This is a genomic window from Paenibacillus sp. AK002 (assembly GCF_053903045.1).
The window spans coordinates 6,088,830-6,146,500 of record NZ_CP096377.1 but is presented as its reverse complement, the minus strand read 5'-3'; the positions used below and the strand labels follow the sequence as shown (position 1 = coordinate 6,146,500).

Annotated in this window: 45 protein-coding genes (2 of these 45 cut by a window edge); 35 read left to right on the top strand and 10 right to left on the bottom strand. The window is 53.3% G+C overall.

Going from position 1 to position 57,671, the window contains the following annotated elements:
• Together M1D70_RS27715 and M1D70_RS27710 are read left to right on the top strand one after the other, a co-directional pair.
• A protein-coding gene (locus M1D70_RS27715; RefSeq protein ID WP_009590129.1) for a YqcI/YcgG family protein crosses the window boundary here: on the top strand, window positions 1-429 show its 3' portion. Its footprint begins 324 nt before the window's first position; 429 of the gene's 753 nt are visible here — the last part of the coding sequence; its start codon lies beyond the left edge, outside the window; the stop codon is at window positions 427-429.
• Between the two features lie 322 nt (window positions 430-751).
• Window positions 752-2,155 (top strand): glycosyl hydrolase family 18 protein, encoded by a 1,404-nt coding sequence (locus tag M1D70_RS27710; RefSeq protein ID WP_456288484.1) that lies wholly within the window; start codon window positions 752-754, stop codon window positions 2,153-2,155.
• On the opposite strand, the gene M1D70_RS27705 is transcribed toward M1D70_RS27710, so the two are convergent.
• Window positions 2,150-3,028, bottom strand: coding sequence for a helix-turn-helix transcriptional regulator (locus tag M1D70_RS27705; RefSeq protein WP_009590133.1), 879 nt, complete (start codon window positions 3,026-3,028; stop codon window positions 2,150-2,152). The genes M1D70_RS27710 and M1D70_RS27705 overlap by 6 nt on opposite strands.
• A 172-nt stretch (window positions 3,029-3,200) precedes the next feature.
• Here M1D70_RS27705 and yicI point away from each other — a divergent pair, with 172 nt between their 5' ends.
• The 8 genes from yicI (at window position 3,201) to M1D70_RS27665 (ending at window position 18,041) form a co-directional block, all read left to right on the top strand.
• Complete coding sequence (yicI, locus tag M1D70_RS27700) at window positions 3,201-5,525, top strand: alpha-xylosidase (protein ID WP_456288483.1); 2,325 nt, start codon at window positions 3,201-3,203, stop codon at window positions 5,523-5,525.
• Window positions 5,526-5,738: 213 nt separating this feature from the next.
• Window positions 5,739-7,547, top strand: a complete 1,809-nt coding sequence (locus M1D70_RS27695; RefSeq protein ID WP_456288482.1) for a cache domain-containing sensor histidine kinase — start codon at window positions 5,739-5,741, stop codon at window positions 7,545-7,547.
• Window positions 7,522-9,078, top strand: a complete 1,557-nt coding sequence (locus M1D70_RS27690) for a response regulator (RefSeq protein WP_456288481.1) — start codon at window positions 7,522-7,524, stop codon at window positions 9,076-9,078. The genes M1D70_RS27695 and M1D70_RS27690 overlap by 26 nt, the downstream gene beginning before the upstream one ends.
• 602 nt (window positions 9,079-9,680) lie before the next feature.
• Window positions 9,681-10,643: an ABC transporter permease gene (locus M1D70_RS27685; protein ID WP_009592813.1), complete on the top strand. Its 963-nt coding sequence runs from the start codon at window positions 9,681-9,683 to the stop codon at window positions 10,641-10,643.
• Between the two features lie 15 nt (window positions 10,644-10,658).
• Window positions 10,659-11,567 (top strand): carbohydrate ABC transporter permease, encoded by a 909-nt coding sequence (locus M1D70_RS27680; RefSeq protein WP_009592812.1) that lies wholly within the window; start codon window positions 10,659-10,661, stop codon window positions 11,565-11,567.
• 77 nt (window positions 11,568-11,644) lie between these two features.
• Window positions 11,645-13,357: an ABC transporter substrate-binding protein gene (locus M1D70_RS27675; RefSeq protein ID WP_009592819.1), complete on the top strand. Its 1,713-nt coding sequence runs from the start codon at window positions 11,645-11,647 to the stop codon at window positions 13,355-13,357.
• Window positions 13,358-13,529: 172 nt separating this feature from the next.
• Entirely contained in the window at window positions 13,530-15,929 is a 2,400-nt protein-coding gene (locus M1D70_RS27670; protein WP_456290508.1) for a glycoside hydrolase family 95 protein, read from the top strand.
• A gap of 78 nt (window positions 15,930-16,007) precedes the next feature.
• Window positions 16,008-18,041: a beta-galactosidase gene (locus M1D70_RS27665; RefSeq protein ID WP_456288480.1), complete on the top strand. Its 2,034-nt coding sequence runs from the start codon at window positions 16,008-16,010 to the stop codon at window positions 18,039-18,041.
• 128 nt (window positions 18,042-18,169) lie between these two features.
• Here the strand turns inward: M1D70_RS27665 and M1D70_RS27660 are convergent, their stop codons facing one another.
• Together M1D70_RS27660 and M1D70_RS27655 are read right to left on the bottom strand one after the other, a co-directional pair.
• Window positions 18,170-19,807, bottom strand: coding sequence for a response regulator transcription factor (locus M1D70_RS27660; protein WP_456288479.1), 1,638 nt, complete (start codon window positions 19,805-19,807; stop codon window positions 18,170-18,172).
• A complete protein-coding gene (locus M1D70_RS27655) occupies window positions 19,785-21,629 on the bottom strand; it encodes a cache domain-containing sensor histidine kinase (RefSeq protein WP_456288478.1) in 1,845 nt (614 codons plus the stop codon). The genes M1D70_RS27660 and M1D70_RS27655 overlap by 23 nt, the downstream gene beginning before the upstream one ends.
• Window positions 21,630-21,753: 124 nt before the next feature.
• On the opposite strand from M1D70_RS27655, the gene M1D70_RS27650 reads away from it, so the two are divergent.
• From M1D70_RS27650 to M1D70_RS27630, 5 genes are all read left to right on the top strand, one after another.
• Window positions 21,754-22,635 (top strand): carbohydrate ABC transporter permease, encoded by an 882-nt coding sequence (locus M1D70_RS27650; RefSeq protein ID WP_009594044.1) that lies wholly within the window; start codon window positions 21,754-21,756, stop codon window positions 22,633-22,635.
• Window positions 22,635-23,474, top strand: coding sequence for a carbohydrate ABC transporter permease (locus M1D70_RS27645; protein WP_009594105.1), 840 nt, complete (start codon window positions 22,635-22,637; stop codon window positions 23,472-23,474). Before M1D70_RS27650 ends, M1D70_RS27645 begins: the two co-directional genes overlap by 1 nt.
• Window positions 23,475-23,545: 71 nt before the next feature.
• Entirely contained in the window at window positions 23,546-24,832 is a 1,287-nt protein-coding gene (locus tag M1D70_RS27640) for an ABC transporter substrate-binding protein (RefSeq protein WP_009594112.1), read from the top strand.
• Window positions 24,833-24,948: 116 nt separating this feature from the next.
• On the top strand, window positions 24,949-26,991 hold the full coding sequence (locus M1D70_RS27635) for a beta-galactosidase (protein ID WP_456288477.1): 2,043 nt from the start codon (window positions 24,949-24,951) through the stop codon (window positions 26,989-26,991).
• A gap of 47 nt (window positions 26,992-27,038) precedes the next feature.
• On the top strand, window positions 27,039-29,228 hold the full coding sequence (locus M1D70_RS27630; RefSeq protein WP_456288476.1) for an alpha-galactosidase: 2,190 nt from the start codon (window positions 27,039-27,041) through the stop codon (window positions 29,226-29,228).
• 157 nt (window positions 29,229-29,385) lie between these two features.
• On the opposite strand, the gene M1D70_RS27625 is transcribed toward M1D70_RS27630, so the two are convergent.
• A complete protein-coding gene (locus M1D70_RS27625) occupies window positions 29,386-29,727 on the bottom strand; it encodes a hypothetical protein (RefSeq protein ID WP_456288475.1) in 342 nt (113 codons plus the stop codon).
• A gap of 193 nt (window positions 29,728-29,920) precedes the next feature.
• On the opposite strand from M1D70_RS27625, the gene M1D70_RS27620 reads away from it, so the two are divergent.
• Complete coding sequence (locus M1D70_RS27620; RefSeq protein WP_009594082.1) at window positions 29,921-30,823, top strand: hypothetical protein; 903 nt, start codon at window positions 29,921-29,923, stop codon at window positions 30,821-30,823.
• Window positions 30,820-31,374 carry a hypothetical protein gene (locus tag M1D70_RS27615; RefSeq protein ID WP_009594076.1) on the top strand — a complete coding sequence of 185 codons (555 nt, stop codon included), beginning with the start codon at window positions 30,820-30,822 and terminating at the stop codon, window positions 31,372-31,374. Before M1D70_RS27620 ends, M1D70_RS27615 begins: the two co-directional genes overlap by 4 nt.
• A 44-nt stretch (window positions 31,375-31,418) precedes the next feature.
• Here M1D70_RS27615 and M1D70_RS27610 read toward each other — a convergent pair whose 3' ends face one another.
• Entirely contained in the window at window positions 31,419-31,604 is a 186-nt protein-coding gene (locus M1D70_RS27610) for a hypothetical protein (RefSeq protein ID WP_036673163.1), read from the bottom strand.
• Window positions 31,605-31,726: 122 nt separating this feature from the next.
• Here M1D70_RS27610 and M1D70_RS27605 point away from each other — a divergent pair, with 122 nt between their 5' ends.
• The 7 genes from M1D70_RS27605 to M1D70_RS27575 all read left to right on the top strand — a co-directional run bounded on the left by M1D70_RS27605 (window position 31,727) and on the right by M1D70_RS27575 (window position 39,310).
• Window positions 31,727-32,521: a sulfite exporter TauE/SafE family protein gene (locus M1D70_RS27605; protein WP_009594117.1), complete on the top strand. Its 795-nt coding sequence runs from the start codon at window positions 31,727-31,729 to the stop codon at window positions 32,519-32,521.
• A gap of 50 nt (window positions 32,522-32,571) precedes the next feature.
• Window positions 32,572-33,477 (top strand): aldo/keto reductase, encoded by a 906-nt coding sequence (locus M1D70_RS27600; RefSeq protein WP_456288474.1) that lies wholly within the window; start codon window positions 32,572-32,574, stop codon window positions 33,475-33,477.
• 317 nt (window positions 33,478-33,794) lie between these two features.
• On the top strand, window positions 33,795-34,664 hold the full coding sequence (locus M1D70_RS27595) for an ABC transporter ATP-binding protein (protein WP_009594107.1): 870 nt from the start codon (window positions 33,795-33,797) through the stop codon (window positions 34,662-34,664).
• A complete protein-coding gene (locus M1D70_RS27590) occupies window positions 34,657-36,858 on the top strand; it encodes an ABC transporter permease (RefSeq protein ID WP_456288473.1) in 2,202 nt (733 codons plus the stop codon). The genes M1D70_RS27595 and M1D70_RS27590 overlap by 8 nt, the downstream gene beginning before the upstream one ends.
• An 89-nt stretch (window positions 36,859-36,947) precedes the next feature.
• On the top strand, window positions 36,948-37,637 hold the full coding sequence (locus M1D70_RS27585; protein ID WP_009594062.1) for an RNA polymerase sigma factor: 690 nt from the start codon (window positions 36,948-36,950) through the stop codon (window positions 37,635-37,637).
• The gene (locus M1D70_RS27580; protein ID WP_456288472.1) at window positions 37,618-38,460 is read left to right on the top strand and encodes a hypothetical protein; all 843 of its coding nucleotides are present in this window, start codon (window positions 37,618-37,620) and stop codon (window positions 38,458-38,460) included. The genes M1D70_RS27585 and M1D70_RS27580 overlap by 20 nt, the downstream gene beginning before the upstream one ends.
• Window positions 38,453-39,310 (top strand): ATP-binding cassette domain-containing protein, encoded by an 858-nt coding sequence (locus tag M1D70_RS27575; protein WP_009594050.1) that lies wholly within the window; start codon window positions 38,453-38,455, stop codon window positions 39,308-39,310. The genes M1D70_RS27580 and M1D70_RS27575 overlap by 8 nt, the downstream gene beginning before the upstream one ends.
• A gap of 75 nt (window positions 39,311-39,385) precedes the next feature.
• On the opposite strand, the gene M1D70_RS27570 is transcribed toward M1D70_RS27575, so the two are convergent.
• Window positions 39,386-39,502: a DUF3949 domain-containing protein gene (locus tag M1D70_RS27570; RefSeq protein WP_456288471.1), complete on the bottom strand. Its 117-nt coding sequence runs from the start codon at window positions 39,500-39,502 to the stop codon at window positions 39,386-39,388.
• A 383-nt stretch (window positions 39,503-39,885) separates the two neighbouring features.
• On the opposite strand from M1D70_RS27570, the gene M1D70_RS27565 reads away from it, so the two are divergent.
• Together M1D70_RS27565 and M1D70_RS27560 are read left to right on the top strand one after the other, a co-directional pair.
• Window positions 39,886-40,713 carry an SDR family NAD(P)-dependent oxidoreductase gene (locus M1D70_RS27565; RefSeq protein ID WP_009594055.1) on the top strand — a complete coding sequence of 276 codons (828 nt, stop codon included), beginning with the start codon at window positions 39,886-39,888 and terminating at the stop codon, window positions 40,711-40,713.
• 150 nt (window positions 40,714-40,863) lie between these two features.
• Entirely contained in the window at window positions 40,864-42,156 is a 1,293-nt protein-coding gene (locus tag M1D70_RS27560; protein WP_009594125.1) for a homocysteine synthase, read from the top strand.
• A gap of 86 nt (window positions 42,157-42,242) precedes the next feature.
• Here M1D70_RS27560 and M1D70_RS27555 read toward each other — a convergent pair whose 3' ends face one another.
• Both M1D70_RS27555 and M1D70_RS27550 read right to left on the bottom strand, forming a co-directional pair.
• Entirely contained in the window at window positions 42,243-42,455 is a 213-nt protein-coding gene (locus tag M1D70_RS27555; RefSeq protein WP_456288470.1) for a hypothetical protein, read from the bottom strand.
• Window positions 42,452-42,859, bottom strand: a complete 408-nt coding sequence (locus tag M1D70_RS27550) for a nucleotidyltransferase domain-containing protein (protein WP_456288469.1) — start codon at window positions 42,857-42,859, stop codon at window positions 42,452-42,454. Before M1D70_RS27550 ends, M1D70_RS27555 begins: the two co-directional genes overlap by 4 nt.
• A 187-nt stretch (window positions 42,860-43,046) precedes the next feature.
• Between M1D70_RS27550 and M1D70_RS27545 the strand changes: the two genes are divergently transcribed.
• The 5 genes from M1D70_RS27545 to M1D70_RS27525 all read left to right on the top strand — a co-directional run bounded on the left by M1D70_RS27545 (window position 43,047) and on the right by M1D70_RS27525 (window position 49,368).
• The gene (locus M1D70_RS27545; protein ID WP_456288468.1) at window positions 43,047-44,156 is read left to right on the top strand and encodes a PEP-utilizing enzyme, TIM barrel domain protein; all 1,110 of its coding nucleotides are present in this window, start codon (window positions 43,047-43,049) and stop codon (window positions 44,154-44,156) included.
• Window positions 44,157-44,496: 340 nt separating this feature from the next.
• A complete protein-coding gene (locus M1D70_RS27540) occupies window positions 44,497-46,521 on the top strand; it encodes a heavy metal translocating P-type ATPase (protein WP_456288467.1) in 2,025 nt (674 codons plus the stop codon).
• A 130-nt stretch (window positions 46,522-46,651) separates the two neighbouring features.
• Complete coding sequence (locus M1D70_RS27535) at window positions 46,652-47,698, top strand: leucine-rich repeat domain-containing protein (protein WP_456288466.1); 1,047 nt, start codon at window positions 46,652-46,654, stop codon at window positions 47,696-47,698.
• Between the two features lie 426 nt (window positions 47,699-48,124).
• Window positions 48,125-49,066 (top strand): thioredoxin-disulfide reductase, encoded by a 942-nt coding sequence (gene trxB, locus M1D70_RS27530; RefSeq protein ID WP_009594070.1) that lies wholly within the window; start codon window positions 48,125-48,127, stop codon window positions 49,064-49,066.
• A 65-nt stretch (window positions 49,067-49,131) separates the two neighbouring features.
• Window positions 49,132-49,368 (top strand): glutaredoxin family protein, encoded by a 237-nt coding sequence (locus M1D70_RS27525; protein WP_009594069.1) that lies wholly within the window; start codon window positions 49,132-49,134, stop codon window positions 49,366-49,368.
• A 125-nt stretch (window positions 49,369-49,493) separates the two neighbouring features.
• On the opposite strand, the gene M1D70_RS27520 is transcribed toward M1D70_RS27525, so the two are convergent.
• Together M1D70_RS27520 and M1D70_RS27515 are read right to left on the bottom strand one after the other, a co-directional pair.
• Window positions 49,494-49,697 carry a hypothetical protein gene (locus M1D70_RS27520; RefSeq protein WP_009594106.1) on the bottom strand — a complete coding sequence of 68 codons (204 nt, stop codon included), beginning with the start codon at window positions 49,695-49,697 and terminating at the stop codon, window positions 49,494-49,496.
• A 152-nt stretch (window positions 49,698-49,849) separates the two neighbouring features.
• Entirely contained in the window at window positions 49,850-51,022 is a 1,173-nt protein-coding gene (locus M1D70_RS27515; protein WP_456288465.1) for an ROK family protein, read from the bottom strand.
• Window positions 51,023-51,390: 368 nt separating this feature from the next.
• Here M1D70_RS27515 and xylA point away from each other — a divergent pair, with 368 nt between their 5' ends.
• From xylA to M1D70_RS27495, 4 genes are all read left to right on the top strand, one after another.
• Complete coding sequence (gene xylA / locus M1D70_RS27510) at window positions 51,391-52,707, top strand: xylose isomerase (protein WP_009594057.1); 1,317 nt, start codon at window positions 51,391-51,393, stop codon at window positions 52,705-52,707.
• A 216-nt stretch (window positions 52,708-52,923) separates the two neighbouring features.
• Complete coding sequence (xylB, locus tag M1D70_RS27505) at window positions 52,924-54,420, top strand: xylulokinase (protein WP_456288464.1); 1,497 nt, start codon at window positions 52,924-52,926, stop codon at window positions 54,418-54,420.
• A 270-nt stretch (window positions 54,421-54,690) separates the two neighbouring features.
• A complete protein-coding gene (locus M1D70_RS27500; RefSeq protein WP_456288463.1) occupies window positions 54,691-55,314 on the top strand; it encodes a bifunctional 4-hydroxy-2-oxoglutarate aldolase/2-dehydro-3-deoxy-phosphogluconate aldolase in 624 nt (207 codons plus the stop codon).
• A 194-nt stretch (window positions 55,315-55,508) separates the two neighbouring features.
• Window positions 55,509-57,671: the 5' portion of a YcdB/YcdC domain-containing protein gene (locus M1D70_RS27495; RefSeq protein ID WP_456288462.1), read on the top strand. Its footprint extends 189 nt past the window's final position; only the first 2,163 of its 2,352 coding nucleotides appear in the window; the start codon lies at window positions 55,509-55,511; its stop codon lies beyond the right edge, outside the window.

The window sequence follows — 57,671 nt, the reverse complement described above, 5'->3', positions numbered from 1 at the left end:
TATGAGCGTTTGTTCTGGCAGCTGCTGAGCCGGACCACCGAATACGATACGGAGCCTTGGCCGGCGGACCTGCCGGAGGAACCAGACGATCATCTGTGGGAATTTTGTTATGCAGGCGAGCCTTATTTCGTGTATTGCGGAACGCCGGCACATGAGCTTCGCCAGAGCAGGTATTTCCCCTACATGATGCTTGCTTTTACGCCTCGTTGGGTCCTGAAGCAGTTCAATGCCCGGGCTAGGCAAGCGGAACATACCAAGGTGCTGATACGCAAGCGGTTGACCGAATATGATCCAGTCCCCCCGCACCCGGACTTGAAGTTCTACGGGGCGGAGGACAATTATGAATGGAAGCAATATTTCCTGCGGGATAACGAGGAGTCTCTGTCGAAATGTCCGTTTGCAAGGCTGCACAAAGAGACTCATAAATAGAAAAATAACATGCTTCTATCATCATACCCTAAATTGGAGTAAGGGTTAACAGGCATTCCATTTCAATAGCTGCCACTTATGCGATCATGCGCAGGGTGTCGGCTTTTTTTTGCGTAGATGCGCTGCTGTGACAAGGTATAGGATTTTGCCCCTGAATTAGTGAATCTTATCCTTGTTGTACAAAAAATTACCAAGTTACACTTAAAGTGTTTCACTCGATTTCATCCCAATGCGTCTGGAGGTGTATAAGGTACGGAGCTTTCACTAGCTTTGAAAACGCTTTAATGAGCCGAATACTCATGGAGAAGGAGTTGTTTAATGAATGACAAGGCTGTCCAGAACGATGAAAGGATGGATTCTCGGACTTATCGCCGTACTGGTGTTTAGTGTCTTTCCTACGTCCCAGGTCCAAGCCGCCGAGGTCTGCGCTGAGCCTGCTTGGAGCAGTTCTGCCGTATATGGCGGGGGCAATATCGTATCCCACGGAGGTAAGGCCTGGAAAGCGAAATGGTGGACTCAGGGTGAAATCCCCGGAACGACGGGACAGTGGGGAGTATGGGAGGACCTGGGAGCGTGCAATCCAGGGACACCGCCGGTAGATCCACCGGTGGATCCGCCAGTAGACCCGCCGGTAGATCCTCCGGGGACTGGTGATCGGATGTACGTCGCTTACGCCAGCTCTTGGAACACCAGTATCTACGATTTGACGGCTGCGAACATTCCCAATTACATCACGCATCTCAATCTTGCATTCGTAAGGCCGGACACCACGTATACGCAAGGGTCGTATGCGTTTGATCAAGCCGTAGCGGGCTTGGAATTCGTGGAAGGAGCCACGACGCCGAATGGGCAGCGTAAATTTACGGCCCAGCAGTCGCAGGATCTGCGCAACAACATTGCCGCACTGAGAGCCCGCGGAACGAAAGCGTTCCTCTCGGTAGGAGGCTGGTCATACAGCCAAGGATCGCAGTGGTCCAGATTCAATGCCAAGAATATCGTCGATTTGGCCCTGGATCTTGGCGCAGCCGGCGTCGACATTGACTGGGAATCCAGCGGCAGCAGCTGCAACAAAGGAACGGCTGCCCAGTTCAGCTGTACCAAGGATGGCGAGATCGCAGGCATTATTACGAGCCTCTACAATGAAATCCATGCCAGGAACGCGAATTTGCAGATTTCCATCGCCGGCTGGTCCACGGGCGCCTATTACGTGAAGGGAACGCCGTTTGAGGAAGGCAAGGTCCAGTGGGGTTCTCCTTTTGGCGGTACCATGTACCGCGTAGTTAAGGATCATGGCAGCAAGATCGACTTTATCAATCTGATGTCCTACGACGGCGGTATTTATTACGACCCGCGCGAAGGCTATGAATCCTACAAGGCGATATACAACGGACCCATCAATATGGGCATGCAGATTGCGCCGGAGGGATCCGGCGGGGCCGTCCTGCAATTGAATGCCGCGCCGGGTACGGTATACGATGCCGATATGATGAACGGTCAGAATAACATCGCGACGGCTTATTATAATGTAGAAACGATGGTAAACTACATCAAGAACAAAGGAAGAGCGAATGATGGATTCATGCTGTGGCAGCTCTGGAAGCAGCGGGTTCATCAGCCAGCTCCGCCCGGCGCGGCGAACGAAAACAGCGCCGGCCAATACGTATGCCGGAACCTGCCGCTTCAGGGGGACTGCAATCAGGTCATACCAAGCCTGCCGAAATTATAATTTCTTCCGATATTCCGAAGGCGTGCAGTTCATGATTTTGCGGAATACCCGAACAAAATAACTGATGTGTCCAAATCCGACATCGAGTGCGATGTCGGATATTTTATTGTCCGGCGAACGAAGGAGCTCCGCCGCCTGGCGAACGCGATAGGAATTCATATAGTCGACGGGCGTTTGACCGGTCATGGACTTGAAGAAGCGGCAAAATTGACCTTCGCTCATCGGGATCAGGTCAGCCAGCTCACTCAGACGGATAGGTCGATGGTAATGACTCTGGATGTAGAGAATGACCTTCTTCAAGCGTTCCGTTCTCGTCATGTCCGCCGCTTCGCTCCGGCTGCGGTTGGCAAGCCTGCCGGAGGAAGCGGCCTGAAACAGCATGAGAAACAGATGCCCCTTAATGGCAGCCTCATATCCAGCCGGTTTGTGCTTGGACAGCAGCATCATTTCTTTTATATGTTCAAGCAGGCGCCCATCGGTTCCGGCTGTCATCCGTCTTGGAAAAGCGGCTCTCCGCTCCTGGAAGGGAACGATCATCCCTTCCTGCACAAGATCATAGCTGCTGCTGGCGAGCATGCCGACATCGAACACCATGGCGCAGAAGCTGCACCCTTCATTGCCCTGGGCGTGGCCGGTGTGCAGATCTCCCCCATCGATAAATATCGCTTCGCCCGCACGGACGGGGATATATTCCGAATCGATCTGAAACAGCACCTCGCCTTCCAGCACGTAAAAAATCTCCGCTTCCTTATGCCAATGGGAGTCTACCACATGGGCGCCGGGGGCAAATTGATACCAATAGGCACCGAATGGGAAACGCTCATTCCCGTGGATGGTGCTTTCTTTTAACGACTGGCGGATGGATTGATCCATGCTGTACCTCCTTGGGATGTGAAGTGTTCCTGAATACTGTTATCTGATGTCAAAATTGTGCTATAAAACAATCGGATATTGTTAGAATAGGTAAAAATGGATCAGTATAATGATAGTATAACGCTTACATCTGAAAGTTCAATTTTAAAAATATAGAAGGGCGGAAGTAACGATGAAATTTACAGACGGCAACTGGCTAATCCGGGAAGGATATTCCGTTTCGGGAGCGGTTCAGGCATATGATTTTGCGGTAAAAGGAGATACGTTGACGGCTTATGCTTCCACGGCACCGATTCCGGGCAGAGGAGCGACCATCAATGCACAGCTGATCACCGTGCAATTTCATTCCCCGGCACCCGGCGTCATCGGCGTGAAGCTGGTCCACTATGCGGGCGTAAGAGATCGTGGACCAGCATTCGAATTGTACAAACAGGAGGGTGACCATACGGTCATCGAAGAGAACGATCAACAGGCTGTTCTTCGGAGCGGCAATCTGAGCGTCGTGATCAAGAAAGGCCCGGAATGGTCGGTCCACTTCTATAGAGGAGAAGAACGCATCACCGGCAGCAGAGCCAAATCCATGGCGCATATCGTGGAGGACGGCGGACAGACCTACATGCGCGAAGAGCTCGACCTTGGCGTGGGCGAGTGGGTGTACGGCCTTGGCGAGCGATTCACTTCGTTTGTGAAGAACGGCCAGGTTGTGGATATTTGGAACCAGGATGGCGGCACAAGCTCCGAGCAAGCCTATAAAAATATTCCGTTCTACGTGACCAACAAAGGCTACGGCGTGTTTGTCAACCAGCCGGACCTCGTATCCTTTGAAGTAGCTTCAGAGAAAGTGAAGAAGGTTCAGTTCAGCGTGCCGGGCGAGTCGCTGGAGTATTTCGTGATTGACGGGCCCGACCCGAAAGGCGTTCTGGACAAATATACAAGCCTGACAGGCAAACCGGCGCTGCCGCCGGCTTGGACCTTCGGATTGTGGCTATCGACCTCCTTTACGACGCAATATGACGAAGCGACCGTAAACTCCTTCGTGGACGGTATGCTGGAGCGCGACATTCCGCTGCAAGTGTTCCATTTTGACTGCTTCTGGATGAAGGGCCTCAACTGGACGGATTTCCAATGGGATGAAGAGGTATTCCCGGATCCTGAAGGCATGCTGAAGCGACTGAAAGAAAAAGGCTTGAAAATCTGCGTATGGATCAATCCGTATATCGCGCAGCGTTCGCGCCTCTTCGAGGAAGGCCGTGAGAAGGGCTATCTCGTGAAGAAAGCCAATGGCGATGTTTGGCAGTGGAATTTGTGGCAGCCGGGTATGGCGCTGGTGGACTTCACGAATCCGGATGCTTGCGAATGGTACGCAGGGTACCTGCGCGAGCTGGCTGATATGGGCGTGGACAGCTTCAAAACGGACTTTGGCGAGCGGATTCCGACGGACGTTGTGTATTTTGACGGCTCCGATCCTCATAAAATGCACAACTACTACACCCAGCTGTACAACAAAGTGGTCTTTGACGTGCTGGTCGAAAAATTCGGCAAGAATCAGGCGGCGGTATTCGCGCGCTCCGCAACCGTCGGCGGACAGCAGTTTCCTGTTCACTGGGGCGGCGATTGTTATGCGGATTATGAATCGATGGCGGAGAGCCTGCGCGGCGGCTTGTCCCTCGGTCTCGGGGGCTTCGGCTTCTGGAGCCATGACATCGGCGGCTTCGAAAATACGGCTCCGGCCCATGTGTTCAAGCGCTGGCTGGCGTTCGGCTTGCTATCGAGCCACAGCCGTCTCCATGGTAGCAGCTCTTACCGGGTGCCATGGTCTTACGACGAAGAGGCCGTAGACGTTACGCGCTTCTTCACGAAGCTGAAGAGCCGCCTGATGCCGTATCTGTTCCATACCGCCGTACAGGCATCGGAGCAAGGCGTGCCGAGCATGCGCGCCATGTTCTTGGAATTCCCGGAGGATCCGGCCGTTGAAATGCTGGATCGTCAGTACATGCTGGGCGATTCCCTGCTCGTTGCACCGGTATTCAGCGAGAAAGGCGACGTGAAGTATTATCTGCCGAAGGGCCGCTGGACGCATCTGTTAACCGGAGAAACGGTGGATGGCGGAACCTGGCGCAAGGAAACGTACGGTTTCCTCGGACTGCCGTTGTTCGTACGCGGCAACTCGTTCCTCGCTTTGGGTGCGAGCGACGCTCTTCCGGAATATGACTATGCAGACGGAGTAGAGCTTGGCTTGTATGCATTGGAAGACGGCAGCGAGGCTTCCGCCATCGTTCGCAACATGAACGGAGAGAGCGAGCTGGTTGTACGGGCTGTACGTGCAGGCAGCCGGATCAATTTTACGGTGGAAGGCAGCGGCAAGCCATTTTCGGTGAAGCTGTATGACACAGGAAACGTTTCCTCCGTGGAGGGCTCGGGAGTGAGTCTGCAGGAAGGGAAAATTCAAGTGGAAGCCGGTCAACAAGCGATGGCCTTCAGCGTTGAGCTAGGATAAACTCGGTTTCCCCCTGCTGTTAAGCGGGTAAAAACATAGTAAAGATGAGCCCGGACCAGCTTTGTGCTGGAGTCGGGCTTCTTCCATATTTTAGCTGGCCTTGAAAGGGAGGCTGTGCTGATATAATAGGCCTGAGGCAGGCTTATCCATGATGGAATGTAACCGTTTACTTTTGCTTGCCGAAGATTAAAGGACAGGAGCGTCGACGGTCCGATGTTATCGAATTTCATTCAGCTTATGAATGACATGAAAATCCGCAATAAATTGATATTGTCATTTGTGGTCGTGGTCTTTGTACCGGTAGCCATCGTAGGGATATTCCTTACGGGAGAGCTCCGTAAATTTGCATTCGACAATGCTTTGGAACAAGCCTATCAGAACGTGGACCGGGTCAAGAAACGGTCGACCGAAGTCATCAACGTGGCGGATGATTTATCTTACCGCTTGTCCTACGACGAGCGTCTGAGGAATCTGGCCAACCGGCAATATGAAAGCGTATACGACGTGTTCGTGGCATACAGGGAGTATCCAGATTTGCAGCAGGCGATACGGATGTACAAGGAAATATCGAATATCCGATTCTACAGCGACAATCCGACCATGCTGAACAATTGGGAGTTTCTATATCCCGAGGATGAAATCAGGAGTACGGAATGGTATCGGCGGGCGGAGGACGATATCGGGGTCATCTATTGGGACTACATTGAGGATGAGCGTGATCAGAAGGTGTACCTAAGCTTGATCAAGGGGGTTGATCTTGGAAGCAAGGACAACCGCGGCGTGCTGGTGATCAATGTCAACACCGGCATGCTCAATACGATCCTGAGCCAGGAAGCGTTCGACACGATTATCGTGGACAGCAGTAACAATATTGTCGCGGCTAACCGCCCGGAGCTGTACGGGAAAACGTTAGCCGAGATTGAAGATGCCAGCGGGGCCGTTTACCACGCGAGCGGCAGCTACGAGTCGGTCATCCATGACGAAGCCTCCAAGGTGCTGATCGAACCGCTGAATACGGAGTCCGGAGTGAACGGCTTGCGCATTATTTCGATATTCTCGATCGATAGCATCGTGGCGGATGCCAACCGGATCAGCAAGCTGGCGATGACCGTCATCATCATCAGCCTGCTGCTGGCCGTTCTTCTGATTTACAGCTTCTCTTCACTGATCTCGAACCGGCTGCTGCGTCTCAGCAAGCATATTACGAAGGTAGGTACCGGTAACCTTGGCGTTGCCATGGAGATCGACGGCAAGGATGAGATCGGCCAGCTGTCCCGTCAATTCAACTCCATGGTGGGCAACGTTAACGACCTGATGAACGAAGTGCAGGAGTCCAACGAACAGAAGCGGTTAATGGAGCAGAAGCAAAACGAAATCAAGTTCAAAATGATGGCCAGCCAGATCAATCCGCATTTTCTCTTTAATGCCCTGGAGTCCATTCGCATGGAGGCCCATCTCAAGGGCGAGACCGAAATTGCCCGGATCGTGCGGCTGCTCGGCAAAATGATGCGGAGCAATCTCGAGGTGGGCAGCGGAAAAACCACAATCAAGGACGAAATCGAGATGGTACAGTGCTATCTCGACATTCAGAAGTTCCGATATGAGGACCGCCTGAAATATGAACTTCAGGTGAACCCTGAAGCGAACCGGGTAAGAATCCCGCCTTTGATCATCCAGCCGCTTGTGGAGAATGCGGTCATACATGGGATGGATCACAAAGAAGAGGGAACCTCCATAAGGGTCAGGGTCACGGCCAGCGAAGGGAAACTGCACGTCATGACCGAGGACAATGGTGCAGGCATATCCCTGGACAGATTGCAAATGATCTACGGCTATTTGAACGATACCGACGAGAAGGACGGCGGACGGATCGGGCTCCGTAACGTACATGTCCGTCTGCAGCTCACGTACGGCCCTGAAGCGGGTCTGATTATTTATAGCGAACCGGGCATAGGAACGCGTATTGAATTCAGTATTCCGACAGGAGGAAAGAGCGATGATGAAAGTGTTGATCGTGGATGACGAACCCAAACTGCGCGAAGGGCTGAAGAGCATTGTGCCATGGACAGAGCTTGGGTATCAGGTTGTTGATACTGCAGCGAACGGGAACGAAGCGCTGGAGAAGCACGGGAAGTACGACCCGGATTTGATGCTGATTGATATCCGGATGCCGGGAATGGACGGATTGCAGCTGATCGAAGCCATCCGAAACCTGGATTCCGAAATTCATCTGCTCATCTTGAGCGGATATGCCGATTTTGATTATGCCAAGCGGGCGATTTCCCACCGCGTGGACGGATACCTTCTAAAGCCGGTGGATGAGGACGAGCTGAGCAAGTATTTGCTGCAGATTAAAGAAGCCATCGAGCAGGAACAGGAGAGGAAGGCGCTGAACAGGGCAGCCTCCGATATGAGCCGCGAGCAGTTCATTCAGACATGGTTCAACCCGGAGAGCAAGCCCGATCCAGCCGCTTTGCGGCATATGGCCGAGCGGTCGGGACTGTTATGGAACCATTACCAAGTGCTGCTTGTTCATCATAACGGCAGCGATGAATCCGGTGAGGAAACCGACGACCGGTTGAAAAACCAGCTGATCGAAGCTTTTGAAGATAACGGCCGCGGCGCGGTGTTTTCCATGCATGGACAGCTCGGTATCCTAATGCCCACGCCGGTCTTGACGGCAGGTGGACGTAAGGAATTGCTGCAGTTGGTAGAGGAAGCCGCAAGCCGGGCTGGCACGGCGATAACGGCCTCTTTGGGACGTCAGGTCCACCGTCTGGAGGATGTAGTGGATTCGTATCGTTGTGCCAAAGAACGGATCCGCGAGCGGTTCTTCTATGCTCCAGGGGAGATGCTGTTTCCTGAATCCGAGCGGTTTGCCGGCGGCAACACGGATGAAGAACGGCAGCCCTATGATCCGAAGCAGCTGATGGAACAGCTCTATTATGCAGTGGATGTGGGCAATGTGGAGGTGCAGCAGAAGCTGCTGCATACGGCAGCGTATGCCATGGTGAATGAAGAATACACGGAGGAGAGGATGAAACGCGCCTTCGTGGAGCTTCTGACCGGGGTGCACAACAAACTGATGCAGCATCATACGGAGCTGCAGTCCCGCACGAAGGAATACTCGGATCGGATTGCGGCAATATTCCGACAGCGCACGGCCTATGATCTGTGCCGCCATTCGTCCCAATTCCTGGAGGAGCTGATCTGGCAGGCGGGCAATGGCGGACGGGATCAGGAGATGAAGCGCATCATGGATCTGATTCAGCGCAATTACAAGGAGAACATTAAGCTGGAAACGCTGGCTTCGATATTTAATTACAACAGCGCTTACCTTGGAAAAATGTTCAAGAATACGACCGGGGAATATTTCAATACGTATCTCGATAAGGTCCGGATCGACAAAGCCAAAGATTTTTTGAGGCAGGGCATGAAGGTGTATCAGGTCGCGGAGAAGGTCGGTTATACGAACGTCGATTATTTTCATAGCAAATTCAAAAAATACGTCGGCACGTCTCCGTCCAATTTCCGCAAGGAGCTGGACCTTTAATTTAACCGTGCCGTAACGCTGATTCGACAACGCGGCAGAGAACGGATGTGGCGCCGAGGTTATACAGCCCCTTGTGACGGAGTATCGCATGAGTAACTGCAGTGAGCCGGCACACAGCAAATAGGCTTCAAGCAGCTCCGCGCCGTCTGATGCCGTATTCTAAATGGTTAATGATTGTTGTTTCACCAATAGCGTTCACTTACCTTACAACCAGACCAAACATAAGTACTTTCATATCGCTGCCCTATAAGACGCGACTAAGGCACGCGTCTTTTTGTTTTTCCTATGCCTCCCCCAAGGCATTATTGGGGGAGCTGCCAAATGCTGCGAAGCTCCGAGCGGAGGGGCCGGAATCGTATCGGAGAAGCGGCAGCGGTCGCCTTTAAAGCCGGGAAACAACCTTACCCTATCATCCGAGGTTTCCCGGGTATAACAGCGGTCGGAGATACGATCCGGACACGGAGCGGGCTAAAGGGGTTTTTCAGCGTTCTGCTTCCCCCGTATAATGTCTAATTTTTATATGATTTTTAAGCCAATCCTTCGGGTACTTCCCCGCCCCAGCTTGGTTTATCATCAGGATATACAAGAGAGGAGGGGTTGGTTTGAAAGCGGTAACAAAAACGGAAAGCAGCATCCAACCTGCCGCAAAGAAAAAGAAAGGCTTTTGGACCACTTTCAAAGAGCAGAAAGTACTGTACGGAATGTCGCTTCCATTCATCGTCATTGTATTCATCTTCAGTTATTTGCCGGTGTGGGGCTGGCTGATGGCATTCCAAAATTACAAGCCGGGCAAAGGGATATTCGAGCAAAAATGGGTGGGCCTGGACCATTTCGCAGCACTTTTCGCGGACGATAAGTTTTATCTGGTGTTGCGAAATACACTCGCCATGAGTTTCATGGGATTGATCGTTGGATTCACGATTCCGATCCTATTCGCAGTCTTGTTGAATGAGCTTCGTGGAAGCGTATTCAAGAGGACCGTACAGACGATATCTTATCTGCCGCATTTTGTGTCCTGGGTCGTAGTTGCCGGTATCGTGACCAAAATGCTGTCCACGGATGGAGGCGCAGTCAATCAGCTGCTGATGTGGCTGGGGCTCATTGATCAGCCGATACAGTTCATGGCTCAGGGGAACCTGTTCTGGTACATCGTAACGGGCTCCGATATATGGAAGGAAATGGGCTGGAGCGCGATCATTTATTTGGCAGCGATTACAGGGATTGATCAGGAGCAGTTCGAAGCAGCCAAGGTTGACGGCGCGAGCCGGATTCGCCAAATATGGCACATTACGCTGCCGAGCATCGCCCCTACGATTGCTATCCTGCTGATCATGTCCATCGGTCATTTGATCAGCATCGGTTTCGAGAAGCAGTTCCTGCTGGGTAATCCGCTGGTCGTGGATTATTCCGAGGTGCTTGACCTGTATGCGCTGAATTATGGACTTGGCATGGGACGTTTTTCATTCGGTACGGCCATCGGAATGTTCAACTCGGTCGTAAGCATCATCCTGCTGCTGCTTGCCAACGGCGTGTTCAAAAAATTCACGAAGCAATCGATTATGTAAGGGGAGGGAAACAGCATGGCACGAACCAAAGCAGCATTCAAGCCCTCGCTCTCCGATCGGGTGTTTGATATCGCGAATTTTACCATCATGGCACTGGTCATGATTGTCACACTCTACCCGTTCCTGAACGTTCTGGCGATATCGCTGAACGATTCCGTTGATACGGTGCGCGGGGGAATCTACATCTGGCCGAGGGAGTTCACGCTGGATAACTACGTGCAGATTTTTAAATACGACGGCTTGGTCACCGGGGCCAAAAACACGATTCTCCGTACGCTTGCAGGGACCTTTCTGGGCTTGCTAAGCGGCACGATGCTGGGCTACGTCCTCAGCAGGGTAGATTTTCAGGGAAGAAAGTTCATGTCGACCTTTCTTGCGCTGACGATGTACTTCTCCGGCGGAATGATTCCGGTGTTCATCCTGATCCGCGACCTGAACATGATGAATTCGTTTTTGGTCTACATCATTCCGGGCATGGTGAGCGCGTTTAACGTATTCGTCATCCGGTCTTTCATCGACAGCCTGCCGTACTCGCTGCAGGAATCGGCAAAGCTTGACGGGGCCAACGATTTTACGATCTATTACAAAATCATTCTTCCGCTCTGTAAGCCCGTGTTGGCTACCATCGCCCTGTTCCTGGCTGTCGGGCAGTGGAACTCTTGGCTCGATACGTATCTTTACAACGGTAACGCACCCCATCTCACCACGCTCCAATTCGAGCTGATGAAGGTGCTGCAGAGCACCCAGGGGCAAACCAGCGGCATGATGACCGGGCAGAATATGGCCGAGATCGTGAAGCAGGTGTCGCCGGAGTCGATCAAAATGGCAATCACGATCGTGGTAACGGTTCCGATATTGCTCGTGTATCCGTTCCTGCAGCGGTATTTTGTGAAAGGTATGACGCTTGGAGCGGTAAAAAGCTAAGCGCATGTAACGGTATCAGCAGGCCCAACGTCCTGTTATACGATAAATGATCAAAAATCGATTTAGGGGGTATAGCAATGAAACATAAGAAGAGATTGTCGCTCTTGCTCGCGATCATGATGATGGCTACATTCGTTCTGGCGGCGTGCGGCAACGGCGACAGCAACAATAGCGCAAACGGCGGCGATGAGGGCAGCGGCGGAAGCGATACGCAGCAGGAAGAGAAGCTCGAGCCGATGACCATGACGTATTACAGCGCGGATTCCAATGCGAACTGGGCCAACATGCAGGATGCGGTCGGGAAGAAGCTGACCGAAAAGACCGGCATTACGATCCAGGCCGAATATGCGGTGGACGGCTCCAATCAGAAGCTTCCGCTGATGGTGGCGAGCGGGGAATACCCGGACTTGGTATTTGCCAAGGGGGACGCCAATCTGTTCGTGGATTCCGGGGCGTTTATCGATCTGACGGATCTGATCGAAGAGCATGCGCCAAACATCAAGAAGGTGTACGGAGATTACATGAGCCGCCTGAAATGGAGCAACGAGGACGAAGCCATCTATGTCCTTCCGACGCTTGCAGCGGTGGACCATCAGGCACTCGATGCCGGCGGCACGTTCCAGATCCAGCATGAGGTGCTGAAAGAACTCGGATACCCTGAGCTGAAAACGGTGAAGGATTATGAGAAAGCGCTGAAAGACTATGCCGAGAAACACCCGACCATTGACGGCCAGCCGACGATTCCGCTGACGTTGAATGCGGACGGATGGAGAATCATGATCTCGGTAACGAACCCGGCGTTTATCGCGACAGGCGTATCGGATGACGGCGAGTACTATATCGACCCGGAAACAACCGAGGCGAAGCTTCATTACAAGCGGCCGGAAGAGAAGGAATACTTCCGCTGGCTGAATCATATGAACGCCGAGGGCTTGTTGGATAAAGAAACGTTCGTGCAGAAAACGGACCAATACGAAGCGAAAATTTCCTCCGGCCGCGTCCTTGGCGTCATTGATCAGGAGTGGGGCTTCGGCAATGCAACGAACGCACTGAGAACTGCCGGCAAGGAAAACCGCACCTATGCGAGATTCCCGATCCAGCTGGATGAGTCGACGAAGGATGCAACGTTCCAAGACACGGGTTACGTCGCCGGATGGGGCGTAGGCATTACGACATCCGCCAAGGATCCGGTTCGAATCATCAAGTTCCTGGATTATCTGGCTTCCGAAGAAGGGCAAGTTTTGATGAATTGGGGTATTGAAGGCGAGCATTACAACGTGGTGGACGGCAAGCGAGTTATTCCTGAAGACGTCCAAGAGCGTAAAACCTATGATAACGCCAACTTCACGAAAGAAACAGGAATCGGCTTGTACAATGCGATGTTCCCTCGTTACGGCGACGGCGTGAAGGATTCGACGGATAACTATTACACAACGAACTTCCCAGAGACGATCATCGAGAATTATACGCCGGCCGCGAAGGAAACGCTGAAAGCGTACGGCGCGGAAATGTGGAAAGACCTGTGGCCGAAACAAGAGGAATTTGATGTGAAGCCGTGGGGCGTTGCTTACAACATTCCGGTACCGAGCGACTCCAATATCAATATCACGTACAAAAAGGTGGAAGAGATTACCCGGAAGCGGATTCCGGAAGTCATTCTTGCCGATCCGGCGAAATTCGATGCACTGTATGACCAGTTCATCAAAGAACTGAATGATGCCGGCGCCGAGAAAATGGAGCAGGAATACACCCAATTGGTACGCGAACGCGTGGAACTCTGGAATAATTAAAGTAGAGGCGAATCGAAGGGGCCGGCAATATGCGGTCCCTTTTGCCGCTATTCAAGGCAGGCTGCTGTTATAATCGCGGACCTCAATTTAGTTAGAAGAAATATAACCATAGATGAAGGATTTCAGGTGCTCTTCGAGAAGACCTTTATAAAATCATTGGACATAAGGGGGGATTACGCTGTATTCAGCAGAGCATAAGAACACAACCCTGTGGTACCGGAAGCCTGCGGCCAAGTGGGAAGAAGCGCTTCCGCTTGGAAACGGCCGCCTTGGTGCCATGGTGTTCGGAGGCGTGCAGGAAGAATGCATTCAATGGAACGAAGATACGCTCTGGTCCGGGTTTCCCCGGGACACGAATAATTACGAGGCTCTCCGGTATCTGGCAAAGGCAAGGGAATTGATTGCGTCCGGCAAGTATGCTGAAGCGGAACAGTTGATCGAGGGCAGGATGGTTGGCAGAAATACGGAGTCCTTTTTGCCGCTGGGAGATCTGTTGATCCGACAGTCGGGAATAGGGGATTCATGCTCGGAATACAGGCGCGAACTGAACCTGGATACGGGGATTGCTTCCACTCGTTTTCAAGTAAGCGGCTCCGATCCTATTTTCAGCAGGCATATGTTCATCAGTGCGGTTGACCAGGTCGGGGTTATCCGTTATGAAAGCACGGGGAGCAGCTCCGTCCAATTGGAGATCGGGTTACGTTCACCGCTGCAGCATCGTACACGCACAGAGGAAGACGGGACGCTGGTGTTGCATGGGCATGCTCCGACCCATATTGCTGATAATTACAGGGGCGATCATCCCGGGTCGGTGCTTTATGAGGATGGGCTGGGCATTCGGTACGAAATGAGGCTGCTGGCCTTGACGGACAGCGGCCAGGTGACGGTCGATGACAGCGGCATGCGCATTTCCGCGGCAGGCTCGGTTACGCTGCTGATTGCGGCTGCTACGAATTTTGAAGGCTTCGATCGTTTTCCGGGTTCTGGCGGTACCGATCCGTCCGGCATATGCAGGGAGAGACTTCAGGACGCCATGCGGCATGGTTTTGAACAATTGCGCTCACGGCATGTCCAGGACCATCAAGCCTTGTTCAGACGCGTGGAGCTTCAGCTTGGCCGTCCAGAGAATGAGCGCTCCATAGCAGCTTTAGCCACCGACGAACGGATGGAAGCGTACCGGGAAGGACGGGAGGATGCTGCGCTCGAAGCGCTGATGTTTCAATTCGGAAGATATTTGCTCATTGCCAGCTCCCGGCCGGGTACACAGCCCGCCCATCTGCAGGGTATATGGAATCCCCATGTCCAGCCGCCATGGAACAGCGATTACACAACGAATATCAATACCGAGATGAATTATTGGCCGGCGGAAACGACGCGTCTGAGCGAGTGCCACGAGCCGCTCATCCAAATGATCCGGGAGCTTAGCGTAAGCGGTGCCCGGACCGCGAAGATTCACTATGGCGCCCGTGGATGGGTCGCCCATCATAACGTGGATTTATGGCGAATGGCCAGTCCGAGCGATGGCAGAGCCATGTGGGCCTTCTGGCCAATGGGCGGTGCTTGGCTGTGCCGCCATCTATGGGAGCGTTACCAATTCCAACCGGATATTGAATACTTGCGGGAAACAGCGTATCCGCTGATGCGTGGAGCCGCTTTGTTTTGCCTGGATTGGCTGATTGAAGACGGGGAAGGGTATCTGGTGACCAGCCCGTCGACATCGCCGGAGAATCAGTTTTTTACCGCGGAAGGGCTGCCTTGCAGCGTGTCGGCAGGCTCGACCATGGATATGGCCATCATTCGCGATTTATTCCATAACTGCATCGAAGCTTCGCAGCTGTTGGAGCAAGATGATGAACTGCGGGAAGAATGGAAAGCGGCGGTCGCGCGCCTGCTGCCTTACGCCATCGATGACGAGGGCAGGCTCATGGAATGGAGCAAGCCGTATCCGGAAGCGGAGCCCGGACATCGGCACGTATCCCATCTGTACGGATTGTATCCCGGCTCTGATATTACCCTCCAAGATACGCCGCAGCTTGCGGAAGCCGCTTATCGTACGCTTATGTCGCGCATCGATCACGGAGGGGGGCATACGGGCTGGAGCTGCGTTTGGCTCATTAACCTGTTTGCCCGACTGCAGCAGCCGGAGAAGGCTTATGATTATGTCCGGACCCTGATTTCCCGCTCCATGCATCCCAATCTGCTCGGGGACCATCCTCCGTTCCAGATCGATGCGAATTTTGGAGGCAGCGCCGGACTTGTGGAAATGCTGCTCCAGAGCCATTTGGATGCCATTCAGCTGCTGCCGGCGCTGCCGAAAGCGTGGGCAGAAGGCTCCGTGCGGGGATTGAAGGCCCGCGGAGGATTTATCGTGGATATGGAATGGAAGGACGGCATTCTTGCGTCCGCAAGCATAACCTCTACGCATGGCCGGAACTGCAGAATTCAATATTCCGAACCTCTCGCCGTTCGAAGGGAAGACGGAAGCGTTGTGACCACGGGAGATCGGCTTTCTTTTGAGACGGTGAGCGGCATGACCTACCAGATTGCATTGGCTGCTATTGAGGCATTGTGAATAAGGGCTAATCTCGAGCAGGGCTGGATGAACGATAACCGGATACGAAATGATGAAGGCTAAAGGAGCTGAATGCTGATGATTAACGAAAAGCTGCCGAAAATGTGGTACGGCGGGGATTATAATCCCGAGCAGTGGGATGCGGAAGCGTGGAAGGAAGATGACCGCATGTTCAAGCTGGCGGGAATCGATGTAGCCACCATAAATGTATTCTCCTGGGCTTTGAGTCAGCCGAATGAGGATACGTACGATTTTGCTTGGCTCGACGAGACGATTGACCGGCTGTACCGGAACGGGGTGTATATCTGTTTGGCAACGAGCACGGGAGCTCATCCGGCCTGGATGGCGCGCAAATACCCGGATGTGCTGCGCGTCGACTACGAGGGCCGCAAACGCAAATTCGGCGGACGCCATAACTCCTGTCCGAACAGCCCCACCTACCGAAAATACGCCAAAATCATGGCAGGCAAGCTGGCGGAACGCTATAAGGATCATCCGGCCGTCCTGATCTGGCACGTGTCGAACGAATATGGCGGGTACTGCTACTGCGACAACTGCGCCGCGGCATTCCGGACTTGGCTCGAGCAGCGATATGGCACGCTGGATGCCGTAAACAAGGCATGGAATACCCGCTTCTGGGGCCACACCTTCTATGACTGGGAGGACATCGTCGTTCCTAACGCTTTAAGCGAGGAGTGGTCCGGCAACCGGACGAATTTCCAAGGCATATCCCTGGATTACCGCCGTTTCCAGTCCGACAGCCTGCTGGACTGCTACAAGCTGGAGCGGGATGAATTGAAGCGGATCACGCCGGATATACCGGTGACCACGAATCTTATGGGTTTTTATCCGGAGCTGGACTATTTCAAATGGGCCAAGGAGATGGATGTCGTATCCTGGGACAACTATCCGTCGCTGGATACTCCGTACAGCTATACCGCCATGGCGCATGCCCTGATGCGGGGGCTTAAGGGCGGTCAGCCCTTTATGCTGATGGAGCAGACGCCGAGCGTTCAGAACTGGCAGCCGTATAACTCGGCCAAGCGCCCTGGGGTAATGCGATTGTGGAGCTACCAAGCGGTTGCCCACGGCGCGGATACGGTGATGTTCTTCCAGCTGCGCCGTTCGATCGGGGCCTGCGAGAAGTATCACGGCGCGGTCATCGAGCATGTCGGACATGAACATACCCGCGTATTCCGCGAGTGCGCCGAGCTGGGCAAGGAGCTGCAGCAGCTGGGGGACCGGATCCTGGATGCCCGTTCCGATGCCAAAGTCGCGATCATCTACGACTGGGAGAACCGGTGGGGCATTGACCTGTCGAGCGGTCCGACCGTCGCCCTCAATTACGTGAACGAGGTCCATAAATATTACGATGCCCTGCACCAGCTGCATATTCAGACCGATATGATCAGCGTGGAAGAGGACCTCCGGAAGTATGACGTTGTCATCGCGCCGGTGATGTATATGGCAAAACTGGGATTTGCAGAACGCGTGGAGGCCTTTGTATCGCAAGGAGGCACCTTTGTGACGACCTTCTTTAGCGGCATCGTGAACGAGAATGATCTGGTGACGCTGGGCGGTTACCCGGGCGAGCTGCGCAAGGTCATGGGAATTTGGGCCGAGGAGATTGATGCGCTGCTTCCGGGCCAGCAGAATCAGATGGTGATGCGGGGGCGGAAAGGCCAGCTGGAAGGCACCTACGACTGCGGCATTCTGTGCGACGTGATCCATGCCGAGGGAGCAGAGGTCGTTGCCGAATACGGCTCGGATTACTATCAAGGCATGCCAGCGTTGACCGTGAACGCTTTCGGACAAGGGAAGGCCTGGTATGTGGCCACAAGCCCGGAGCCTAGATTCCTGCGAGATTTGATGCAAACGATATGCATCGACCATGGCATTGAGCCTGTCCTGAACGCTCCCGAAGGCGTTGAGGTGACAAAGCGGGTGAAGGAGGACGCGGAGTTTACCTTTGTGCTTAATCACATGCCCGAGCGCAAATCCGTGTCCTTGGATGGGGAAACCTATGTTGACCTGCTGACAGGGGAGGAGCTTCGGGATACCTGCGAAGTGCCGGCACGAGGAGTGTTGATATTAGAGAAGCGGTTAGGATAGAGGTAACATAAGGGCTTTCCAAGAAGAGTGGACAGCTTGAAGCGCTCTCAACAAAAAGCAGAGAAGGCGGGGACTCCCGAACTTCTCTGCTTTATTTTTAATCTGAAGCTTATCGACCGCTGCCCATTCTAGGCTTCCTTCTCGTGCAGCTTTCGGAATTCCTTGGGCGAAATGCCCTCTTGTTTCTTAAAAACAAGACTGAAATATTTCTCGTTCTTAAAGCCGACCATTTCGGAAATCGCGGCCATTTTCAGCCCCGGATTTTGCAGCAGGATTTTGGCCTTCGAGATGCGGATTCGGTTCAGATGCTCGGGGATATTAATCCCGTGCTTCTGCTTGAATTTGCGGGAGATGTACTCCCGGCTTACGTGAAACCGGTTTGCAATATCGTACAGTGATACGTCATTCTGATAGTTTTGCTCGATAAACGCCGTGATGTCGTGGATCAGGTCCTGCCCCGTCTGCTTCTGGGACTGCAGCGCCGAGGCCAGCAGGCTCATTAATTGATCCCAATACTGCTGCCATTCTGCCAGGGAGCATACATATTTGTCCGGGCTTGGCCGCTCGATGGTGGCGCTTTCCTCTTTGTACAATTTCAACAAAGCCTCAGACGACGGGTTTGCGGTTTCATGAATGACGTGATTGGCGAACCGATCAATTTCGCGGTCCCATCGCTCCAGAAGCTCCGGCGTGAGAACGCCGCTTTTTCGGATGGCGGCAAGGAACGAATCGACGGCCTCGGCAATGGGAGCAGGCTGACCGCTAAGTACAGCGAGCTTCCAGGTATCCTCGAACCCGCTGAACTGAACGCCCCGATGATGATCCATCCCGGATCGGCGCTGCTGCTCGGCATCGTGGATGAAATGGTTCAGGACCGTTAAATCACGCGAACGCAGGGCATTCGAGCATTGGGCATAGAGCTCGGGTACGTCTACCGGATATCGACCTTCCGGACTTATGCCAAAATGCATCTGGCGCGACAGCGTCCGAAACATCCCGCTATTGATCTCTTGAAGCAGCGTAGGGACCGTGGCGAGTTGTTCCCACAATAAGAGGACCAGTTGATGCGGCGATCCGAATGGACGGAAAGCAATCCCGATCCGGTCCTTTTGCAGAAATTCATTGCAAATATTCAACAGGGCGAACATCAGCAGATCCTGATGATGGCCGAAGCGGCTGTACAGCGCATGATCTGACTTGTCGATTTGCATGACGGCCAGACGTATTGCGTTGGTCTGCGCCGGCACGATGCCTTCATCCCTGAGGCGGTTAACCACCTGGGAATGGGCGCTCCTGTCATCAATAAGGCTGGATAACAGCTTCTCCGAATAGACCGGCCGGTACTCGTTCACCTGAACATGCTGCTGCCGCGCCGCAAGGCGTTCTTGTTCCTCCGCCTTCCAGGCCGCGGTCGCCTTGGCGACCGCTTGGTTGATGACGTCCTCCTCGATGGGTTTCAGGATATAATCCGTGCCGCTGTACCAGATGGTGTTGCGCACGAATTCGAAATCGTCATGCCCGCTGATGACGATGAATTTGATGTCCGGGTAATGCTTGTGAATCCATTCCATGAGATCCACCCCGTTTTTGAGGGGCATCAGCATGTCCATCAGCACAAGATGGGGCCGAAACGCCGGGATCAGCTCCATCGCCTCTAGCCCGTTGGCCGCTTCCTCTATATCGGTAATCCCGTGCGCTTCCCACTGGACCAGCAGGCGGATGGCTTTGCGCACGCGAGACTCGTCATCCACGATCAATGCCTTCATCCGTTTCACCTTCCACATTTATAGTCAGCACTACACGAAAGCCGTGCGGCTGGTTGTTTTCGATGTTGAATTTGGATTTTCCACGATAGTACAGCCTCAGCCTCGTCATGATGTTGATGAGTCCGATTCCGCTGCTGTCTTCCGTCTCCAGCTCGGACAGAACCTGAAGCTGTTCCAGATCCAACTCTTCCATCCGAAGCAAGTGCTCCTGAAGGGCTTGGAACGGCTCCTCCAGCATCCCGTTTCCGTTATCTTCGACCGTGATCTGCACGATCGAGGCCGATAGGCGCCGGCTTGTGAGCGCAATGAAATTGTCTTGCTCCAAGGGGTTCATGCCATGCTTGAAAAAGTTCTCGATCAGCGGCTGAACCAGCATCTTCGGAATCAACACCTGCAGAGTCGACTCATCCACATCGTAACGGAAGTCGAACTGATTCTCAAATCGTTCCTTCTGAAGTTCCACGTAATCCTTGATATGATCAAGCTCCGTGGCCAGCGTGACCGGCTTGTCGGTATTGTACATGCTGTATCTCATCATCCGGGCCAGAGCAGAGATCAGGGAGTATATCCTCTTCATGCCATGCTCCAGCGCAAGGGTGCCGATGGTCTGCAGTGCATTGTTCATGAAATGCGGATTCACCTGCGCCTGCAGCGCCCGGAGCTGGTTAGTCCGGTTCGCCAGCTTCAGCTTGTATTCCTGCAGGATGAGGTTGTTGATCGTATCCATCATGCTGCCGAACCTGCGATGGAGGGCTCCGATTTCGTCTTTGCGGTTGGACGAGATATCCACGGTCATTCGTCCGCTTTTGACCTGGCTCATGAGGCCAACCAATTCGCGGATCGGGGCCGTGATATAGACCGAAATCCAGATCGTGGCGGCGATGATGAGAATAAGGGATACGCCGATCAGCAAAATATTGACGAAGGCAGCTTTGTCCGCGCTGCTTAAAATATAGGAGGAAGGAATCTCCTTGATCATCGTCCAGTCGCTGACCGACGTCTTGATATTGTTATATAAATAGATTTTGTTGTTATACTCGAAATGGCCTTCCTTCTTGCCGGATTGCTTGATGCTGGCGTACCAGTCCCCCTGGACTTGTTGTCCCAGCATTTCGTCATTGCCGGAATACATGATATACCCGTCTTCATTGGCAATGTACAGCTGTTCATGATCAGGCTGGAACAGCTGGCCGCTGATCCTGCTCAGGAAATCCATGTCCAGATCGATGGCGAGAATGCCCAATCGTTCGGTTGAAGGGACCCGTTCAATGACCCGGTACATCGTGAATACTTGTTGATCGGCTTCATAGGGATAAGCTAACTGAAACCCGTACGTATGAAGGGGATGCGGCGGCTGAAGGAACACCGTATCGTTACGAAGATCGGGAATCTCGGGATAGAGGTTGACTTCGCTTGTTTTTCTGGCGATATCCTGCGCGAATAACGTGGCTTCCCGTTTGCCGTCGACGTAAAGATAGACCTGCCTTGAGCCGCTGATGGCTTTTTGAATGGATTGCAGCGTGGCGGATTGCCTGCCGCTGGCGTTGATGTTCTCATGACTGTAATAGAGACTGCGGAAAAAATCCGGATCCGAGTAGACCGTAAGGGAGCTACGGTTCATCTCTTCCAAATAGCTCTCCAAATTCAACCGTCCCTGATAGAGAAGGTTCATATTCTCAACAACGGCCCGTTCCTTGAGCGAGTTGGTTGTCATGACATAACTGATGATCATGGAAATGGTGGTCGGAATGATGGTCGCCATGATCATGAAGGTAATCAGTTTGGTGCGGATGCTGTTCCAGTTCCAGTTCAATATTTTCACCGCCGATCAATTTTCTATACCAATTAGTTCACATCCTATGGTAGTCCCAAGGTCTTCATCTTAGCATAATTAAATCATAGAGAAATGGATAGAGAAACGATAGGACAAGCGGAGGGGGATTAACATGAACAGCAAGAGAACGGCTGCTTTGACGCAGCAGTTGGTTTATATCGGACCCGCGCTGCTGTTTTTCGGTATTACGATCATTATCCCATTTGTGATGGGGATGTATTACTCGTTTACCGACTGGAATGGCGTTTCCGGGAACGTCGAATGGGTCGGGCTGGACAATTTCAAACAGATTTTCACAAATGACAGCGCATTCGCCCAATCCTTCTGGTTCACCACCAAATTTACGATCGTCGGCGTGCTTCTGACGAATTTGGTCGGATTCTTCCTGGCCTACTTCTTAACGAAAAATATTCGGGCGCGCAACTGGCTGCGGACGATATTCTTCATGCCGAACGTGATCGGCGGATTGCTGCTCGGCTTCATCTGGCAGTTTATCTTCATAAAAGGCTTTGCAACCGTTGGCGAAGCGACGGGAATTCCGTTTTTTAATCTTCCGTGGCTGGGAGACGAAGTAACCGGCTTCTGGGGCATCATCATGGTATTCGTATGGCAGTCGTCAGGCTATCTGATGGTCATCTACATCGCCTCCATTACGAACGTGTCCAAGGAAGTCATGGAAGCTGCCGAGATTGATGGGGCCAACCGGTTCCAAGTGCTCAAGAGCATCATCGTACCGCTTATTATGCCGGCGGTTACCGTATGTTTGTTCCTGGCGATTTCCTGGTCCTTCAAAATGTTCGACCTGAACCTGTCGCTGACCAAGGGCGGACCTTACCGCTCCACGGAATCGCTGGCGATGAACGTGTACAACGAGGCGTTCCTGAACAACCGGTACGGTCTCGGGACGGCCAAGTCCTTGATCTTCTTCCTGGTCGTTGCCGTCATTACGCTCATTCAAGTCCGTTTAACGAAGCAGAAGGAGGTTGAAGCTTAATGAGATCGAAGAAACCTCCCATGTCGGCCTCCACGATCGTATTGCAGATTGTGATGGTCATTGTTGCCTTGATCTTCTTGGCACCGTTCTACTTCCTGCTGGTAAACTCGGTCAAATCGCTGGGCGATATTATGGTCGACGCGGCCAACTGGCCAACGGCCTTTCACTTTGACAACTACAGCAAGGCTTGGGAAATGACCCGCTTCCCGGAAGCATTCACGAACTCCATCATCATTACGGTCATCAGCAATCTGATCATTGCCCTGCTGAGCGCGATGGCAGCTTACCGGATGGTCCGGTCCAATACGAGATTCAATCGAATCGTGTTCATGCTGTTCGTATCGGCCATGGTCATTCCGTTCCAATCCATTATGATTCCATTGCTGCAGGTCATTAACTTTCTCGGCGTCAACAACAGCATCGTGGGTCTGATTCTCAGTTATCTCGGACTCGGCATACCGCTGTCGGTCTTCCTGTTCCACGGTTTCGTGAAAGGCATTCCGCTGGAGATCGAAGAGGCCGCCACGGTCGACGGCGCTTCTCCGTTCAGGGTATTTGGCCGCATCGTTTTGCCGATGCTGAAACCTATGATGGTCACGGTCATCATCCTGAACTGCCTGTGGGTCTGGAACGACTACCTGCTGCCATCCTTGATTCTGCAAAGTCCGGAACTGCGGACGATTCCGCTTGCGACCTTTGCGTTCTTCGGGCAGTATTCGAAGCAGTGGGATATGGCGCTGCCGGCGCTCGTGCTGGGCATTACGCCGATCATCATCTTCTTCCTGTCACTGCAGAAGTACATCGTTGAGGGCGTCGCTGCCGGCTCCGTTAAGGGGTAAGGGCAGCGGGCGCCTCGCCCATAACCGGTTTTTCCATCTTTATATATAATCATTATCAGGGGGTAGTAAAGATGAACAAAATGAAATTATCACTCGTGATGCTGCTGGCTTTCTCGCTGCTGCTTGCAGCTTGCGGCGGCAAGTCGGAAGAAGGCCAGGGCGGAAGCTCGGATGGAGCTTCCGGCGAAGTCAAAACGGTCAAGATTTTTCAATTCAAAACCGAGATCGTGGACGGCTTGAATGAGCTTAAAGTCGAATTCGAGAAGGAATACCCGAACATCAAGCTGGATATTCAAACGGTAGGCGGCGGCGCTGACTATGGTGCTGCATTGAAAACCAAATTCGCATCCAACGATGCGCCAGATATTTTCTCCAATGGCGGCGACGCCGAGATGGAGATGTGGATCGACCGTCTTGAGGATCTGTCCGATCAGCCTTGGGTGAACGATCTGGTCGACATGGCGAAAGAGCCGATGACCAAAGACGGTAAAGTATACGGCATGCCGATGAACCTTGAAGGATGGGGTTACATCTACAATAAGGATTTGTTTGAGCAGGCTGGCATTACCGAGCTTCCTAAAACGTATACCCAGCTGGCGGATGCCGCGAAGAAGCTGGAAGCCGCAGGCATAACTCCTTTTGCGAACGCTTACCAGGAATGGTGGTTGATCGGCAACCAGGGAATTAACCCGGCATTCGCCCAGCAGGATGACCCGAATGCGTTTATCCAGGGCTTGAACGACGGCACGCAAAAATTCGTGGGCAATGGGAAGTTCGAAGAGTGGACCAAGCTGATGCAGCTGACGTTGGACCACGGCAACAAGAACCCGCTGACCACCGACTACAATACGGCCATTTCCCTGCTGGCTACAGGTAAAGCTGCCATGATGCAGAACGGGAACTGGGCTCAAACCGAGATCGATGCCATCAATCCGGATCTGAATCTCGGCTACCTGCCGATGCCGCTTGGCGACAATGCGGAGCAAAATGACAAGCTGAACGTCGGCGTACCTGCCAACCTGGTCATTAACAAAGATTCCGCTTCGAAGGAAGAAGCGAAGATCTTCCTGAACTGGTTTGTCACATCCGATATCGGCAAAGAGTACATCGTGAAAAAATTCAAATTCATCCCGGCCTTGAAGACCATCGAAGCAACGCCTGAGGATATGGGCGACTTGGGTTCGGCCGTATGGGAGTACGTGCAGGCAGGCAAAGTGCTGCCAAGACAATCCGCGAAGTTCCCAGATGGCGCCGCACAGGAATTCTCCGGCGCGATGCAGGCATTCTTCGCCGGCAAATCCGATACGAACAAGATGCTTGAAGATATGCAGACATCATGGGATAGCTTGAGCAAGTAAGGAGCCATGCAAAAATTTTAAGTTAACAGACGTTCATAAGAGGTATGATCCCTTGTCCGACAAGATAAGGGGTGGTACCTCTTTTCTATAGCAGAGTCTATGAAGGAGGCAATTCTATGATTAATCAACGTTTTCCTAAGATATGGTATGGCGGGGACTACAACCCCGAGCAATGGGACAAGGCAACGATGGAAGAGGACCTGCGGATGTTCGAGCTGGCGGGCGTCGACGTGGCGACCCTCAATGTATTCTCCTGGGCCAAAACGCAGCGCGATGAGGAAAGCTATGATTTTGCGTGGCTTGATGAAATTATGGATCGTCTGGCGGAGGAGCAGGTTCATGTCTGTTTGGCAACCAGCACGGGGGCACACCCTGCTTGGATGGCCAAGAAATACCCGGACATCCTGCGCGTCGATTACGATGGGCGCAAACGCAAATTCGGCGGCCGCCATAATTCATGTCCGAACAGCCCGACCTATCGCAAATATTCCGTGCTGATGGCGCGCAAGCTGGCTGAACGGTATAAGGATCATCCGGCGCTGGTCATCTGGCACGTCTCCAATGAGTATGGCGGGTATTGTTATTGCGACAACTGCGAGCGTCAGTTCCGCGTCTGGCTGAAAGAGCGTTACGGGTCGCTCGATAAGCTGAACGCCGCATGGAATACCGGGTTTTGGGGCCATACCTTTTACGAGTGGGACGAGATCGTGGTGCCGAATGCGCTCAGCGAGGAATTCGGCGGAAACCGGTCGTTCTTCCAGGGAATATCGCTGGATTACCGCCGTTTCCAGTCCGACAGCCTGCTGCAATGTTACCGGCTGGAAAGAGATGAGCTGAAGAAGGTCACGCCGGATATTCCGGTCACCACCAATCTGATGGGCTTTTATCCGGAGCTGGATTACTTCGAGTGGGCGAAGCATATGGATGTGGTGTCCTGGGACAACTATCCCGCGATCGATACGCCGGTGAGCTTTACGGCGATGTCGCATAACCTGATGCGCGGGTTGAGAAGCGGACAGCCGTTCATGCTGATGGAGCAGACCCCGAGCGTCCAGAACTGGTCGCCCTACAACTCCGCGAAGCGTCCCGGCGTCATGCGGCTGTGGAGTTATCAGGCCGTAGCGCACGGCGCGGATACGGTCATGTTCTTCCAGCTCCGCCGTTCCGTGGGGGCGTGCGAGAAATTCCACGGCGCATTGATTGAGCATGTCGGACATGAGCATACCCGGGTCTTCCGGGAGTGCGCGGAGCTGGGGCAAGAGCTGCAGCAGCTCGGAGACAAGCTGCTCGACTCCCGTTCGGACGCCAAGGTGGCGATCATGTACGACTGGGAGAACCGCTGGGCGCTGGAGCTGTCAAGCGGACCTTCCAAAGCCCTGAACTACGTGGATGAGGTTCATAAATATTATGACGCGCTGTATCAGCAGAATATCCAGACCGATATCATCAGCGTCGAAGAGGATCTAAGCAAGTATGATATCGTGATTGCCCCCGTGATGTACATGGTGAAGCCGGGCGTAGCCCAGCGCGTGGAGCGGTTCGTATCGCAGGGCGGAACCTTTGTGACCACCTTCTTCAGCGGCATCGTCAATGAGAACGATCTGGTGACCCTCGGAGGTCATCCGGGCGAGCTGCGCAACGTGACCGGCATTTGGGCTGAGGAAATCGATGCATTGCTGCCCGGAATGCAAAATCAGATCGACATGAAGCAGGATTGGGGATCGCTGCGTGGAAGTTATCCATGTGGAATTTTGTGCGATGTCATCCATGCGGAGACGGCGGAGGTTCTGGCTGAGTACGGATCCGACTTCTATAAAGGCACGCCTGTTTTAACGAAGAATGCGTTTGGCGAAGGGCAGGCCTATTATGTGGCCAGCAGTCCGGATGCGCAGTTCCTGCAAGGGTTTCTTGCCAATCTGTGCGAAGAACAAGGCGTGAAGCCGCTGCTGGATACACCACAAGGGGTAGAGGTGGTGGAGCGGGTGAAGGACGGAAACTCCTATCTGTTCATATTGAACCACAATGCCGAAGAGATGACGTTTGATGCAGGTTCTGCCAAATCATTCGATCTCCTGGGCAGCCGGCAGGTTACGGGCCATGTCACGATTCCGGGAAGGGACGTCATGATTCTGGAACGGGCTGCCGCCGCCCGGTCTTAAAGAGAGCAAGGAGATCTTACTCGGACCTTGATTAGGGGGCAAAAGCAGTGAGTATACATTTCCATGAAGATCTGGGGATATTCCATCTCCAGAGCGATCGGTCAAGTTATGTGATTGAGCTGGTGCGCGGCGTTTATCCGGCGCATGCCTATTGGGGACGCCGGATTCGCGATAACCGCGTCCTAGGATTACTGGAACGGAGGGGAAGAGCATCCTTTTCGCCGACGCCGTTTCGCGAGGATGCTTCCTTCTCCCTGGACAGTTTGCCTCAGGAATACCCGGGCTATGGCAGCGGCGATTTTCGGCAGCCTGCATATCAGGTACAGCTGGCTAACGGGACCACGGTCACCGAGGCCGAATATGTCCGTCACCGGATCTACAGCGGCAAGCCGAAGCTTGAGGGCTTGCCTGCCGTATACACGGAACAGGATGACGAGGCGGATACGCTGGAGCTGGAACTGTTTGATCGGGTAAGCGGTTTGACGATTTATTTGTCTTATACGGTCATGAAGGCGTTTGACGCTATTTCCCGCTCCGTATCCTTCCGCAACGACAGCAAGGAGAACATGACGCTGCTGCGTGCCATGAGCGCCAGCGTGGATATGGATCACAGCCGTTATGACCTGCTGCATCTCCATGGGGCATGGGCGAGAGAGCGCCATGTGCAGCGTAGAAGACTATCCCCGGGCATGCAGGGCATCGAGAGCCGCAGGGGGTCAAGCAGCCATAACCACAATCCGTTCCTAGCGCTGCTGTCCGAGGGGGCAGGCGAAGAGTTCGGCGAGGTGTACGGCTTCAGTCTGGTATACAGCGGCAGCTTCTCCGCGCAGGTCGAGGTAGACCAATACGATACGACCCGGGTCACGATGGGATTGAATCCGTTCGATTTCACGTGGCTGCTGGAGCCGGGACAGTCGTTCCAGACGCCGGAAGCGGTGATGGTCTTCTCGGCGGAGGGCCTCGGCGGCATGTCCAGACGCTATCATAAAATGTACCGCACAAGGCTGTGCCGGGGGCAATTCCGGGATGCCACGCGCCCGGTGCTGGTGAACAATTGGGAAGCAACCTACTTCAACTTCAATGCCGATAAAATCGAGCAGATTGCAAGCGCGGGACGGGATCTCGGCATCGAGCTGTTCGTGCTGGACGACGGATGGTTCGGCAAGCGCAACGACGATACGACTTCCCTCGGGGATTGGGTCGTTGACAAGAACAAGCTGCCCGACGGCCTCGAGGATCTCGTGAAGAGGGTCCGCGGTCTGGATATGCAGTTCGGCTTGTGGTTTGAGCCTGAAATGATATCGCCGGACAGCGATCTGTACCGTAAGCATCCCGACTGGTGCCTGCACGTGGAAGGACGCCGGCGGACGGAAGGGAGACAGCAGCTGATCCTGGACTTCTCCCGCGAGGAAGTAGGCGACGCGGTGGCCGATATGGTTCGCGGCATCCTGAGAAGCGCGCCGATCACCTACGTGAAATGGGACATGAACCGGAACATGACGGAGATCGGATCTGCTGCGCTGCCGCCTGAGCGCCAGCGGGAAACGGCCCATCGCTATATGCTCGGTCTGTACAGGGTGATGGAACAGCTGACGACGGAGTTCCCGCATATTTTGTTCGAGAGCTGCTCCGGGGGCGGCGGACGCTATGATCCGGGAATGCTGTATTACATGCCGCAGACGTGGACAAGCGATAACTCCGATGCCGTCAGCCGATTGAAGATCCAATACGGAACGAGCCTGGTTTATCCGCTTAGCTCCATGGGAGCGCATGTGTCCGCCGTTCCGAATCATCAGGTGCACCGGAATACTTCGCTGCGGACGAGAGGACACGCGGCAATGTCGGGCAATTTCGGTTATGAGCTGGACCTGACGGCCTTCAGCGAACAGGAGAAGGAGGAGGTCCGCGAGCAGGTAAAGCTGTACAAAGAGATTCGGCACCTCGTGCAGTTCGGGGATTTCTACCGCCTTCGGAACCCGTTCGAAGGGAATGAAGCGGCCTGGACGATCGTCTCCGAGGATCGCTCGGAAGCGGTGCTGTATTATTTCCGCATCTTAAGCGAGGCGAATGAGCCGATTCGGTGGCTGCGTACGATGGGGCTGGATCCGGAAGGGGATTACAAGTGCCTTGAGGACGGGAACATCTACGGCGGAGACCGGCTGATGAACGCCGGCTTGGCCGTTCCGCCGATGCACGGCGATTTCCAAAGCTTTATCTGGAGATTCGAACGGGTATAAGCTGTTTACTAAAAGCCTGCGGAAGCCATCTGCGTCCCGAGCGCGACGTTAAATCAAGGTTGATCCAGCATCAAGCTGTATCAAGCTGCATAGAAGCCAAAAGAACCGCCAGAGAAGCACTCTCTCTGGCGGTTCTTGCTGTTTCTACCGGCTGCATTCAGGTCGCCGTGATGGAATAAATACCCCGTTCCGTTGTGAGCACCACTTGACGGTCTTGAATCTCCGCGGCCGTCAACCCGTCCAGCCCGATGACGAAGGCATTGCTTGGCAGCGGGGCTTTGTGGCCTGCCGTAATGACCACGCCGGGGCCGTGCAGCAGAAGAGCGTGGCGATCTCCATACCCGTCGATGGACTGCGCTTGCTGCTGCTGATGTTCAAATCGTTCCAGCCGTAATTCAATCTGGTCTTGATCCTTCTCTTCTTGCTTGGATATGTGCAGCGTGCGGTTGCTATTGGATTGAAGCCAGTTCGTAACCTCTTCGATCGATGGATTCATCATGGACACCTTCCTTGATTTTAGGGTGGCTTCAACTAGTCTGTCCACGAATAGGGTTCGTTATTTCAATCCGGACTGGGTTTCTCCCGCGGGAAGTAGACGGAAAAATTAACGCAGTTCAAACCCTCTTCTTCGATATTACGTGTTAAGATAGTTAAAGAATATGGAACAAACGCATGATACATATGGAGGGGCCATGAGCAAGAAATGGTATTACGTACTCGCCATCCTGCTCGCAGCCTGCAGCTGGATCGGGAATGTCTGGTATTACGAAGCCAACCAACTGGGAAGAACGGTATTCCTCGAGCATCATGTGGAGACAAGGGAAGGGGGAGGCCGCGTATTCGACTTGTATTATGTGGAGGACAAACAAGCAGATAAGAGGTTGAGCTCCATCCGGATCGAAGGTTACCCTGGACAGATCGTGACGCCCTATCCCCGATATGCGGAGTATCAGAGGCAGTACTTAGGAAAAATGATGGTGAACTTAAATGCCCCTGAGAAAAAAGGGACAGGAGAGAAGCTGGAGGAGCCGATTCTTATTCGGGAAGTTACCGCGCTTTATTCCGACGGAAGCTCGGAGCAAGTGAATGTCGGGGAAATATACGTTTGGCCCGGCGTATATCATCAGGAAGATCAAGATCCGATATCGTGGACATCCGGCGGATCTTCCTCCGATCATTCGGGATACGACTCCGCTGTTGTGAAGCGTCCGGTACAGTTAACGGCGTTCTCCTCGAAACTGCTGGATATCGCTCTAGAGGGGCATCTCCGAATCTATGCCGACATTTCAAGTCAAATACCAGGTACCAGCTACCGGTCGCAGCCTTCGGAAGCGCACATCGAGTTAAGAGGCGAGCTCATCGATGAGATTCAGCTTCCACTTAACATTCATAAAGGGGATTCCATTCGAATCAGCCACCAATTTGATATGCCGTCGCTTGAGAAGAGCATGCAGGTTTACCAACTCCTATTGAAAACAACCTTTATGGAGGAAAGCGGTCGCCAGTGGCATGGAGAATCGGTAATTCCCTATCACCCGAGACCGACGGATCAAGAATTGTCGGAATTTGTCCGGGATAGCAGGAGGACACCATGACTAGGGCTTACGGGCGTATGGGCTGGGGCCTGTTGTTTGTAATTGTCGACTTTAAGCTGGACTCGGTGGATATGTTGCCCGATATGCTCGGGTACCTGCTGATCGCTTCGGGACTATGGCGGCTCCAGAAGTTGAACGGATATTTTAAGGCAGGGCATCTGTCGGCTTGGCTGCTGATGGCCTGGTCGGTGTTACAATTGTTTTGGTTTACCGAAGCGGGGATAGACGGCTTACCCGTGCAATCCGCGAAGGATGTATGGATCCAGCTGCCTGCCCTCTGCTTGCATACCGTATTGATTTACGGAATTTGCAGAGGCATCCAGGCGCATTTCGCGGGTAACGCGTCCGGACTGGATCACAAGGCAAGCTTCCGGCTGCACTTATTTATGGCGGGACAGTTCCTGTGGCTGATCGTGTACCCATTCATTTTAAATCTGGATTCGGGCGATATGTTCCTTGTGTTCTTTCTGTGCTCGCTCATCGTAATGGCGGCCGAGATCGCGGTTCTGCTCCTGGTCAGGCTTGCCGTACGGAAATCGACCGAGATCTAGGAATAAAGCGCTATACCCAGGTTTGTTAACGATTATGAAATCAATCATGTTGAACCATTGTCTTTGCTGGGATGATACACGATCGTAACGCCCAACTGGTTATATATTTCTTCGGTGTAGTGATGATCCGGGCAGTGCTTGATCGTTGCCATGTCTTCTTGCCTGGAGATCAGCTTCTGCTCGCAGTCGGGGCATCGGTCCTGGAATAGAGATTTCAGCTTATTCAACATGATCACCACACACCTCCTCAATTTCCGATACAAATACTTGGGTTTATTATAAATCAACAGCGAGGCACATTCAATAGCAATGTGCCCCGGCAACGATATCAAATGAACGGAGATCGATCACCTTGATAGTGCAACTTGTAGTCATGGTCTTTATAGGTATCATCGGTTCTTTTTTCTCAGGGTTGCTGGGAATAGGCGGGGCGATCATTAATTTCCCCTTGCTTCTATATGTACCTTCCTGGTTTGGACTGGAGGCCTTCACCTCCAAGGAGGTCGCATCCATCAGTATGCTGCAGGTATTTTTTGCTTCCTTGTCAGGCATGCTAACCAATCGGATGAGTTCGCGCGGCGGTGAGTCGTACGTTCACAAGCGATTGGTCATCCAGATGGGGGCCAGTACCTTGATTGGCAGTCTGATCGGGAGCCTTTCCTCGATGCTTATGACGAGCGGAACGATTAACGTGATTTATGGATTTCTGGCGGTGATCGCGGTGTTATTGATGATCGTGCCGACCCGGGCATCCATGGAGAACAGATCGGTGAGCGAGGTGACTTACCATGAATGGATTGCGATGGGAGCGGCCTTTATTGTCGGCGGCATTGCCGGAATCGTCGGGGCCGGCGGCGCCTTTATCCTGATCCCCATTATGCTGACGGTTCTTAAGATCCCGACGCGGATCACCATCGCATCCTCGCTCGCGATCGTCTTTCTGTCCGCGGTCGGGGGCGTTATCGGCAAAATCGCCTCGGGCGACATTCCGATTTGGCCGTCCCTGTTTGCCGTTGCCGGAAGCTTGATGGGTGCCCCCATCGGCGCGATTATCAGCCGCAAGATGAACGTCCGCCTGCTGCGGTACGCCTTGGCTCTTCTCATTGCGGTGACGGCGGTCAAGATCTGGATCGATATTTTAGGGTAAGTAAAGAGGTAGAACCTTATTCATCATGATGGAAGAGGAGGAGATGAACGATGAAAACCAATCGGCTGGGCTCTTCGGAATTGTATGTAAGCGAAATCGGGCTGGGCTGCATGTCGCTGGGTACGGACGAAGGACAAGCGGTGAAGCTTATTCATGAAGCGTTGGATCGAGGCGTGAATTTTCTGGATACGGCGGACCTATACGATGAAGGCCGCAACGAGGAACTGGTTGGCAAAGCGGTTCAGGGCCGACGTGAGGACGTCATCATCGCCACCAAAGTGGGCAACCGCCGCGTGCCGGGACAGGAGGGCTGGGTATGGGATCCTTCGAAGGACTACATCAAATCAGCCGTTAAGGACAGTCTGCGCAGGCTGGGTACGGATTATATCGATCTGTACCAGCTTCACGGGGGGACGCTGGATGATCCGATCGAAGAGACGATTGAAGCTTTTGAAGAATTGAAGCGGGAAGGGTGGATTCGATATTACGGCATATCGTCCATCCGGCCGAACGTCATCCGCGAGTATGTCGCGAAATCCCACATCGTCAGCGTCATGAGCCAGTACAGCATCCTGGACCGGAGACCGGAGGAAACGGTCCTTGATCTGCTTGAGGAGAACGGAATATCCGCGATTGCCCGGGGTCCCGTTGCCCGCGGCATCTTGTCGGACCGAGGACAAGCCAAAGCCGAGAAGGGATACCTGGATTACAGCAAACAAGAGCTGCTTGACGTGCTCAAGAAGCTTGAAACGTTTGGAAGAGGCCGGGATTTGTCCCAACTGGCGATTCGTTATGCTTTGGCCCATGCCGCTGTTGCCTGCACCATTCCCGGGGCAAGCTCGCTTGAGCAGCTGCTGCATAACCTGGCTGCGGGGGATTTGGAAGCTTTATCGCCTCAGGACATCCAATCGATCCAGGCGATCAGCCGCGCCAACCAATATGAGGCACATCGGTAACACCGGGAGCGATAAGCGTGTGAATGGTCTATCCCGTTAATCTTTTGGGGCATGAAATATTTATGGTTTGAAGATTTACGGATGAACCTCATTCCCGCATGTTATAATAACCGGATAAGAGCCTGACGTCAGGCGAAATAGTTCATGCCCGCAATCCGCTCTTAGGATCACGGGCTTTTTTGTACCTTATTTGTACTTTATCAATAAATTGGCGTCAAACCTTGGGGAATGTCAAACTTTTTGAGGCGATGGTTCGTTCCAAGGAACGTAAACCGCGCGGCTTATGCCATAATCGTACATGGTGAAAGGATTCTAGAATGATTACCATTGAGCATCTATCAAAAACCTATCGCAAGGGCGCTTGGGCGCTCTTGGATGTTTCATTACAATTGGATAAAGGCATGACGGGTCTGCTTGGACCCAATGGCGCCGGAAAAACAACCTTAATGCGCATCCTGGCAACCTTATTGACGCCGACCTCCGGGCAGGTGAGGGTGAACGGAATATCCCTTGGACGGCCGGAGGAGATTCGGCAGATGATCGGTTATTTGCCGCAGCATTTTCACATTTATCCGCAGCTGACCGGCAGAGATTATCTGGATTATGTGGCGGCCATGAAGGGGATCACGGACCGGAGCGCTAGGTTGAAGGAGATCTCCAGGCTGCTTGAGATGGTCAATCTTCAGGAGAAGGCGGACAAAAAAGTGCGTACGTACTCGGGGGGCATGAAGCAAAGATTGGGCATTGCCCAAGCGCTGCTCGGTTCCCCGGATATTTTGATCGTAGACGAGCCGACGTCGGGGCTGGATCCCCAGGAGCGTGTCCGGTTCCGGAATGTGTTAACCCGTTTCAGCATCGACCGGACGGTCCTGTTGTCCACTCATATCGTAGCGGATATCGAGAGCAACTGCCGCCGCATCGCCGTAATGAACAAGGGGAGATTGGCCATGAACGGCAGCCTGGCCGAACTGCAGGCCTGCGGAAAGGGACAAGTGTGGGAAGCGGTGATGGGGCATGAGGAATTTGCCTTGATGGATCCCATGTCCGTCGTGTCCACTCGAACGGTACCGGAAGGCGTGCTTTGCCGGTTTATCAGTGCAGCGGCCCCAGTGACCGGCGCGTTTCCGGCGGATCCGACCCTGGAGGACGGCTATCTGGCTCTGCTGCGGAGGGATCGCCATGCATAAGTGGTGGAGGCATAGTCTGCTGGAGCTGCGGCTTTTGTTCGGCAATCCCTTGTTTGCCTCGCTTCCGGTCCTCTACGCGATTCTGTTCATCGTCATCATGCTGCAGGCGGCAAGCGGAAACGGACCGAATCATAACTTGTACTCGGCTGCGTATTCCTTTCACATGCTGGGTCATACGATGACGCTGGGTACGGCGATGTTAATCGGCATCTTGTCCATCCGGCGGGATGTCCGCCGTCGGTCGTTTGAATGGAACCACAGCCTGCCTGTGTCCTTCTTCACCCTGCTGTCGTCGAAATATGCGGTCAGCTTGCTGTACTTTTCCCTGTTTACCCTCTCGACGTCGGTTATATTCTATATCCTGTCGGTCAGCCAGGGGATAGCCGGTGATATCGCGATGGTGCATACGATGCAATTCGCGGTGCAGTATGAGGTTTCCTATATGGTGACGCTCGCGCTAGCGATGCTCCTCGGGGCAAGCATACCGAATCGGATCGTGTATTTGATCGGTTTCTGTGCATGGATGTTTGGAACGTTTTTTATGGAAATTTACTTCATCAGCGAATTAAGATGGATGCCGGCCCAAGTGTTTCACCTTAACCAATTCTTCCTTCAATCCAATCGGTTTGAATATGAGAATTGGGGGTACGGCCTACTATCCAAGGATATCCAGCTGTCCCGTTGGTTCGTGCTGGCCTTCACGTTCCTGCTGCTGACGGTGTGTTTGTTCTTGTTAAACTCGAAGCGCCCCACGATGCTGAAAAAGGCAGGGTGGCTGGGCGTGCTGGGGGCTGTCGTGTTGACGGCAGCCGCCGCCGTGCCCTACGGCACGCTTTGGGCGGAACGGTATGCCCAAATTGATGCGAAGCTGGGAGACCCGACGATTTCTTATGTCGATGATCCTGAAAATATTGCCTTCTATCATGTGTCTTCCTATGACATCAAGCTGAAACGGCTGCCAAACGACGAGCTTCGCGTGACGGCGAAGCTAACGATACCATCCTCCGAAATATCGGGCATGAGGCAGCTGCCGTTAACCTTGAACCGAATGTTCAAGCTTGAACGTGTCCAACTCCAGGGCATCGATGCTGCTTATCGCAGACAGGGAGAGCGGATATCGATCAGGATGGTTGGCGATGCCAAGGGAGGGGACCTTCAAGCCGAGCTGGAATATAGGGGCAAGGTGATGGATTTTATGGCCGGGTACTCCAATGAAGAATTTGCGGCCTATAGCGTGGGGCCTGAAGTTAAACTGGAGGGACATATGGCCTGGTATCCGCTTCCGGGTCATCAGGAGGTATATTTAAAGAGTGATAATGGAGACCTTACGTCAAAATATGTTTATCTGGGCTGGCAATACGGCAAGCTGCGCTACTCTGTAGGAGAGATGAAGCTGGTGGTGGAGGGTTATCCGCAACCCTTGTATACAGGAATGAAAGAGCTGGAGCGGAAGCCGGGCTACCAGCGGTTTGAGGACAGGGAGATCGACCAGAATATCTCTCTGTACGGGGGACAATTTTGGAAGGAAATCCACCAGAACGATCTCCCGGTTACCATCGTGACAACGCCTTATCTGGAGAAGGCATCTGTGTCGCTGCTGAGGGATATGAAAAAGAAATATGACTATTTTTCCGAATGGATACCCGAGTTCAACAGCAGGGTCGAGAAGATCTTGTATTTGGGTCAAGGTTTTGATTACCCTCAGGTGAATCATCGCCTGATTCTGTCCTCGAACCACTACACCTATAACTTCGCTAACTTGCCCGGCGAATGGATGAACTCGATTCTGTTCGGCAACCAGGGTGCGTTCCATTATAATTTTGAGCATCCGGAACGAGACGTGCGCGGGAAGATCAGCAGTCTTTTCTGGTATGTGTATTACGTGGAGGAGAAAGGGCTTAGCGATAAACAATTAAGATCGGCTTACGGAAATCTCCGGTCGGTACAGCAGCTGCTGTTCAAAAACGGAAGCGGGGAGGATCCCCAAAACCAAATAGGCATAAGTATGGCCAGACAGGTTAGAAAGGCGCTGGAGGAAGGTAGAGGGAATCAGGTCAAAGAGCTGCTGGTGCAGTTTTATGGGCAGGGGCTGATGCTTCCCGACACCGAACGCAACCCGGCCTTACGACCGGAGAACCCGATCACGTACAAAGAGTGGCAGCAGGAGTGGGATGCCGTGATGAATGTCAAATAATGACGACTATGCACCTGCACGCGGTCGGTTATAATTGAGAAATAGTTATAACGGAAGATGAGAATGCATGTAGAAAGGGGGGGATAGGCATGATTTCCGATCAGCAGCTGTCCGAACGCATGGCTGCCGGCGACCAGGAAGCGTTTGAAATGCTGGTGACGAGGTACCATGGTCCGCTGCTCAGTTATACGACCCAGAGGCTGGCCGACAGGCAAAAGGCCCAGGATATCGTTCAGGAAACCTTTATCCGGCTCATACGGCATCTGAAGCAGCACGGGACGCTCGAGCATGTTCGCTCCTGGCTGTACCGCGTCGCTCTAAATATGTGCAAGGATTATTGGAAAAGCGCATCCTACAGGTCCGAAGGTCTTGCGGGTGAGGAGATGCCGGATGCATACGACCCTGAACCGGGCGCGGAGGAGCTTGTGGAAAGGCAGGAAACTTCCCTCGAAATTGCGGCGTCGCTCGAGACCTTGCCCGATATACAACAGGAAGTCATATCGCTTCGGTTCTTTCATGACCTGAAGCTGCAGGAAATCGCCGACCTGGTCGACCTCCCCTTGAGTACGGTCAAAACGCATTTATATAACGGCTTGAGAAAGCTGAAGAAAACATTGTCCATGGAGCATTCCGATTTGGTTCCCGTCCATTCGTCCCGAAGGACGCGGGAGAAGAGTCCTCAGGAACAGGTACGGAACCGCTCCAAGTCGGAAGAATCTGATTCGCAGAGCAAAGTAAAAGAAAGTGAGGTGTATCTCCATGGATCATCCATTCGATAATGAATTGAGAAGACTTGAAGACGAGCTTCGCGGCCCGCTCAGACGCGCGGCTCTTCCGTCGCCGACACCGGATGAGACGGCCCGGCTCATCGCGTCCCTTCAGGGGGAGTTCAATCAGCTCCGGATTGACCCCGAGTCTCCCAAGCTGGATTTTAATCCGCAGGTCGACCCGCCCTCATTGAAACAGATCCTTCGGAGCCAGATTCGATTGAATCAAAGATCCATTCTGCTCACGGCAGGCGCGGTATTCTGCATGCTGGTCATGCTGATCGATCCGGAATATCCGCTTGATCAATTTGCCGGCTTGCCCGGCGGCATTTTTCCATTGATTACCCCTCTGCTGCTGATCGTATCGATGCTGTTCAGCAGTCGAACCTGGGATAAAGGGATGCGGGCCGTGGAGACGCTGACCCCTTACCCGCCGGCACTGGTCTTGTATACCCGCCTGCTTCTCGTGACGGGCATCGTCGTCGGAATGGCCTTGCTCAGTACCCTTGCGCTCGGGCTTCGATCCATCCAAGCAGAATCCTCCCGCTTTTTATTCGGGCCCTTTATTCTGGAGTGGATGGGCATTCTGCTGGTGACAGGAGGGGCCGCGATGTATATGCTGTTTCGCAAAGGCATGGTCTATTCGCTGATCTCGGCGGTGTTGGTGTACGGCATGTGGATCGTGATACAGGGCCAGATCGTGGACCACGGCGTTTCCATGAGCGGCAAAATGCTGACAGACATGTCCCTGCTTGTGATCGGCTTGATTCTGCTGATTTCTTCCTACGGACGAAGCTTGAAGCTGAACGGAGCCTGGAGATTGGCGAATGATTAGACTGGAAGGACTGGAACGGCAGGCAGGCACGTACCGGCTTGAAATCGAGAAAGCTGAGATTCAATCCGGCCTGAACCTTATCGTGGGGGCGAACGGCGCCGGAAAAACAACCCTGATCGAGCTGCTGACCACGCTGCAGGCGCCCGATGCAGGCGATATACTGTACAGCGGGCGCAGGGCAGGGGATCATTTGCCGCTGATCCGCAGTCAAATCGGGTATGTTCCGGCGGATATCGAGCTGTATGGGGATATGAAGGTCGGCAAGCTGCTGACCTATATGGCCGAATTGAAGGGCGTGTTTAATCCGGAGGCTATTGACAGGCTGATGGCGGACTTTCGGCTGGAGCCTTTCCGCAAGAGCAAGGTCAAGAATTTGTCGCAAGGGGTGCAGCGGCGCATTGCCGTCGTACAAGCGCTGTTAGCCTCACCGTCCTTTCTGTTCTTGGATGAGCCTTTGAACGGCATGGACGCGGAGGAGCGCAAATTTCTCATCACATATCTGACCAAATATGCCAGGGGCCGTATGGTGATCGTTGCGGCCCACGAGCTGAACGAATGGGAAGAGGCGGCGGATACCGTCATCTGGATACACCGCGGCCGCCTCCGGTATATCGGTTCGCCGACCCAATGGAAGCTGAATGTGGCCTCCAGCGTCTGGGAAGGCGAGATCGATTTGGAGGACTTTGAGCGGATACCGCAGGAGCTGCTGATTCACTTTCAAATGACGGAGCATCGGATGAGAGTCAGGCTGATGGGGAAAAAGCAGCCGGGTCCCGAGTTCATGGAGAAGGCGCCTACCTTAGAGGACACCTTTTTCCTACATATGAACGCATTAGCCAGACGCGGCTGAGTATAGCTTGGATCATGAAAAATCATCGCCTTCATTCGGGCGATGATTTTTGCGTTTTCATCCGTTTAAAGCCGTCTACCTGGTCGTTTTTCCGCTCTTATGCCTCCAATTATAAATCCACGAAGCAACCATGGTGGAAGGCAAAAACAAGACTTGCGTATTGTAGTGGAGCTGTTCTTCTTGAAACGACATGTTGTTGTAATACGTTTCCTGATCGCCCCCCCCCGCCTTCGGGGATCTTCCTTTAACGCTGCAATATACCGGTACTGTACGGGAATCATGATCAGGAATGCGGCGACCAGAACGCTCGCAATCATCCACATCTCAGAACTCATACGCACACGCTCCTTTGGTTTATCGTATATGGAAAGCCATATTAATATACACTACGTATAAATCTCGGAATGGATTCAAATATTTACCATATGAACGCCCGTTATGCCGACTTTATCTATCGAAAGCCAATCATCCGTTTCAGAACAGGGTAAGGAAGGGTAGGCACGGTGCGCGTCATCGTTGAACGGCGGCAAGCGACTGTGGCATGAAAGGATGAATTCGGAAGGGAGCGAGAAATCATGGGAACCGTAAGTAAACAGGGAACGGAGAAGGTGGCACTGGTAACGGGCGCTGGCGCGGGAATCGGACGAGGCATTGCCAAGGTGCTGGCTGAAAAAGGCTACCGGCTGGCGATGACCTACAATTCGAGCAAAGAAGGAATCGTGGATGTAGCGGAGGACATCGGCCATACCTACGGCAAGGAGCCGCTTATTATTCAGAGCGATTTGACCGTTCGCAGCGAAGCGGAGAATACGATACGAAAGACGCTGGAAGAATTCGGCCGGATCGATTTGCTGGTGAACAATGCCGGTATCGGTCTATACGACGAGTTGACGGAGCTAGAAGAGGATGCGCTGGACATGACGATGCATCTAGATTTCCGGGCGCCGATGCTGCTCAGCAAATATGCGGTTCGGGAGATGATCGCCCAAGGAATTCCGGGAAACGTCATTTTCATTACGTCCTCCCGGGGAGAGAGGGCCTATCCGAAGGACAGCATCTACGGCGGCATGAAGGCGGCGCTGATCCGCGCGGCGCAATCGCTGGCGCTGGAATGGGCGCCGCATGGCATCCGGGTGAACTGCGTCGCTCCGGGTGCGACGGTTCACAAGCCGGAGCAATCGGCGGAGGAAGAGCCGCTTGGCAGCAAAATCCCGCTGGGGCGATTGGGGACGCCTTCGGACATCGGGGAAGCCATCGCTTGGCTGTGCTCGGATGCGGCTTCCTACATTACCGGCGTTAACCTTCGTATTGACGGCGGCCTGATCTTGCCGGGCATGCCCGAGGATACGTCCCCCGAAGCCGGTTATGGGTGGGGTAAAGTTTATCGAGAGGAGAAGGAATGAAGGGGTTTTCAAATCTCATGCAGAATAAAATATTATATTCCGATGAAATTAGTTGGGTATTACTCTTTTCAAACGAAGGAAAGTATGAGAGAATGGGAGAAATTATGAAATGATCATACTTTCCATATGAAGAAAAGGGAGGAAATACCCATGTCAGAAGAACGCCAATTTTCCATTGAAACGCTAGCGGTTCACGCCGGTCAGGAGCTTGACCCGACCACATTATCCCGCGCGGTCCCTCTTTACCAGACCACTTCCTACGGGTTTAAAGACAGCGAGCACGCAGCTAATCTGTTTGCGCTTAAAGAATTCGGCAACATCTATACGCGCATCATGAACCCGACCACGGATGTATTCGAGAAACGGATTGCAGCGCTTGAAGGCGGGGCCGGAGCGCTGGCGACATCTTCCGGGCAGGCAGCCATCACCTTCTCCATTCTGAACATTGCGGGTGCAGGTGATGAAATCGTTTCCTCCTCGAGTTTGTATGGCGGCACTTATAATTTATTTTCCAATACGCTGGCGAAGCTGGGCATCAAGGTCCATTTCGTGGATTCCACGGATCCGGAGAATTTCCGCCAAGCGATCAACGGCAAGACGAAGGCGCTGTTCGCCGAAACGATCGGCAACCCGCAGGGGAATGTGCTGGACGTGGAAGCCGTTGCTGCCATCGCGCATGAGAACGGCATTCCGCTGATCGTCGACAATACGTTCCCTAGCCCGTATCTGCTGCGCCCGATTGAATATGGAGCGGATATCGTCGTTCATTCCGCGACCAAATTCATCGGCGGCCACGGCACTTCCATCGGCGGGGTCATTGTCGATAGCGGTAAATTCGATTGGACCGCTAATGACAAGTTCCCAGGATTGACGCAGCCGGATCCAAGCTATCATGGCGTCGTGTATACAGAGGCCGTAGGCCCGATCGCCTACATTATCAAAGCGCGTGTGCAGCTGCTGCGGGATATCGGCGCGTCGCTGTCCCCGTTCAATTCCTGGCTGCTTCTTCAAGGGCTGGAAACGCTGCATCTCCGGGTGGAGCGCCATAGCGAGAATGCGCTGAAGGTTGCCAAGTATCTGGAGAATCACGAAGCCGTGGAATGGGTCAGCTATGCAGGGCTGCCGAGCCACCCTTCGTATGAGCTGGCGCAAAAGTACCTGCCGAAGGGCCAAGGCGCCATTCTGACCTTCGGCATTAAAGGCGGGGCAGCAGCAGGGCAGAAGGTGATCGAGAATGTGAAGCTGTTCTCACACCTTGCCAATGTTGGCGATTCCAAGTCGCTTATCATCCATCCGGCCAGCACGACGCATCAGCAGCTGTCCGAAGACGAGCAGCTTACAGCAGGCGTCAATCCGGAACTGCTGCGTCTGTCGATCGGGACCGAGTCCATCGACGATATTTTGTACGATCTGGAACAAGCGATTGCGGCCAGCCAGAAGTAAGACAATCCTGCTATATCGATAGGTAAGACAAAGGGCGCTTTCCCTATTGGGGGAAGGCGCCCTATTTTTGTGATGCCACACGGCAGTTACCCCGTTGATTCGATGTAGTCGATCCAGGGATGACCTTCCGGAAATTGCGTGCGGAGCGATTGGGCCAGCCACTCAACAGCCCCATGGTCCAGGGTGGGGAGGACCGTCCTGAAATCCCGCTCGTCTTTATCGCGGATGTTCCTGCTGCCTCCTTTACACAGGAGTTGTATTTCCGGCTTCAGGTAGGGGATTCCTTGGTCTGTCTTCAACAAGATATCGCGCGAAGCGGTCTTCGGATCGACGGTTGCCGGTGATAGACCCAGCAATCCTGTTCGGTTTCCGTCAACATGAGCTGGAATGCAAATGGAGCTTTGTCATTCCTGCTGACCCATACGTCCCCGACGGAATGCAGATACTCGCCTTCTTCCCATAACGACAAGTTTCCTTGATCGGCTTTGTACAGCGTCCAAGCTTTGGCTAAGGCGGCGTAAACATCGGCCTGCTCTTCGCGATGGATCAGGATATCGGTATCGCTGTGTTCTCTGGTCTGCTCTCCCAAATGCAAATCTAACGCCCATCCTCCTGCGATATACCAATGAACAGGGATTTTCGCAAAAATCCCGGCAGCCTCCGATACGCTGACGGGTTCCCAATGGTCATAATCGGTTCGCATGTCCATGCCTCCTCTTTGTTCTCTCGCTTCGGCCCGTTCCTCCATTATAAATGGTCGGGAAATGGTCGGGGGCGGATATTTTTTCGATCGGCGTTTATCCCGTGCGCTGTATATTTCCAATTGTTTCATAATAACCTGTAAAGAAGCGTTTATCCAATTCAAGGTGAAAGGGAGTAGAAGGATAACCATGACGGAAAGGCATTGGGGAGCAGGCAGTGAATTGGGAGAGCGTTTATGGGAAGATAAGAAGTTTATCGAAGCAGAGGACATCACGGCAAACGATTTTTCTCCCGAGACGGATCTGCTGAAGCATTTTGCTATGGCAGGAGGAGTCACCCATGAGGAGGTATTGCTGTTGCTGGCATCGCCTGATGACATTGAAGAAGCCCTCAGGGTTTCGGGGATTCGTCATAACGGCACGGACAGACCTTCCTTGACCCGACTGCTGGGGTGGAGTGACAGGAACCGAAGACTGAAAGTCATGAGCCGATCCGCGGATCCTGAATCCATCACACGTGATCTCGAGCAGGGTGCTCAGGGAATCGGACTGATACGCGGTGAGGATGCTTTGCAGCATGGCCTGCTGCAGGAGGTATATTCGGCATGGCTGAATTCACGGAGCGCGGAGAAGAGCGCTTTGTTAAGACGAAGACTCATTATGTTATGGGTGACGTATTGGGTGTCGGTGTTTCAAGCGGCAGCCGGAGCCCGATGCGCGATCAGTTTGCTGCAAGATGCCCGGCTTTCCAATACGATGGATTTACGCGAGGCGCAGGATGCTCAGCTCGAGTCGTTGTTCCGGGCGATGGAGCAGTGCGGGGCGGAAGGCATAGACTGCCATTTAGAGCTGTTGGCTGTGCGTCCGGCACATGCGGATGAGTTTATATCGATCCATAATTTTATCGAAGAAGTGGCGGAGCAGACGCTGATGGATCAGAAGCGTTTTGTCCGAATCCGTTACGGGGCGTTGCTTGGCGAAGGAATGAGCCCGTCGGCTGCGGCGGAGATTGCCCGTTTGGCCGATGTGCTGGTATTCGATTGCGAAGGCATAGGAGATTCCGCATCATCGGATGAAGCAGGTCAGAAGGTCTCGGCGTTCTCGGAGATGATCAGTCGAATCAGACGGACGAAGCCGCAGTTGACGCTCCGGATCAATGGCGTAGGCACTGCGGATTTGCGGATGGTGTACCGGCAGGGCATACACGAGGTATGCTGTCATTCTTCGGAACTTGCGGCCATACGGATAACCGGCGCAAGATTGGAAATGCGGCGCAGATGTTCCACGATCATCGATTGATGGAATGAGAGCGCTTTATACGGTTTGGTTCATAAGAGAGGTCCTTGCGAACAAATCGCTAGGACTTTTTTTACGTTTGGTAGCTCATCTGTCTCATATGTGTGGACAACAACTCCGATAGTGCTCTTCAGAATTTAAAATGACGTGAAAAATATGGTTTACAAATGAAAGCAAAGTGAGTATGATACATATAAAGTTGTACGAAGGAAAATAAATTGTATAAGTTCAAAAATGATTCTCATTCTCATTTAGCATGCTGCTCCGGCCTAGCCGGGGCAGCATGTGTCATTTTAAGGGTAGTAATAATGGATTTCATTCTCAACTAGGAAGGTGATTGGTTATGCAATGGATACAAAATCAAACGACAACTGGACGCATATCGACAATAGAAAATGGAGCCGATCCGCGTGAGCCGAGGCAGCCGGGGAAATGGGATATCCGCAGCCTGCTGAGCAATGCGGAGGTAGTGGCTGCGCTGGGCAGCGGGTTGCTGATGCTGGTGGCCTGGCTGACCAGCCAATGGTCTGAGCCGCTCTCCGTTGTGCTGTACGTGATATCCTACGCCGTCGGCGGATGGGTGAAAGCCAAAGAAGGCGTCGAGACCCTTCTGAAGGAACGCGATCTGGATGTGAACCTGCTGATGATCGCTGCCGCTATGGGGGCTGCAGCGATCGGATACTGGAACGAAGGCGCGATGCTGATCTTCATCTTTGCCCTCAGCGGAGCGCTTGAGAGTTATACGATGGAAAGAAGCCGCAAGGACATCTCATCCTTGATGGAGCTGCAGCCGGAGACGGCCCTTCGCATCGAGAAGGGGGAAATGGTGTCGGTATCCATTAACAAGCTGGAGATCGGCGATCTCATTCTGGTGAAGCCGGGCGAGCTGATTCCGGCAGACGGCAAAATCTATCGCGGCAGCTCCTCCGTGAACCAGGCCTCCATTACCGGCGAATCCGTGCCGGTCGATAAGTCCGTAGGCGATGAAGTGTTCACAGGCACCTTAAACGGGGAAGGGGTCCTGTATATTGAGGTTACCCAATCGGCGGAATCTACGTTGTTCGCCAAGATCGTCCGGCTGGTGGAAGAAGCGGAGAACGAGGTGCCGGAATCGCAGCGGTTCATCAAGCGGTTCGAATCGATATATGCCCGCGTCGTTGTCATTGCGACCGTGGCGTTGATTGTTCTGGCCACTCCCGTTCTGGGATGGGATTGGGATACTACCTTCTACAAAGCGATGGTGTTTCTCGTGGTGGCATCCCCTTGCGCGCTGGTATCTTCCATCATGCCTGCGATGCTGTCGGCGATTTCCAATCGTGCCCGAAAGGGCGTCTTGTTCAAGGGCGGCGCCCATATCGAGAATATGGCGCGTACGGCGGTTGTCGCATTTGATAAGACCGGTACCTTGACGCTCGGCACACCCGTGGTTACGGATTTTATCGCAGGCGAGGGATGGGATCGGCACGAACTGCTCGGCATCAGCGCTTCCATCGAACGGATGTCGAAGCACCCGCTGGCCCTGGCGATTGTCCAATCGGCCGAAAAAGAGGGAGCTCCGCTGCAGCAGGTAGAGAACGGTCAGTCCATCACTGGCTGGGGCATGCAGGCGGAAGTCGCGGGAGTCACCTGGAAAATAGGCAAAAGCGACATACTGGAGGAAGGGACCGAAGATCCGCGTTCGGGTGCGATTTCCGATCAAGATGAAAGCTTGGGCGCGGTTCAAGAGAATCGCCAGCACTGGCTGTCCATTCGGGACACGCTGGAATCCGAAGGAAAAACGGTATCCGTTATCCTGAAAGGGGACAGCATCGTGGGCATGATCGCGCTGCAGGACGCGGTCCGTCCTCAGGCGGCCATGGCCGTTAAGCGGCTCCAGCAGCTGGGTATCAAGGTAGCGATGCTGACGGGGGACCGCAAGGCGACGGCAGAAGTCATCGCCAAGCAAAGCGGTGTCGACATGGTGTTCTCCGACCTGCTGCCGGAGGATAAGGTTACCCATATTAAGGACCTGCGTGCCCGTTATGGCCATGTGGTCATGGTAGGGGATGGCGTGAACGATGCACCGGCGCTGGCCACGGCAACCGTCGGCATCGGCATGGGCGTTTCGGGAAGCGGAACCGCGCTGGAGGTGGCGGATGCGGTGCTAATGAACGACAACATCGATGAAATCGCCGGTACCGTTAAAGTGGCACGCAAGGTTCAACGCATCGTGAAGCAAAACATGATCTTTGCCATTACCGTCATTTTGACACTGATTGCAGCCAATTTCATCGAGGGCGTAGCGCTGCCGCTCGGGGTCATCGGCCACGAAGGAAGCACGATTCTGGTCATCCTGAACGGGCTTCGTCTCCTGCGCAGCAGCCGTTAATGGACTGAGTATCATCTGCAATGACAAATCGTCCCCTTCTTTTCCTTGCTGGAGAAGAAGGGGATTTTACTGGGGGCAGCGAAATAAACAGGCTGCTTGAAATCGTGGAATATGAGAGGTGATCAGCAATATGGCATTTTTTTACGACTCTCCAAGGGGAGCTGCTTATTCCTGGCTGATTGATTATGCGATGGAGCGGTCGGCGGTATTCGTGTTAGCAAGGCGCGGAGAGTTCCAGCTCATGGAGGAAGCCGAGCGTGTGTTCTCGCAGCTTGAGCCTTATCTGATCGAAAAACGCAAGATTAGCGAGCACGATATCATGAAGCGATTGGATGAGGAGACGATGCATGGCAACGGGATTGAATACGGAGCAGGCACTTACTACATCTATGGGTGCTGCGAGGAAGCCGCTGTTGTGTTGAAGCAGGCGGCGGATGATCTGTTTGCATGGCAGCATCCCCATCTGCCGGAGGATTTGAACTTTTGGGATCAGGATGGACAGGACCTCTTACATAATGTAGCTCATGAACGAATGGGCGGGCTTCAGATCGGCAAAGTAGAAGCCGAGAACATATCGGCCATGGTTCCGGGCCTGTTTCTAAGCCGTCCGGAACATAAGAAGTTTGAAGTGTTCTGGCAGGATGTATTGTTTCATAAACCGCGCAAGCTTGAAATTTTCGGTTTTGGCATCCAGGAGATTCCTGAAAGCATCGGAGAGCTGAAGGAGCTGAAGGAACTTATGATCCATGAAAGTTACGTCACCAGACTGCCTGCGGCCCTGTTTGGTCTAACGGAATTAGAGGATTTAACGGTATATACGGAGGATCTGGTGGAGATTCCGGCGGAGATTGGTGATTTGACCAAGTTAAAACGCTTGAATATCGCGTGCGGGAGTTATCATGGACCTACAGATCATGTGATCCGGAGAGAGGAAGTATCGTTGACGCGGGTCCCTCCGGAGATCGGACGATTGAGGTTGCTGGAGCTGCTTAGTATGAATTACACGGGGATTATGGAACTTCCCATGGAGATGGGGCAGCTGCAGAATCTGAGTTTCCTTGACCTAAGCCGAAACCAACTCCAGAGCGAGCCGGAATTCATAGAGAAACTGACGGGACTTTCGTATGTTAATCTGTCGGATAACCGGTACAATCCAAGTCCTCAAAATCAGTTTTAGGGTGATTACATTGAATAATCAGAGCATTTGGAAAATCATGACCTAGCTAAGAATCCCTCTGAGCTCGCATGGCGAGTACAGGGGGATTTGTTCATGTATCGCGTTTTTGCTTCGGAACTTCATCAAACATTCATCTTCCCACCGTTAATCGTGTGGTGGAAGTCTTTTCGCAACCCAAAATTCTTCTAACCTGATCTCAGCGCACTCCTGACCTCGAAGTAAACGTTTTACAACGAGGTGTTCTTTCGAGCACGAGATTCATTTTTTCGAAATAGTAAATTCCCCAGCGGTTTATGAAGAATGGATTAACAATATTTGCAGTTGGGGTGTGATGTGACATATTGACAGACGGCTCCGATATAACCATAATTAATATTAATTTATAATGATTATAATTAAGTGTTCCATATATAGGAGGGAAACGATATGTACAAATCCGTTATTATAGGCACAGGCCCTGCCGGGCTTACGGCTGCCATTTATCTGGCTCGCGCGAATTTGAGCCCGCTCGTCATTGAAGGTCCGCAACCTGGCGGACAGCTGACAACCACGACCGAAGTTGAAAATTTCCCGGGGTTTCCCGAAGGCATCATGGGTCCTGAGCTGATGGACAATATGCGTCAGCAGGCGGAACGTTTTGGCGCGGAATTTCGTACAGGCTGGGTGAACAGCGTGGAATTCGGAGAGCGTCCGTTCAAGCTGGACGTTGACGGAATGGGCGAGGTGGTTGCAGAGACGCTGATTATCTCTACGGGCGCAACGGCCAAATATCTCGGCATTCCGGGAGAGCAGGACAATGTGGGACGCGGCGTCAGCACTTGCGCAACCTGCGACGGATTCTTCTTCCGCGGGAAAGAGATCGTTGTTGTCGGCGGCGGCGATTCCGCGCTGGAAGAAGCTAACTTCCTGACCCGCTTTGCATCCAAAGTAACGCTGGTTCACCGTCGGGAGGAGCTTCGTGCATCGAAAATCATGCAGGATCGCGCCCGTGCCAACGAGAAAATCGAATGGGCGTTGAACCGCACGCCGCAGGAAGTCATTGCGGACGAGACAGGCGTTAAGGGCATCAAAGTGCTCAACAATGAGACTGGCGAAGAAGAGACGATTACGGTCAGCGGCGTGTTCGTGGCGATCGGCCACCATCCGAACACCGGTTTCCTTGGCGGAAGCATTACGACCGACCCGAACGGATATATCGTAACGACTCCGGGAACATCCGAAACGAATATCCAAGGCGTATTTGCTTGCGGCGACGTGCAGGACACCCGTTACAGACAAGCGATCACGGCAGCAGGAAGCGGCTGTATGGCGGCTATGGATGCGGAGAAATACATCGAGAGCTTGGAACACAGCGCTGTCGTGTTGTAAACTGATAGATAGAGATCGAACCGGCTGTAAGCAGCCCAAATCATGAGTAGAGGAGACTGACCGACATGGAAAACGTGATTGTATACACTTCGAACAACTGCCCGCACTGCAAACAAGTAAAAGGCTTCTTGTCCGATCAAGGCATCGAGTTTGAAGAGCGCAACATCGAGCAGAACGACGAATTCGCGCAGCAGGTATGGGATATGGGCGTTCGCGCGGTACCTCTCACCATCATCGGTGAGCACCGTATTCTTGGCATGAACAAGATCCAGTTCAACAAAGCGTTGAATCCTGAAGCTTAATCTCATCAGCATGATGGCAAGCCAATCGCTTGCTTATGATAAAAAGCTCCTTCCCGAGGTTCGGGAAGGAGCTTTTTTTGTTGCCGAGCCATGCTCATGCTGCCATACGTTCGTACAAATCATGTTCACTTGCTGAAAAACAGGCTCATGATGATCTGGAATACGACGTATGCCGCCACGCCGGAGCCGAGGAGAATGAAGCCGGCTTTTTTCTTGCCTTGAAAAAAACGCATAATGGCGAGACTGAACAAAGGTGCGATAACTAGGAGAAACAGCAATACGGTCACAAACATTTGTGCCGATATTTCCGCAGTGCTTACATAGGTCATTTGAGCGTTTCCTCTCCCTTTTGTATAACGATCACACGTTTCTCCGTGAGGAGAATCGTGATTTAAATTACAGGACGAGATTAATTATAGCGGAAAATCGCTGGATTTTCCTTAATATGATGGGCGCTAATTACGACAAAATATCGTCAATTTTAATGAATCGGCATGGAGACCCGTACCGGGCTGAGAAATTGCGAAATGGCAGAGTAGGCCGCACCGATCATGGTAGAGCGGCTGCCCAGCTCCGCAAACCGGATCTCCATCCGCTCACGGTGGTATGGAAGCGTGCGCTGGGCAACGACCTGCTGGAGCGTTTCTTCGATCCAAGCCCGGGCGTCGGACAGCGGACCGCCGATGATGACCGATTGCGGATTGAATCCGTTGACAAGATTGGTTATCCCAATGCCGAGATAGCGTCCGAGCTCCTCGAAATGCCGGATGGTCTCCTCATGGCCGAGCTCGGCATGATGGACAAGCTCGGACGTCCGCCTGGACGGAAGAACGGCATCTTTGCCGTCGTAGGATTTCTCCGAGGCGTACAGCTCCCAGCAGCCGCGGTTGCCGCAGCTGCATTCCCGTCCATCGGCTTCGATGGACATATGGCCGCTTTCGCCGGCATATCCGCGGGCTCCCTTATAGAGCTCGCCATTGATGATAATGCCGGAGCCGATACCGCTGCCGGCACTGATATAGAGGAGATGGCGGGCGTCCCGGCCGGCTCCGAAGCGCAGCTCGCCCTGGGCACCCGCGTTCGCTTCATTGTCGATGGTGACGGGGAGTCCGAGCTCAAGCTCGAGCTGCTCCTGCAGCGGGACCATGTCCCACCCCAGGTTGGGGGCGAAGAGGACGGTGCCGTCGCCGTCGACCATCCCCGGGACGCCCACGCCGATCCCGATGATGCCGTACGGGGAGGGAGGGGCTTGACGCATCAGGCTGTGGATCATGCCCACCATCAGCCTCGTCACCGATTCAACGTCGTGCCCTTCAAGCGCGGTGTCTTCTTCGGCAAGGATCCGTCCTTCCAGATCGGTAAGCACGGCGGTTATCTGCTTCACGCGCAGCTCGACGCCGATGGCATACCCGGCTTGTCCGTTAAACAGCAGCAGCTGCGGCTTCCTGCCGCCGCTGGATTCGCCGGGCCCGATTTCCTGGACCAGGTGGTTGCTGCACAGCTCCTGCACAAGATTGGAGACGGTTGCCTTGTTGAGGCCTGTCAGCTTGGACACCTTCGCCCGGGAGACCGGCGCGTGTTGACGTATCGTATCGAGAATGATGGAAGTGTTTATTTTCTTGACCAGAGCCTGGTCACCGGTAATATTCGTCATGTGTGTTCATCCTTTTAGTCTTGCTTTCCTAATCCAGTTAGGCTTGTGAGACTTGATATGCTCATAGTCTAGGGGCAAAGCCCGGAAAATGCAACAGCCCGTAACGCCGCATAAGTCACGGAATCATTAATGAGCCGGATCCGGTGGGCGATGTCTTCATCCGAATGTGGAGGGATGGTGTACCCTGGATTAGACGGGGAACATGTCCTTTGCCGCAGGAGCGAAACCGTCCCACGGCAGGCGGAATCGGTTTTGAAAAACTTGTAAAGGAATAACTTTGTTTAACCAATAGACAAAGTGGTGGAGCTGTGATAGGATAACCTTGTAAGCGTTAACCACACCTTAACAAGGTATAGGAGGATTTATTCATGGCCTATTTTAACAACATTAGCAAAGTCGAGTACGAAGGCAGCAAATCGACCAACCCTTATGCTTTTAAATTTTATAATCCGACAGAAGTCGTAGCCGGCAAAACGATGGAAGAGCATCTCCGTTTCGCGATGGCTTACTGGCATACATTGACTGCAGGCGGCTCCGATCCGTTCGGTGCCGACACGGCAGTTCGTCCTTGGGGCAACTACTCCGGCATGGACCTTGCCAAAGCACGCGTTGAGGCAGGCTTTGAATTCATGGAGAAGATGAACCTTCCGTATTTCTGCTTCCACGACGTGGACATTGCACCGGAAGGCAGCAGCCTGCGCGAGTTCTACAGCAACATCGATACGATTGTGGACTCGATTGAAGACCATATGAAGTCCACCGGCAAAAAACTGCTGTGGAACACGGCCAACATGTTCACGAATCCTCGTTTCATGCACGGTGCGGGCACTACGTGCAACGCCGATGTATACGCTCATGCGGCTGCGCAAATCAAGAAGGGCCTCGAAGTCGGCAAACGCCTCGGCGCCGAGAACTACGTGTTCTGGGGAGGCCGTGAAGGCTACGAGACCCTGCTGAACACGGATATGGGCCTAGAACTGGATAACCTGGCGCGCCTGTTCCATATGGCGGTGGATTACGCGAAGGAAATCGGCTTTGACGCCCAGTTCCTGATCGAGCCTAAACCGAAGGAGCCGACCAAGCACCAATATGACTTCGATGCGGCTACTACGATTGCATTCCTGCAGAAATACGGTCTCGACAAGCACTTTAAATTGAATCTCGAAGCAAACCACGCCACGCTGGCCGGTCATACCTTCGAACATGAGCTTCGCGTAGCACGCATCAACGGCATGCTCGGTTCCCTCGACGCGAACCAAGGCGATATGCTCATCGGATGGGATACGGACGAATTCCCGGTTAACATCTATGACGCTACATTGACGCTGTACGAAGTGCTGATGAACGGCGGCCTCGGCCGCGGCGGCGTGAACTTCGACGCGAAGGTTCGCCGTCCATCCTTCGAGCCGGAAGATCTGTTCCATGCGCACATCGCCGGTATGGATACTTACGCAAAAGGCTTGAAAGTGGCAGCGAAGCTGATCGAAGACCGCGTATTCGAGGACTTCATCGCGAAGCGCTACAGCAGCTTTAATGAAGGCATCGGCGCAGACGTCGTAAACGGTAAGGCTACGCTGGCTTCCCTTGCGGAATACGCGCTGAACAACGAGTCCCCTCGCAAAAACGAATCCGGACGCCAAGAAATGCTGAAGGCGATCCTGAATCAGTACATTCTTGCGAATTAATTCATAACGGTACGGCTGTTTAAGCTTGTTCCATGAAATCCAAAACCTTCACCGGCTCCCTCCAGGGATGCCGGTGTACTTATTTCAAACCGGAAACGATGGCGAGCGACGGTCGGCAGTCATTGGAGGCATGCCCCGGGACCAGACGATGTGCCCAGGGAGAAATGCCAACGATGTTTTCATGTTCGGTTCATGAGGAGAAGAAGGAGGATATAGATGAGTTACGTTATCGGAGTTGATTTGGGGACCAGTGCCGTGAAGACCGTGCTGGTGGACCGCAGCGGCACGGTGGTTGCCGAGCATTCGGAGTCATACCCGCTGAGCCAGCCGAAGCCCGGTTACAGCGAACAGCGGCCGGAGGACTGGGTAGACAAAACGGTATTGTCGTTACGAGAATTAATGAAAGGAAACAACATAAATCCATCCGAGGTTGAGGGCTTGAGCTTCTCCGGCCAAATGCATGGTTTGGTCCTGGTAGACGGAGAGGGCGCCGTGCTGCGGCCGGCGATCCTGTGGAACGATACCCGGACAACGGCGCAATGCCGCCGCATCGAGGAGACCTTGCAGGAGAAACTGCTTGGCATTGCACGCAATCGCGCGCTGGAAGGCTTCACTTTGCCGAAGATTCTCTGGGTTCAGGAGTTTGAGCCGGAGCTGCTGGAACGGGCTGCCCTGTTCCTGCTGCCTAAGGATTACGTGCGTTTCCGCTTGACCGGACAATACGCGATGGACTACTCCGATGCAGCCGGAACGCTGCTGCTGGACGTGGCCGGTAAATCCTGGAGCACCGACATTTTGGATGCTTTCCAGCTGCCGCACACCTTATGCCCGCCGTTGGTCGAATCCTTCGACGAATGCGGCACGCTGCTCCCCGAGATCGCCGAGCAAGCCGCTCTGCTGCCGGAGACGAAGGTGTTTGCCGGCGGAGCGGACAACGCCTGCGGCGCTATCGGGGCCGGCATTCTCGAAGAAGGGCAAACGATGTGCAGCATTGGTACATCGGGCGTGGTGCTGTCCTATGAGGAGCGTCGTGAGGTGGATTTTGAAGGGAAGGTCCATTTCTTTAGCCATAGCGAGAAAGATGCTTATTATATCATGGGGGTAACCCTAGCAGCGGGATACAGCCTGACCTGGTTCAAGGATACCTTTGCTCCCGATGTTTCCTTTGACGCGCTGTTAAGCGATATCGGGAATATCCCGGTAGGCAGCGGCGGGCTGCTGTTCACGCCGTATATTGTCGGCGAACGCACGCCCCATCCGGACGCCACCATCCGCGGCAGCTTCATTGGCATGGACGCCGGGCATAAGCTGCCTCACTTCGCGCGTTCGGTACTCGAAGGGATCACGTTCTCTCTCCGCGAATCCATCGATATCCTCCGGTCATCGGGCAAGCAGATCGACCGCGTGATTTCCATTGGCGGCGGAGCCAAGAACGAGACCTGGCTGCAAATGCAGGCGGATGTGTTTAACGCCGAAATCGTGAAGCTGGAAAGCGAGCAGGGCCCGGCCATGGGCGCGGCCATGCTTGCAGCTTACGGCTGCGGCTGGTTCCCAAGCCTTCAGGATTGCGCGAAGGCGTTTTTGCGGCAGGCACGCTCGTATTCTCCAAACCCGCAAGCGGTTCAGGCCTATGACAAATTGTTTGGACTCTATCAAAGCGTATACGGAGCCACGCGTGAGCTTGGCGCGGAGCTGTCCGAATTCCGCGGATAACCTACAGATGTTGAAGAGCAGGTCGGGAAGACATTTCTCCCGGCCTGCTTTTTTTGCGTGAACGCTCCGGACCGCATATACTTGAAGCAGGTTGAAGTCATAAGCAGGTTACGCCGGGGAATGAGGGTCAAACCTCTTCGATGGGAACCGGTTTGGATATCGAGTTTCAGGTTCCTTTTATTGGATGGCCTGTGATCATTGTGTAACATCTGCGGCCAATCCGATTAAGGATGGCGCGGGAAGTGTAAAAAAAGTGATGGGGGGACGCCAATGAAACTGACAGCCGAACTGAAACGCCAGAAAATCGTTGCCATCGTGCGCGGCATTACAAAAGAACAAGCGGGCTTCGTAGGGGAAGGATTGAGCCGGGGCGGAATCCGGTTTATGGAAGTGACGATGAATACGAAGGGCGCTATACATATGATTCAGGATTGGCGCGCCCGCTATGACGGTGACGTGTATGTCGGCGCGGGTACCGTCCTTGATGTGGAGATGGCCAAGGAAGCGGTCTCTGCGGGAGCCCAATTCCTGATCTCGCCGAACACGTATCTTTCCGTCATCGAATTTGCCCTGGAGCAGGGAATCGACGTATGGCCCGGGGCGATGACGCCAACGGAGATCGTTGCGGCGTACGCCGCCGGGGCGGAGATCGTGAAGCTGTTTCCAATGGCAAGCCTTGGCTTGTCATTTATCCGGGAGCTTCAGGGCCCGCTGAATCACATTCCGCTGCTCGCCACGGGCGGAGTTACGCTGGACAATATTCCGGATTATTTTAACGCAGGCGCGGCAGCGGTGGGTTTAGGGAGCGCGCTGCTTCCGAAGGATGCCCTTGCGTCCGGCAATACGGACGAGATCCAGCGCCGTGCAGCGGCTTTCGTGGAAGCGGCGAAATAGTTACACTTTGTTCATCCTTAACCACGCAGGTTATGTTTTGGAAGCTTACTACATAAGGAATATATAGACAAGTTATGGTATTATTTAGGTAGCTTGGTTATGTCATTGCTGCCGTGTACAGGCACTTGTTGAGGATAGCATCGTGTGTAAGTAATGCATGGTTAGGTTCAAGTAATGGAAGGGAGCGAATGTAAGTGAATCCATCGGGGAAGAAGAAAGTAAGGGTAAAAAAGACCGTTTGTGCGGTTACGGCTACGGCCATGCTTTGTTTGGGGCAGCCGGTATGGGGGGACAATTCCGTTCCGGGCAGCGGAGTCGCTGTATCCGAAACGGTAACTTCCGTCGGCAGCAGTGGTCAAGCCGGTTCCGAAAGCGTTACGGATAACGAAATACCGAAGGGCGCAAAAATTTCGTCCAAACAGGCGGAAGAAATCGTGAAGAAGGCTTTCCCGGAACTCAAGAACGTGAAGGTGTCGAACGTGCAGTTCCTGGAGAATGACGACATGAGATCGAGCGCGCTTGCATGGGATCTGCAATTGGTGCTGACCAAAGGGAACTCAACCTCCGGCTTCAATGCCCAGGTCAATGCGGTTACGGGTGAACTTATTCATATCTATCTCCCTAATTCTTTGTTGAAGCTGGATAGCGACAAACCGGCGTTAACCCGGGAAGCAGCCAAGGAGAAGGCGCTGAAATGGATCAGCACCCATGTGTCGGACGTGAAAGCAAGCGAGCTTAAGGAGAATGAAGCGTATCTCGGTATGCAAGCAGCTTTGTTCAGTCCGCCCCGGTTTGATTTTTATTTCCAGACCTCGGTGAACGGAATTGAATCGGATGTGAACAGCATTACGATCACGCTGGATGGACAGGGAAATACGATTCAATATTCCCGCAATCAAGTCAGTGAGGAGTTTCCTTCATCCACGCCGAAATTGAACGAGGCCTCGATCCGCAAATTGTTTGAAGATCAATTCCAAGTATCCTTGGCGTATGTGCCGGAAAATTTATATAACAATGCCAAAGGCGAATATTTTTTAGGTTACATACCTAATGATCTGTCAGGTTATTCAATGGATGCCAATACCGGCAAATTCATCAGTTTCACGGGGGAAGAGAGCGGGCTTGTCTCCGTTGAGGACGGCACGATTCCGGCAACCGAAGAAACCTTTAAGCCGATCGCGGGTCCATTCGCCGGCGGTGATGCGGCAGCCCGATGGGTGGAGTCGCAGATCAAGCTGCCGTCCGGCTTGAAGACAGAATCCAAGACGCTGGGTACAAGATGGAACAACAAAGAGGTTAAGACGTGGAACATCAGATGGGGCGAACATAGTATCTCCGCCATGGGCGGAGGAGAGATGGTATCCGCAGAGGTGGACGCCAAGACCGGACAGATCTACTCGTACAACCGTTATCGTTATGACCGGACCGAAACTGCGGAAGTGAAGAACCCGATTTCGCAGCAGGCTGCGCAGGAGCTTGCTTTTGAGACGGTAAGCAAGCTGGTACCCAACGCTTCCGAGGAATGGAAGCTGACATCGGTTGATAAAATGGGCAAGGACACGAAAACCCTCAACTATCAATTTTCATTCCAGCGCTATGTCGGCGATATTCGCGTCATGGGCGATTCCCTGAACCTCACGATTGAGGCCAACGGGCAAATCCAGGGCTTTAGCGTGAATTCGGAAGGCGTCCTCTCCAAGCTGCCAACGGACGTAAAGCCGGCTATTACCGAGGAGCAGGCAAGAGCGCAGTATTTGAAGGAGATTGACCTGAAGCTGAAATACGGCTATTACGGCGGTTACCTGTCTGCCAATAATGAAATCACGAAGCCTTTCATCAAGCTGATTTATTATCCGACACATAAACAGCAGGCTTTAGGCGGCATGCAGGTACCGCTTGATGCCAAGAGCGGAGAATGGCGCGATATCATGCCGGAAATGAACCGCAAGGATATTCCGGCAGTGACTGACGCGTCAGGGCATTCGGCCGAAGCGGCTCTCAAGGAGCTGGTGAAATATCGGGTATTGGTTCCGGACAAGGACGGCAAGGTGTACCCGGATCGTCAGATCACCCTTGGCGAATGGTATCAGCTGGTAGCGGCTTCGGTTAGCCCGTCCTACGAGCAGATATACGGAAGATCCACCATGGATCCGTACGCGGGCCTGCAGCCGGACCATCCGTATTACCAGGCCATTCAAGTGTTGATCGGGCAGAACTGGATTCCGTATGACCCGGACAGCCCGCTGCAGCTGGACCGTAAGCTGACCAGGGATGAACTGGCGAGCTCGCTGACCCGGATTTTGAATTACGAGAAGCTGTCCAAAGCCTTTATTCTTCCAACCGATGTGCAGGGGATA

Bases quoted from the DNA above. Each gene is read 5' to 3' on its own strand.
- xylB (WP_456288464.1), top strand. From the start codon at position 52,924: ATGAGTTACGTTATCGGAGTTGATTTGGGGACCAGTGCCGTGAAGACC.
- M1D70_RS27635 (WP_456288477.1), top strand. From the start codon at position 24,949: ATGATTAATCAACGTTTTCCTAAGATATGGTATGGCGGGGACTACAAC.
- M1D70_RS27590 (WP_456288473.1), top strand. From the start codon at position 34,657: ATGCATAAGTGGTGGAGGCATAGTCTGCTGGAGCTGCGGCTTTTGTTC.
- M1D70_RS27595 (WP_009594107.1), top strand. From the start codon at position 33,795: ATGATTACCATTGAGCATCTATCAAAAACCTATCGCAAGGGCGCTTGG.
- M1D70_RS27625 (WP_456288475.1), bottom strand. From the start codon at position 29,727: ATGATGAATCCATCGATCGAAGAGGTTACGAACTGGCTTCAATCCAAT.
- M1D70_RS27675 (WP_009592819.1), top strand. From the start codon at position 11,645: ATGAAACATAAGAAGAGATTGTCGCTCTTGCTCGCGATCATGATGATG.
- M1D70_RS27680 (WP_009592812.1), top strand. From the start codon at position 10,659: ATGGCACGAACCAAAGCAGCATTCAAGCCCTCGCTCTCCGATCGGGTG.
- M1D70_RS27645 (WP_009594105.1), top strand. From the start codon at position 22,635: ATGAGATCGAAGAAACCTCCCATGTCGGCCTCCACGATCGTATTGCAG.
- M1D70_RS27570 (WP_456288471.1), bottom strand. From the start codon at position 39,502: ATGTCGTTTCAAGAAGAACAGCTCCACTACAATACGCAAGTCTTGTTT.
- M1D70_RS27565 (WP_009594055.1), top strand. From the start codon at position 39,886: ATGGGAACCGTAAGTAAACAGGGAACGGAGAAGGTGGCACTGGTAACG.
- M1D70_RS27550 (WP_456288469.1), bottom strand. From the start codon at position 42,859: ATGCGAACCGATTATGACCATTGGGAACCCGTCAGCGTATCGGAGGCT.
- M1D70_RS27560 (WP_009594125.1), top strand. From the start codon at position 40,864: ATGTCAGAAGAACGCCAATTTTCCATTGAAACGCTAGCGGTTCACGCC.
- M1D70_RS27520 (WP_009594106.1), bottom strand. From the start codon at position 49,697: ATGACCTATGTAAGCACTGCGGAAATATCGGCACAAATGTTTGTGACC.
- trxB (WP_009594070.1), top strand. From the start codon at position 48,125: ATGTACAAATCCGTTATTATAGGCACAGGCCCTGCCGGGCTTACGGCT.
- M1D70_RS27640 (WP_009594112.1), top strand. From the start codon at position 23,546: ATGAACAAAATGAAATTATCACTCGTGATGCTGCTGGCTTTCTCGCTG.
- M1D70_RS27665 (WP_456288480.1), top strand. From the start codon at position 16,008: ATGATTAACGAAAAGCTGCCGAAAATGTGGTACGGCGGGGATTATAAT.
- M1D70_RS27610 (WP_036673163.1), bottom strand. From the start codon at position 31,604: ATGTTGAATAAGCTGAAATCTCTATTCCAGGACCGATGCCCCGACTGC.
- xylA (WP_009594057.1), top strand. From the start codon at position 51,391: ATGGCCTATTTTAACAACATTAGCAAAGTCGAGTACGAAGGCAGCAAA.
- M1D70_RS27650 (WP_009594044.1), top strand. From the start codon at position 21,754: ATGAACAGCAAGAGAACGGCTGCTTTGACGCAGCAGTTGGTTTATATC.
- yicI (WP_456288483.1), top strand. From the start codon at position 3,201: ATGAAATTTACAGACGGCAACTGGCTAATCCGGGAAGGATATTCCGTT.
- M1D70_RS27705 (WP_009590133.1), bottom strand. From the start codon at position 3,028: ATGGATCAATCCATCCGCCAGTCGTTAAAAGAAAGCACCATCCACGGG.
- M1D70_RS27660 (WP_456288479.1), bottom strand. From the start codon at position 19,807: ATGAAGGCATTGATCGTGGATGACGAGTCTCGCGTGCGCAAAGCCATC.
- M1D70_RS27600 (WP_456288474.1), top strand. From the start codon at position 32,572: ATGAAAACCAATCGGCTGGGCTCTTCGGAATTGTATGTAAGCGAAATC.
- M1D70_RS27580 (WP_456288472.1), top strand. From the start codon at position 37,618: ATGGATCATCCATTCGATAATGAATTGAGAAGACTTGAAGACGAGCTT.
- M1D70_RS27535 (WP_456288466.1), top strand. From the start codon at position 46,652: ATGGCATTTTTTTACGACTCTCCAAGGGGAGCTGCTTATTCCTGGCTG.
- M1D70_RS27575 (WP_009594050.1), top strand. From the start codon at position 38,453: ATGATTAGACTGGAAGGACTGGAACGGCAGGCAGGCACGTACCGGCTT.
- M1D70_RS27545 (WP_456288468.1), top strand. From the start codon at position 43,047: ATGACGGAAAGGCATTGGGGAGCAGGCAGTGAATTGGGAGAGCGTTTA.
- M1D70_RS27500 (WP_456288463.1), top strand. From the start codon at position 54,691: ATGAAACTGACAGCCGAACTGAAACGCCAGAAAATCGTTGCCATCGTG.
- M1D70_RS27525 (WP_009594069.1), top strand. From the start codon at position 49,132: ATGGAAAACGTGATTGTATACACTTCGAACAACTGCCCGCACTGCAAA.
- M1D70_RS27710 (WP_456288484.1), top strand. From the start codon at position 752: ATGACAAGGCTGTCCAGAACGATGAAAGGATGGATTCTCGGACTTATC.
- M1D70_RS27615 (WP_009594076.1), top strand. From the start codon at position 30,820: ATGACTAGGGCTTACGGGCGTATGGGCTGGGGCCTGTTGTTTGTAATT.
- M1D70_RS27620 (WP_009594082.1), top strand. From the start codon at position 29,921: ATGAGCAAGAAATGGTATTACGTACTCGCCATCCTGCTCGCAGCCTGC.
- M1D70_RS27515 (WP_456288465.1), bottom strand. From the start codon at position 51,022: ATGACGAATATTACCGGTGACCAGGCTCTGGTCAAGAAAATAAACACT.
- M1D70_RS27585 (WP_009594062.1), top strand. From the start codon at position 36,948: ATGATTTCCGATCAGCAGCTGTCCGAACGCATGGCTGCCGGCGACCAG.
- M1D70_RS27695 (WP_456288482.1), top strand. From the start codon at position 5,739: ATGTTATCGAATTTCATTCAGCTTATGAATGACATGAAAATCCGCAAT.
- M1D70_RS27540 (WP_456288467.1), top strand. From the start codon at position 44,497: ATGCAATGGATACAAAATCAAACGACAACTGGACGCATATCGACAATA.
- M1D70_RS27690 (WP_456288481.1), top strand. From the start codon at position 7,522: ATGATGAAAGTGTTGATCGTGGATGACGAACCCAAACTGCGCGAAGGG.